General features: G+C 58.1%; 47 protein-coding genes and 2 tRNA genes. 40 read left to right on the forward strand and 9 right to left on the reverse strand.

The window, feature by feature from the left end; genetic code table 11:
• From GPK89_RS08820 to GPK89_RS08850, 7 genes are all read left to right on the forward strand, one after another.
• Nucleotides 1–387: recombinase family protein (locus GPK89_RS08820; protein ID WP_215692501.1), on the forward strand; the 387-nt coding region annotated here is incomplete at its 5' end.
• 9 nt (nucleotides 388–396) lie between these two features.
• Nucleotides 397–819 (forward strand): recombinase family protein, encoded by a 423-nt coding sequence (locus GPK89_RS08825; RefSeq protein ID WP_113999089.1) that lies wholly within the window; start codon nucleotides 397–399, stop codon nucleotides 817–819.
• A gap of 247 nt (nucleotides 820–1,066) precedes the next feature.
• Nucleotides 1,067–1,444 (forward strand): recombinase family protein, encoded by a 378-nt coding sequence (locus GPK89_RS08830; RefSeq protein WP_113999088.1) that lies wholly within the window; start codon nucleotides 1,067–1,069, stop codon nucleotides 1,442–1,444.
• A gap of 10 nt (nucleotides 1,445–1,454) precedes the next feature.
• Complete coding sequence (locus tag GPK89_RS08835; protein WP_113999087.1) at nucleotides 1,455–2,984, forward strand: recombinase family protein; 1,530 nt, start codon at nucleotides 1,455–1,457, stop codon at nucleotides 2,982–2,984.
• Nucleotides 2,981–3,802, forward strand: coding sequence for a recombinase family protein (locus GPK89_RS08840; RefSeq protein ID WP_113999086.1), 822 nt, complete (start codon nucleotides 2,981–2,983; stop codon nucleotides 3,800–3,802). The genes GPK89_RS08835 and GPK89_RS08840 overlap by 4 nt, the downstream gene beginning before the upstream one ends.
• A gap of 14 nt (nucleotides 3,803–3,816) precedes the next feature.
• Complete coding sequence (locus GPK89_RS08845) at nucleotides 3,817–5,406, forward strand: recombinase family protein (protein ID WP_113999085.1); 1,590 nt, start codon at nucleotides 3,817–3,819, stop codon at nucleotides 5,404–5,406.
• Nucleotides 5,407–5,459: 53 nt separating this feature from the next.
• Nucleotides 5,460–5,957 carry a helix-turn-helix domain-containing protein gene (locus GPK89_RS08850; protein WP_113999084.1) on the forward strand — a complete coding sequence of 166 codons (498 nt, stop codon included), beginning with the start codon at nucleotides 5,460–5,462 and terminating at the stop codon, nucleotides 5,955–5,957.
• A 79-nt stretch (nucleotides 5,958–6,036) separates the two neighbouring features.
• On the opposite strand, the gene GPK89_RS08855 is transcribed toward GPK89_RS08850, so the two are convergent.
• Nucleotides 6,037–6,258, reverse strand: coding sequence for a hypothetical protein (locus GPK89_RS08855; protein WP_215692502.1), 222 nt, complete (start codon nucleotides 6,256–6,258; stop codon nucleotides 6,037–6,039).
• A 251-nt stretch (nucleotides 6,259–6,509) separates the two neighbouring features.
• Between GPK89_RS08855 and sstT the strand changes: the two genes are divergently transcribed.
• A complete protein-coding gene (gene sstT, locus GPK89_RS08860) occupies nucleotides 6,510–7,772 on the forward strand; it encodes a serine/threonine transporter SstT (RefSeq protein WP_215692503.1) in 1,263 nt (420 codons plus the stop codon).
• Nucleotides 7,773–8,112: 340 nt separating this feature from the next.
• Here sstT and GPK89_RS08865 read toward each other — a convergent pair.
• A tRNA-Leu gene (locus GPK89_RS08865) sits at nucleotides 8,113–8,199 on the reverse strand.
• A gap of 215 nt (nucleotides 8,200–8,414) precedes the next feature.
• On the opposite strand from GPK89_RS08865, the gene GPK89_RS08870 reads away from it, so the two are divergent.
• The 7 genes from GPK89_RS08870 to GPK89_RS08900 all read left to right on the forward strand — a co-directional run bounded on the left by GPK89_RS08870 (nucleotide 8,415) and on the right by GPK89_RS08900 (nucleotide 16,154).
• Nucleotides 8,415–9,179: a DUF975 family protein gene (locus GPK89_RS08870; RefSeq protein ID WP_215692504.1), complete on the forward strand. Its 765-nt coding sequence runs from the start codon at nucleotides 8,415–8,417 to the stop codon at nucleotides 9,177–9,179.
• A 159-nt stretch (nucleotides 9,180–9,338) separates the two neighbouring features.
• Nucleotides 9,339–10,361 carry an ABC transporter ATP-binding protein gene (locus GPK89_RS08875; protein WP_430750603.1) on the forward strand — a complete coding sequence of 341 codons (1,023 nt, stop codon included), beginning with the start codon at nucleotides 9,339–9,341 and terminating at the stop codon, nucleotides 10,359–10,361.
• On the forward strand, nucleotides 10,345–11,208 hold the full coding sequence (locus GPK89_RS08880; RefSeq protein WP_215692506.1) for an ABC transporter permease: 864 nt from the start codon (nucleotides 10,345–10,347) through the stop codon (nucleotides 11,206–11,208). The genes GPK89_RS08875 and GPK89_RS08880 overlap by 17 nt, the downstream gene beginning before the upstream one ends.
• A gap of 15 nt (nucleotides 11,209–11,223) precedes the next feature.
• Nucleotides 11,224–12,648, forward strand: a complete 1,425-nt coding sequence (locus GPK89_RS08885) for a Gldg family protein (RefSeq protein WP_215692507.1) — start codon at nucleotides 11,224–11,226, stop codon at nucleotides 12,646–12,648.
• Nucleotides 12,649–12,657: 9 nt separating this feature from the next.
• The gene (locus tag GPK89_RS08890) at nucleotides 12,658–13,674 is read left to right on the forward strand and encodes a DUF4340 domain-containing protein (protein ID WP_215692508.1); all 1,017 of its coding nucleotides are present in this window, start codon (nucleotides 12,658–12,660) and stop codon (nucleotides 13,672–13,674) included.
• Nucleotides 13,675–13,898: 224 nt separating this feature from the next.
• Nucleotides 13,899–15,041 carry a glycoside hydrolase family 3 N-terminal domain-containing protein gene (locus tag GPK89_RS08895; RefSeq protein WP_215692509.1) on the forward strand — a complete coding sequence of 381 codons (1,143 nt, stop codon included), beginning with the start codon at nucleotides 13,899–13,901 and terminating at the stop codon, nucleotides 15,039–15,041.
• A 60-nt stretch (nucleotides 15,042–15,101) separates the two neighbouring features.
• Nucleotides 15,102–16,154, forward strand: coding sequence for a glycosyltransferase family 4 protein (locus GPK89_RS08900; RefSeq protein ID WP_215692510.1), 1,053 nt, complete (start codon nucleotides 15,102–15,104; stop codon nucleotides 16,152–16,154).
• 103 nt (nucleotides 16,155–16,257) lie between these two features.
• On the opposite strand, the gene GPK89_RS08905 is transcribed toward GPK89_RS08900, so the two are convergent.
• From GPK89_RS08905 to GPK89_RS08920, 4 genes are read right to left on the reverse strand one after another with little or no spacing between them, the layout of a single operon-like run.
• Nucleotides 16,258–17,787: a YifB family Mg chelatase-like AAA ATPase gene (locus tag GPK89_RS08905; protein WP_215692511.1), complete on the reverse strand. Its 1,530-nt coding sequence runs from the start codon at nucleotides 17,785–17,787 to the stop codon at nucleotides 16,258–16,260.
• 12 nt (nucleotides 17,788–17,799) lie between these two features.
• Nucleotides 17,800–18,609: a VanW family protein gene (locus GPK89_RS08910; protein WP_215692512.1), complete on the reverse strand. Its 810-nt coding sequence runs from the start codon at nucleotides 18,607–18,609 to the stop codon at nucleotides 17,800–17,802.
• Between the two features lie 9 nt (nucleotides 18,610–18,618).
• Entirely contained in the window at nucleotides 18,619–19,146 is a 528-nt protein-coding gene (locus tag GPK89_RS08915) for a YqeG family HAD IIIA-type phosphatase (RefSeq protein ID WP_215692513.1), read from the reverse strand.
• A complete protein-coding gene (locus tag GPK89_RS08920; protein WP_215692514.1) occupies nucleotides 19,139–19,816 on the reverse strand; it encodes a hypothetical protein in 678 nt (225 codons plus the stop codon). The genes GPK89_RS08915 and GPK89_RS08920 overlap by 8 nt, the downstream gene beginning before the upstream one ends.
• A 217-nt stretch (nucleotides 19,817–20,033) precedes the next feature.
• Here GPK89_RS08920 and GPK89_RS08925 point away from each other — a divergent pair, with 217 nt between their 5' ends.
• The 8 genes from GPK89_RS08925 (at nucleotide 20,034) to GPK89_RS08960 (ending at nucleotide 30,267) form a co-directional block, all read left to right on the forward strand.
• Nucleotides 20,034–21,716 carry a phospho-sugar mutase gene (locus GPK89_RS08925; protein WP_215692515.1) on the forward strand — a complete coding sequence of 561 codons (1,683 nt, stop codon included), beginning with the start codon at nucleotides 20,034–20,036 and terminating at the stop codon, nucleotides 21,714–21,716.
• 370 nt (nucleotides 21,717–22,086) lie between these two features.
• Nucleotides 22,087–24,093 carry a M56 family metallopeptidase gene (locus tag GPK89_RS08930; RefSeq protein ID WP_215692516.1) on the forward strand — a complete coding sequence of 669 codons (2,007 nt, stop codon included), beginning with the start codon at nucleotides 22,087–22,089 and terminating at the stop codon, nucleotides 24,091–24,093.
• Nucleotides 24,094–24,105: 12 nt separating this feature from the next.
• Nucleotides 24,106–24,489 carry a BlaI/MecI/CopY family transcriptional regulator gene (locus GPK89_RS08935; protein ID WP_215692517.1) on the forward strand — a complete coding sequence of 128 codons (384 nt, stop codon included), beginning with the start codon at nucleotides 24,106–24,108 and terminating at the stop codon, nucleotides 24,487–24,489.
• Nucleotides 24,490–24,594: 105 nt separating this feature from the next.
• Nucleotides 24,595–25,461 (forward strand): PHP domain-containing protein, encoded by an 867-nt coding sequence (locus GPK89_RS08940; RefSeq protein WP_215692518.1) that lies wholly within the window; start codon nucleotides 24,595–24,597, stop codon nucleotides 25,459–25,461.
• Between the two features lie 31 nt (nucleotides 25,462–25,492).
• Nucleotides 25,493–25,750: a TIGR03905 family TSCPD domain-containing protein gene (locus GPK89_RS08945; protein ID WP_215692519.1), complete on the forward strand. Its 258-nt coding sequence runs from the start codon at nucleotides 25,493–25,495 to the stop codon at nucleotides 25,748–25,750.
• Between the two features lie 232 nt (nucleotides 25,751–25,982).
• A complete protein-coding gene (locus GPK89_RS08950) occupies nucleotides 25,983–27,761 on the forward strand; it encodes an HAD-IIIC family phosphatase (protein WP_215692520.1) in 1,779 nt (592 codons plus the stop codon).
• 13 nt (nucleotides 27,762–27,774) lie between these two features.
• Nucleotides 27,775–28,878 carry a hypothetical protein gene (locus tag GPK89_RS08955; RefSeq protein ID WP_215692521.1) on the forward strand — a complete coding sequence of 368 codons (1,104 nt, stop codon included), beginning with the start codon at nucleotides 27,775–27,777 and terminating at the stop codon, nucleotides 28,876–28,878.
• 24 nt (nucleotides 28,879–28,902) lie between these two features.
• The gene (locus tag GPK89_RS08960; protein WP_215692522.1) at nucleotides 28,903–30,267 is read left to right on the forward strand and encodes an MBOAT family O-acyltransferase; all 1,365 of its coding nucleotides are present in this window, start codon (nucleotides 28,903–28,905) and stop codon (nucleotides 30,265–30,267) included.
• Nucleotides 30,268–30,400: 133 nt separating this feature from the next.
• Here the strand turns inward: GPK89_RS08960 and GPK89_RS08965 are convergent, their stop codons facing one another.
• Both GPK89_RS08965 and GPK89_RS08970 read right to left on the reverse strand, forming a co-directional pair.
• On the reverse strand, nucleotides 30,401–31,360 hold the full coding sequence (locus tag GPK89_RS08965; RefSeq protein ID WP_215692523.1) for an ATP-binding protein: 960 nt from the start codon (nucleotides 31,358–31,360) through the stop codon (nucleotides 30,401–30,403).
• Between the two features lie 3 nt (nucleotides 31,361–31,363).
• Nucleotides 31,364–32,269 (reverse strand): DnaD domain protein, encoded by a 906-nt coding sequence (locus GPK89_RS08970; protein WP_215692524.1) that lies wholly within the window; start codon nucleotides 32,267–32,269, stop codon nucleotides 31,364–31,366.
• 179 nt (nucleotides 32,270–32,448) lie between these two features.
• On the opposite strand from GPK89_RS08970, the gene GPK89_RS08975 reads away from it, so the two are divergent.
• The 3 genes from GPK89_RS08975 (at nucleotide 32,449) to GPK89_RS16760 (ending at nucleotide 34,908) form a co-directional block, all read left to right on the forward strand.
• Nucleotides 32,449–33,087, forward strand: a complete 639-nt coding sequence (locus GPK89_RS08975; protein ID WP_215692525.1) for an orotate phosphoribosyltransferase — start codon at nucleotides 32,449–32,451, stop codon at nucleotides 33,085–33,087.
• A gap of 186 nt (nucleotides 33,088–33,273) precedes the next feature.
• A complete protein-coding gene (locus GPK89_RS08980; RefSeq protein ID WP_215692526.1) occupies nucleotides 33,274–34,371 on the forward strand; it encodes a hypothetical protein in 1,098 nt (365 codons plus the stop codon).
• A gap of 45 nt (nucleotides 34,372–34,416) precedes the next feature.
• Nucleotides 34,417–34,908 (forward strand): hypothetical protein, encoded by a 492-nt coding sequence (locus tag GPK89_RS16760; RefSeq protein ID WP_430750604.1) that lies wholly within the window; start codon nucleotides 34,417–34,419, stop codon nucleotides 34,906–34,908.
• 468 nt (nucleotides 34,909–35,376) lie between these two features.
• Here the strand turns inward: GPK89_RS16760 and GPK89_RS08990 are convergent.
• Nucleotides 35,377–35,451, reverse strand: a tRNA-Gly gene (locus GPK89_RS08990).
• Between the two features lie 200 nt (nucleotides 35,452–35,651).
• Here GPK89_RS08990 and rsmD point away from each other — a divergent pair.
• The 14 genes from rsmD (at nucleotide 35,652) to GPK89_RS09060 (ending at nucleotide 49,946) form a co-directional block, all read left to right on the forward strand.
• Nucleotides 35,652–36,200 (forward strand): 16S rRNA (guanine(966)-N(2))-methyltransferase RsmD, encoded by a 549-nt coding sequence (gene rsmD / locus GPK89_RS08995; protein ID WP_215692527.1) that lies wholly within the window; start codon nucleotides 35,652–35,654, stop codon nucleotides 36,198–36,200.
• Nucleotides 36,197–36,667 (forward strand): HrpE/YscL family type III secretion apparatus protein, encoded by a 471-nt coding sequence (locus tag GPK89_RS09000; RefSeq protein ID WP_215692528.1) that lies wholly within the window; start codon nucleotides 36,197–36,199, stop codon nucleotides 36,665–36,667. The genes rsmD and GPK89_RS09000 overlap by 4 nt, the downstream gene beginning before the upstream one ends.
• A 412-nt stretch (nucleotides 36,668–37,079) precedes the next feature.
• Complete coding sequence (gene mraZ / locus GPK89_RS09005) at nucleotides 37,080–37,496, forward strand: division/cell wall cluster transcriptional repressor MraZ (protein WP_215692529.1); 417 nt, start codon at nucleotides 37,080–37,082, stop codon at nucleotides 37,494–37,496.
• A gap of 18 nt (nucleotides 37,497–37,514) precedes the next feature.
• Entirely contained in the window at nucleotides 37,515–38,438 is a 924-nt protein-coding gene (gene rsmH / locus GPK89_RS09010) for a 16S rRNA (cytosine(1402)-N(4))-methyltransferase RsmH (protein WP_215692530.1), read from the forward strand.
• A gap of 10 nt (nucleotides 38,439–38,448) precedes the next feature.
• Nucleotides 38,449–38,925 (forward strand): hypothetical protein, encoded by a 477-nt coding sequence (locus tag GPK89_RS09015; RefSeq protein WP_215692531.1) that lies wholly within the window; start codon nucleotides 38,449–38,451, stop codon nucleotides 38,923–38,925.
• Nucleotides 38,926–39,010: 85 nt separating this feature from the next.
• Nucleotides 39,011–41,527: a penicillin-binding transpeptidase domain-containing protein gene (locus GPK89_RS09020; protein WP_215692532.1), complete on the forward strand. Its 2,517-nt coding sequence runs from the start codon at nucleotides 39,011–39,013 to the stop codon at nucleotides 41,525–41,527.
• A 137-nt stretch (nucleotides 41,528–41,664) separates the two neighbouring features.
• Nucleotides 41,665–43,029 carry a UDP-N-acetylmuramoyl-tripeptide--D-alanyl-D-alanine ligase gene (locus tag GPK89_RS09025; RefSeq protein WP_215692533.1) on the forward strand — a complete coding sequence of 455 codons (1,365 nt, stop codon included), beginning with the start codon at nucleotides 41,665–41,667 and terminating at the stop codon, nucleotides 43,027–43,029.
• A 129-nt stretch (nucleotides 43,030–43,158) separates the two neighbouring features.
• Entirely contained in the window at nucleotides 43,159–44,169 is a 1,011-nt protein-coding gene (mraY, locus tag GPK89_RS09030) for a phospho-N-acetylmuramoyl-pentapeptide-transferase (protein WP_215692534.1), read from the forward strand.
• A gap of 34 nt (nucleotides 44,170–44,203) precedes the next feature.
• Nucleotides 44,204–45,484 (forward strand): FtsW/RodA/SpoVE family cell cycle protein, encoded by a 1,281-nt coding sequence (locus tag GPK89_RS09035; RefSeq protein WP_215692535.1) that lies wholly within the window; start codon nucleotides 44,204–44,206, stop codon nucleotides 45,482–45,484.
• A gap of 139 nt (nucleotides 45,485–45,623) precedes the next feature.
• Nucleotides 45,624–46,742 carry an undecaprenyldiphospho-muramoylpentapeptide beta-N-acetylglucosaminyltransferase gene (gene murG / locus GPK89_RS09040; protein ID WP_215692536.1) on the forward strand — a complete coding sequence of 373 codons (1,119 nt, stop codon included), beginning with the start codon at nucleotides 45,624–45,626 and terminating at the stop codon, nucleotides 46,740–46,742.
• A 98-nt stretch (nucleotides 46,743–46,840) separates the two neighbouring features.
• Nucleotides 46,841–47,992: a cell division protein FtsQ/DivIB gene (locus GPK89_RS09045; RefSeq protein WP_215692537.1), complete on the forward strand. Its 1,152-nt coding sequence runs from the start codon at nucleotides 46,841–46,843 to the stop codon at nucleotides 47,990–47,992.
• Nucleotides 47,993–48,095: 103 nt separating this feature from the next.
• On the forward strand, nucleotides 48,096–48,596 hold the full coding sequence (locus GPK89_RS09050) for an RNA polymerase sigma factor (protein ID WP_252261590.1): 501 nt from the start codon (nucleotides 48,096–48,098) through the stop codon (nucleotides 48,594–48,596).
• Nucleotides 48,593–49,165, forward strand: coding sequence for a zf-HC2 domain-containing protein (locus tag GPK89_RS09055; protein WP_215692538.1), 573 nt, complete (start codon nucleotides 48,593–48,595; stop codon nucleotides 49,163–49,165). The genes GPK89_RS09050 and GPK89_RS09055 overlap by 4 nt, the downstream gene beginning before the upstream one ends.
• Entirely contained in the window at nucleotides 49,149–49,946 is a 798-nt protein-coding gene (locus GPK89_RS09060) for a hypothetical protein (RefSeq protein WP_215692539.1), read from the forward strand. Before GPK89_RS09055 ends, GPK89_RS09060 begins: the two co-directional genes overlap by 17 nt.
• Nucleotides 49,947–50,049 lie beyond the last annotated feature (103 nt).

The raw sequence follows: 50,049 nt of genomic DNA on the forward strand, positions 1-50,049 counted from the left end.
TGCATTGCCTTTGACCGGCTGTATGACCTTATCGACGAAGCAGCAGGGCATGGATTCCTTGTACGCGGCACATCTTTTGACCATTGCAGCGGCAACACCTTGAAAGACCGCATTGGTCTGCGTTCTATGTTGGACGCAGTAGAGAACGGTCGGATTGAAGCCGTGATGGTGCGCGATTTGGAGCAAATCAGCCGCAACAGCTACATACTGGTAGGAGTTATTGAAATTCTGCGTCAGAATGATGTCTATCTCATCACCACCGAATGTGACCTAAACGCCGAACTCATCAACAGCGGTCTGGAACGCTTTGTCGGCGACCGCTTCACGCGGGCCTCCTTTGGCAAGCCCCGCTTTGATGTCCGTCTCCCACTTATGGATCAATTCTGAGGTGCGCCCATGAAAGAATACAAAATTTGGGCGTTCGCCCGCAGTGCCGCACCGAACCTGCCCGCATTGGAAGAACAGCTTGCCGATGTCATGCGCGAAGCCGACAGGCGCGGCTACATCATCGTCAACTCCTGCATGGAGCAGAAGTACGGCACCGAGTTCTGGCGACCTGATTTGTTTGCCATGCTCACCGCTGTGCAACAGGGGCGTGTCAATGCCGTCATGGTGCAGAGCCTTGACCGTTTGAGCCACGACATTACAATCTTGTACCGCATCCTACGCTTTCTGCAAAATTACAGTGCCGTACTGATTACGACCGAAACCAATCTACAATATGAACTCTATCTGACAGGGTTGGAGAGTCGCATCCTGGCTCGTACCGCGCGAACCGGAAAAAGAGTGCCGTGGGAGGTGGCTGTCGATGCAAATTGACCCGTTTCCCGTAAGACTGGAACAGGAGCTGAAATATGCACTGGCCTATGCCGCGCTGGTATCCGCTGCCGCAAACGGAAGATTGCCTAGGGACATCTGCCAGCGCACGAATGTTGGTTATGCCCGGAAATGCGGCGTTTTGCGCCGAGAAGTTTAGTGGTTCTCGTGAATAGCTTTTGACCTGCCTTTCGAGTATGTTGTATGTGATAAAAAGAATGTCACAGCGTCAAATGCAAAGGAGAAAGTCATGCCACAAATAGCAGATAGAAAATCCATGGCGCGTTACATCTGTGTGGATAAAGGTGCAACCCACCCTGCATTGCAACGTGAAGAATTACCTAAACATATGGCGATTTATGCTGACTATGGCGTTACGGGTACGGATCTGCGCCAACGCCCGGAACTCAACCGATTGCTGACTGACTGCCGTGCAGGACGTGTCAACTGCATTGTGGCGCAGTCAACGACACATCTTGCCCGCCGTACAGCAGACCTGCTGACAATCCTGCAAGAATTGCAGAGCCTTGGTATAACAACTGATTTTGAAAAAGAGCGCTTCTCCACCAATTCTCCTACAGGGAAAAAGATACTGGACACACTTCGCGCAATGAGTGCAAGCATTTAGGAGAACTCTCATGCCACAAGTCCAAGTTATCCAGCCAATCCAGCAACAACCGAAGCGTCTGCGCGTGGCGGCCTATGCCCGCGTCAGCAGCGATTCCGAGGATCAGCTAAACTCGCTGGCCGTGCAGGTGGATTACTACACCCACTTGATACAGGAAAACCCCAACTGGGAGTTCGCTGGAATTTACACTGATGAGGGTATCACCGGCACCAGCACGAAGCGTCGTGAGCAGTTCAACCGCCTGATGGACGACTGCCGTGCCGGACTGATTGACCGTGTGCTGGTTAAGTCGGCATCCCGCTTTGCCCGCAACACGGCGGATGCACTGTCATCGGTTCGTGAACTGAAAAGCCTTGGTGTGACGGTAGCCTTTGAAAAAGAGGGCTTCGATACCGAGACCTCCAACGGTGAAATGCTACTGAGTATAATCTGCGCCGTAGCACAGGAAGAATCGCTGTCCATCTCACAGAATATGAAGTGGGGAATACACAAACGGATGCGTACGGGTAACTATATCACCAACGCTACACCGTTTGGGTACACGCAAATCAATCACCAGCTCGTGCCAGAAAAAAATAACGCAATGATTGTCAACGATATTTTCAAAAGTTACCTGTCTGGAATGAGCATAAATGAAATTGCTGAGCATTTAAATACAATATATCCAAAAGAAAATAGCAAATGGAATCCCCGAACGATTCATGCAATCCTGCGTAATGAGAAATATATTGGAGACAGCTTGTACCAAAAAACCTACACAACGGATTCACTCCCATTGAAAAGGTATCTTAATACCGGTCAGCGCTCAAAATACTATGCGATGGAAACGCATGAAGGTATAATTTCTAAGACCGATTACGAAAAGGTACAGAACCTACTTGCAAAGAAAAGCATTACAGGGGAGATTGATAGAACTTGTGTATTTTCAAAGAAAATCTACTGCTCAATATGCGGCGCTATATGCTCTAGAAAAGGGCCGCCCACGCAAGGATTTGTATGGTGCTGCCGAACGCATTTGCAATCGAAAGCTCTTTGCCTACTCAAATCAATCCGTGAGGATGAACTCCAACAGGCGTTTTTGTCAATCTATAATCGACTGCAATGTAATCAGAAAACGATTCTGGAACCACTTGTGGATGACCTGCTTGGGTTACGGCATTTGCAAGAACAAAAATATAAAAAACGCCTTGCACTTGGAGAAGATATTCAGCATCTTGCAAAACAGAAACACAATCTTACCAGAATCCATACACTAGGTTATATTGAGGAACCACAATTTATAGAGCGAAGTGCAGCCATTGAGCAGCAAATCAGGGAAAGGAAACAACAGCTTTCACGAAATGATATGTCTAACACATCGGAAAAAATTCTACAAAAAACAAGACTCATCCAGAAGAAACTTTCCAGTACACCGCCGCTGGAATTATTTGACGAGTCTGTCTTTAAAGAGCTTGTGAAAAAAGTGCTGATCAGCAATACGGCAATCCAATTCGAACTCATCAATGGCATGAAGTTATCAGAAAGCCGTGCAGCCACATGAAGAACAGGTACATTCCTTTCGGCTATCAGATTCAAAATGGAGATTCAGTCATCAACACGGAACAAGCCGCAACTGTACAACACATATTCTATGCGTATACCGAAGGACAGAGTTTTAAGGAAATTGCAGAATACTTGACCACAAGTGGCACAGCCTATCACTTTTCAGATAATAGCTGGAACAAAAATATCGTTGCCCGCATACTTGCAAATGAGATTTACTGTGGAGCCAAAGGATACCCAGCCATTATTTCAAAAGAAGTTTACAGCCAAGCTGCCAGCATCCGAAGCAATAAAACCGTAACATATTCAGCAGTGCTAAAACCATTTCGAAGCGATATGCAGTGTGCCTGCTGCGGTGAGCGCCTATACTGGCGACCTAGAACCCAACAATGGACTTGCCGACAGTGCGGAATGTGGTCAAAGCCGATGCAACCTGAAAACATGGCACAACAAATCGTGGATAGGTTATACCAAATCCAACAGCACCCGGAAATAATCCACAATCCAAAGGAACAATGCAACACCCGGTCAATAGAAGTTGCTCAGCTGGATCATGAGATTCACACAGCCCTTGCATTACCAGAGCTGGATGCAGATGCAATCATCGACAAAATTCTGCGCCGAGCAGAACTGCAATTTAATTACTGCGCAGCAGGGGATGACGATCCGACAACAATGCAAATCAAGCGCGCCTGCAAAGAATTCAAACCCACAGATACATTTCCAGAATCATTCTACAGCTCCATCGTCAGCAAAATCATCTTACACCTCGATACACATATCGACATCAAACTGCGAAACGGACAGACATTATAATAAGGAAGAGCACCATGAGCAACGCAAGAATCATCGAAATTCCAGCCACTAGACAGATACGCAGTGGGAAAAACAACACCATGCGAAAAATGCGAGTGGCGGCCTACTGCCGCGTCAGCACCGAGGAAGAAGAACAACAGGGAAGTTTTGAAACGCAGAAACTGTACTACACTGAGAAAATCAACTCAACCTCAGAATGGGAACTGGCCGGGATTTATGCCGACGACGGTATCTCCGGCATCCATACAAAAAAGCGTGACGGATTTAACCAGATGATTCAAGACTGCAAAAAGAAGAAAATCGACCTAATCCTTACAAAATCCATTTCGCGCTTCGCCCGCAACACGCTGGACAGCATCCAATATGTCCGAATGCTGAAAGCAATCGGCATTGCGGTGATTTTTGAAAAAGAAAACATCAACACGTCAACAATGAACTCCGAAATGATTCTGACGGTGCTGAGCGCCTTTGCACAGGCGGAAAGTGAGTCGATTTCGCAGAACGTAGCACGCGGTAAACGAATGGGGTTTAGGCAGGGAAAATTCCCGTTTCCCTATGGACAGATACTTGGCTACCGAAAAGGCTTGGATGGTAAACCAGAGGTAATCCCCGAAGAAGCCGAAGTGATTCGCATGATATTCAACAGCTATCTGCAAGGAGCCAGTCTACTGACCATTAAAAAGAAACTGGAAGCGGGCGGGGTTCTGACTGCAAGAGGAAACAAAAAGTGGTCGTCCGAGAGCGTACAGCGGATTCTCCAAAATGAGAAATACTGTGGCGATGTGCTGCTGCAAAAGACCTTTATCGAGGATGTACTGACAGGCGTTTCCAAGAAAAACACGGGTCAGTTGCCACAATACTACATTGAAAACAACCATGAAGGTATCGTCACCAAGCAGATGTTCCGTGAGGTGCAGGCTGAAATCGCCCGCCGCAATAGTAAGTCGGCAGCTAACCAACGCAAACGACACCAAGGCCGCTATAACAGCAAATATGCCTTATCCGAACGACTGGTCTGCGGAGACTGTGGCAGCCCTTATAAGCGGGTTACTTGGAACATCCACGGCAGAAAACAAATCGTTTGGAGATGCGTCAATCGACTCGAATACGGAACAAAATTTTGCAGTCATTCACCGTCAATCCCGGAAGAAGAATTGCATCAGGCTATTTTGAAAGCTGTGCAGAATCTGGCCGCAAACTTTACCGATGAAGTTGCTGCACAACTTGACGGTATTCTCCGTCAAATGAAAGCAGGAGAAAACTTGAAAGCCCAGCTTCAAAAGCAGCTAGAAAAAGCACAGCAAGAATTTGATCGTCTGCTTGAAATGTCACTGGAACTTGACGAGAGTACACCGTTCCTTGATGATAAGCTGAGAAAACTCAGCGGTAAAATCAAAATACTGAAAGCAAATATCGCAGAAAGTACGGATGGTAAGGGGGAGGACGAAGAAGCAACCAAACAGCTGACGGCGCAAGACCTTTTAATAAAGGAATACGATGACATCCTTACCGCAAGAATCATCGAAAAGGTTATTGTCCACTCACGGCAAGAAATCGAAATCTACTTTATCGGCGGTTATACCCAAAAGATTGACCTTATATAGAGCCATTCACTCATACACAAACGCCCGCACTGGCAAGTCGAAAACGCTTGCTGATGCGGGTATTACTTTTTGGGAAAGTGAGCTATTACACGATGGATACAGGATCACGGATCAAACTGGTACGCGAGCATCGCGGCCTTACACAACAAAAATTGGGTGAGATGCTCGGATACGGAAAGAGCAGCGCGAACCGCATTGCACAATATGAAATGGGGTATCGCAGCCCAAAGGCAAACCGTTTAAAAGAAATTGCAAAAGCCATGAACATCCGCGAAGAAATTTTCCTTATGCCGGACGAGACACCAATCGACCTGCTTCGAATTTTGATATGGTACGATTGGGAACATGAAGGTGTTTTGCAACTGGCAACGAGTAGAACGGCGAACACACCACCCGGAAAGACAGTCAGTCCGATAATTTATTCTGAACAACTTCCACTAAATAGATTGCTGCTTGATTGGGCTGACCAAAAGCATTCTCTTTCCGTAAGGAAAATAACGCGCGCCGACTATCTGGAATGGATGCTGCAATGGCCGCCACGATTGCCCTAAAAGAGCAAACAAAAAATCGGATGAATTTTGAGACAGGGTATCTTTTTTGTCACGTCGAGACAAACGAAAAGCCCCGAACTTAGGTTCGGGGCTTTTCGTTTGGTCTTACGGTGAAGAGGATTTGAACAGGGCGACGGCGCCGCAGCGCCGGGGCGAACTGTCCGCAGGACAGTTCGCCAGCCTGCGGGAAAATCCCTTCATCCGCACCAAAATCCTCGAACGTTAGTTCGGGGATTTTTTGCTGCATATGAATTGTGGCGCCAAGCGGCGGGGTGAAGGCACCCCCGTCCTGTAATTTCACAGTAAACTGTCCGCAATACGAATACACCTATTTCGCTCATAAAAACAAATTTTAATATTTTTTTACATCGTCCCATCGCAAAAAACAACGTGTTTCTCTGGCTGGTACAACTGTCCGTATCTTGCAATCTGCACATTTTGCGGTATAATGTGGATTGTTACGCAAAAGCGGTTTGTGCGGGCGGCTTTTGCACGCCGGGCGCACCCTGCAAGCCGTGCCCGGCACAGTATAAAAAGGGAAGAGGAATTTGTATGAACCAACTCACGAAAGCGGCCAAAGCGGTGGCTACCCGGTATAATCAGACCAGCCTGATTCTGCGCATCGCCATCGGCTTGGTCGTCGGTGCGGCGCTGGCGCTGATTTGCCCCGGCGCGGCATGGATCGAGGAACTTGGCAACCTGTTTGTCGGCGCACTGAAAGGCATTGCCCCGGTGCTGGTTTTCGTCATTGTCGCCAGTGCGCTGGCGCAGGGCTCGTCCAAGCTGGACCGCCGCTTCGGCACGGTCGTTTGGCTGTATATGCTCACCACCTTTGTGGCGGCGGCGCTCAGCGTCGTGACCAGCAAGCTGTTCCCCCAGACGCTGGTGCTGGCCGAGGCTGCTACTGCGGACGTGATTCCCCAGGGCTTGGGTGACGTCATGCACACGTTGCTGGCGAACATCGTCTCCAATCCGGTGGCGTCCATCATGAACGGCAACTACATCGGCATCCTGATGTGGGCCTGCCTGTTTGGCCTGGCTATGAAGCGCCTGGGCAGCGACACCACCAAAAACTTTATGGCCAACACGGCGGACGCGGTTTCCACCATTGTGCGCTGGGTCATCAACATGGCTCCCTTCGGCATCATGGGCCTGGTGTTTACCAACGTGGCGGACAACGGCCTGTCCATCTTTACCCAGTACGGCCGCCTGCTGCTGTTGCTGGTGGGCACGATGCTGTTCATGGCGCTGGTCATCAACCCATTCATCATCTTCATCTACCTGCACCGCAACCCCTACCCGCTGGTGTTCCGCTGCCTGCGTGAAAGCGGCCTGACCGCCTTCTTCACCCGCAGCTCTGCCGCCAACATCCCGGTCAACATGGCCTTGTGTGAGAAGCTGGGTCTGGACAAGGACATTTACTCTGTCTCCATCCCCCTGGGCGCGACCATCAACATGGACGGTGCGGCCATCACCATTACCATCATGACGCTGGCTGCGGCCAACACGCTGGGCATGGATGTTAGTGTGCCTGCCGCCGTCCTGCTGTCCGTCATGTCCGCACTGGGCGCGTGCGGCGCTTCCGGCGTCGCGGGCGGCTCGCTGCTGCTCATCCCTATGGCATGCTCACTGTTCGGCATCTCCAATGATATCGCTATGCAGGTCGTCGGCGTCGGTTTCATCATCGGCGTCATTCAGGACTCCGTCGAGACTGCGCTGAACTCCGCCGGTGACGTGGAGTTCGCCGCCACCGCCGAGTACCACCAGTGGCTCAAGGAGAGCAAACCTCTCCCGGCATTTATGGGTGGAAAGTAAGAGATACATTAAATAAGTACAGCCCCGGTTTCGTCAGCAAAACCGGGGCTGCATTTATGTCAGAGGAAAAAAGGAAAGTCTCGCGGCGGCAGAGGATTACCGCCGCCTGCTGCCCCTACTTTGTTATTCAAAATTTGTGCCGCCCTTTGGGGAAAAATAAAATTCAATAATCAACAGTAGATTTTGTTCTATGTACGTGGAGCGGTAATCAGTATAATATCTGCGGGGTGCTTAGGGGAACACTCTGAGTGCCCCGCATCTTTTGTATCGCGGTGCGGTAAAAAGTGCGGTACGGAAAACGAAAAGCACCTAAAAACTTATGTTCTTAGGTGCTTTTCGTTGGTGCGGATGAAGGGATTTGAACCCACACTCTTTTAAGGGAACTAGAACCTGAATCTAGCGCGTCTGCCAGTTCCGCCACATCCGCATATTCTGTTGGCCGCCGTGTTCCGGCGACGTGTATTATTATAGCCAAACACCACGTAAATGTCAAGCATTTTCGGCAAAAAAATCAAAATTTTTTTATATTTTTGTGAACAACTGCAAAATTAACGTAAAATCGTCAAAACAAAACGTGCTGCCGCTTGCTTTTGCGCCATAACCTGTTATAATATTAGCAATGACTAGGGAGGTGCGACACTTATGTGGACACGTACACTTTTAAAAAATAACGCCAAGCAGGCACTCAAGGGGCGCTACTGGCGCAGTTTTTGGATCTGCCTGGCCCTCAGCATTGCAGGACTGGGCGGGGCAGGTGCCAGCAGCGGCAGTGCGGCGCGGCAGGCGGTGGATACCACGACGGGGGATACATCCTCGGTCTACGACATCCTCAGCGGCATCCCGGGCAGTATGCTCATGGCGTTGGCCGTCGGCGCACTTATCGGTGCGGTCATCGGTATCTGTTGGGCGCTGTTCGTGCTGTACCCGCTCAACGTGGGCCGCTGCCGCTATTTTATGGAGAGCCGCCAATCCCTGACCCCGGCCTCCACTGTCGTCAGCACCTTCCGCCGCCCCTACGGCAACCCTATCGTGGTGCAGCTGCTCACCAATTTAAAAGTCACGCTGGGCTACATCCTGCTCATCGTGCCGGGCGTCTACTGGTCGTACTGCTATGCGCTTGTGCCTTACCTGCTGGCTGAAAATCCCTACATGACCGCCACCCGCGCCATGGAGCTGAGCAAGGAAATGATGGAAGGTGAAAAGTGGAACTACTTCGTCCTGCAGCTGTCCTTCTTTGGCTGGCTGCTGCTCTGCGCGTTCACCCTCGGCATTGGCGGTTTCTTCCTGGAGCCGTATATGCAGGCCACCTACGCCGAGTTTTATGCCGCCATGCGCAGCAAGGCCCTTGCCACGGGTATGTCCACCACCGATGAACTGGGCGGCTTTGTGCGCCATGATACCTTTTAAATAGAACTATGCTATACCGCCGCAGGAACGGGCCGAAAAACCGTTTCTGCGGCGCTTTTTGTCGGAAGGGGGCACAAGGTTTCACACATCTTCAAACCATTATCGCAAAATTATCACATTTTAAAAGTATAATAGAGGCAACCAATGTGAAAAGGGAGTGTGCGCACTTTGATCGAAGTAGAGCATCTGACAAAGCGCTACGGCGGCCACACAGCGGTGGATGATATCAGTTTCACCGTCGAGGATGGCTGCATCTACGGCTTGCTCGGCCCCAACGGCGCGGGCAAGTCTACCACCATGAATATCATCACCGGCTACATTTCCGCCACCGACGGCACGGTGAAAATCGACGGCCACGACATTGCCGATGAACCTGCCGCCGCGAAAGCCTGCATCGGCTACCTGCCGGAGCTGCCGCCGCTGTACCAGGATATGACCGTGCAGGAATATCTGCTGTTTGTGGCCGAGCTGAAAGGCACCCACAAGAAAGCCGACCGCGCCGCCGCGGTGGAAAAGTCCGCCGCCCGCGCGGGCTTGCAGGGGATGGAGCACCGCCTCATCCGCAACCTGTCCAAGGGCTACCGCCAGCGCGTGGGCATTGCCGCCGCGCTGCTGGGCACGCCGAAAGTCATCATACTTGACGAGCCAACCGTCGGTCTGGATCCGGCGCAGATGATCGAGATCCGCTCCCTCATCCGCGACCTGGGCAAGACCCACACGGTCATTTTGTCCAGCCATATTTTGAGCGAGGTCCAGTCTGTCTGTGACCGGGTTCTCATCATTGCCCACGGCAAGCTGGTGGCCCAGGGTACGCCGGAGGAACTGGCCGCCCAGCTGACCGCGAAGGGAACCATCACCGCCACGGCTCAGGGCAGCCGCGATGCCGTTGTGGCCGCTGCATCCGCTGTGCCCGGCCTGACCGATGTAAAAGTCACCGACGAAAAGGGCGGCGAGGTCAGCTTTACCGCCGTCAGCACTGCGGGAACAGACCTGCGCGGTGCACTCAGCCTGGCGCTGGCCCAGGCGGGTTGCCCGGTGCTGAGTCTGAGCGCCGAAACCATGAGCCTGGAGGATGTGTTCCTGCAGCTGACCGAAGCCCCGGACGCGGCAGGGGAGACGCCCCCCGCACCCGAGACGCAAACCGAGGAAAAGGAGGCAAACGGCGATGACAGCGATCTTTAAGCGTGAGGTCAAAAGTTACTTTACCGGCATGATCGGCTGGGTCATAGCGGCGGTCAGTCTGTTCTTTTTGGGACTGTACTACACGAACCGCAACCTGCTCTACGCCTCGTCGGATTTCGCGTCAGTACTCTACACCATGACGATGATCTTGCTCTTCCTGCTGCCGGCCATCAGCATGCGCAGCTTTGCTGAGGAACGCAAGAATAAGACCGACCAGCTGCTTCTGACCAGCCCGGTCAGTATCCCGGCCATCGTGGCGGGCAAATTTCTGGCCGAGGTCGCCGTGTTTGCCATCCCACTGACGGCGGCGGTGCTCATGCCGCTGATTTTAAAAGCCTTCGGTACGGTATCACTGGTGGCGGCGTACAGCGCCCTGCTGGGCTATGTCCTGCTGGGCGCGGCCTGCCTGGCCGTGGGTACTTGGATTTCGGCTTTGACCGAGAACCAGATTCTCGCCTACCTTGCCACCTTCGGTGCGCTGCTCGTCGCTTATCTGATGAACGGTATCAAAACGATGTTCACCACCGGCAACCTGCTGGCGTTCCTCGTGTTCACCGTGGTGCTGCTGATTGCGGCCATCCTCGTGGGCGTCATCTGCAAGCGGCTGACGGCAGGCGCTGCGGTGTTCTGCGTCGGCGCGGTCGTGCTGTTCATCCTGTTCCAGCTGCGCCCAGCGTGGCTGCTGGCGGCCTTCAACGCCGTACTGTCGGCGCTGGCCCTGTTTGAACCCTTTGCGGACATCGTGGGCGGTATGTTCAGCATCCCGGCCATTGCCTACTATCTGTCCGTGATTGGGCTGTTCCTCTTTTTGACCGGGCAGGCGCTGGAACGCCGCCGCTGGAACTAAGGGAGGTGCCGCACAATGAAAAAACCAAATCTGAAACTCCCGCAGGGCGGCAGCAAACGCGCCCTGCACAGCGGCCTGTACGCAAGCGTGCTGGCCGCCGTGGCGCTGGTCGTGGTCATTCTGCTCAACCTGGTTATCCGCGCCCTGCCCACCAAATACACCCAGTACGATATTTCTACGACCTCGCTGTTTACCTTGAGTGAGACGACCGAGAACCTGCTGCATGAGCTGAACGCCGACGTGACGGCCTACTACCTGGCCGAGAGCGGGCAGGAGGACGACAACATCACCCGCCTGCTGGACCGCTATGCGGGCGAGAGCAGCCATTTCAGCTGGCAACAGCGCGACCCGGTGCTTTACCCGACCTTCGCCCAGCAGTACGATGGGGCCTCCACCGGCAGTGTCGTCCTCGTCAGCGGCGACAACAGCGATGTGCTGTCCTATAACGATATGTACGAGTTGGATCTGGAGAGTTACTACTCCACCGGCAGCGCCAATTACAGCTTCCAGGCGGAAAACGCCATTACCTCCGGCATTGCCAAGGTCACGCGGGAGACGTCCTACCAGCTGTACGAGCTGACCGGCCACGGCGAGGCGGCCCTGTCCGGCGACTTTACCGACACGCTGAACAACGCGGGCGTCACCACTGCCGAGCTGAACCTGACCACGGCGGGCAGTATCCCGGCGGATGCCGCTGCGGTGCTCATCAATGCGCCCGGGGCCGACCTGACCGACGCAGAAACAACGATTTTGACTGACTACGCTGCAAACGGCGGCAAGCTGTTTGTGGCCACCGACTTTACCACCGACACGGCCAACCTGGACACGTTGCTGGCCGCCTGCGGCATGGCCCGCCAGCCGGGTCTTTTGATCGAGACGGACACCGACCACTACCCCTATGGCTACCCTCAGACCTACCTGCTGCCCACGCTGGCCAGCAACGAAATTACGGCGGGTGTGTCCCAGAATATGATGGTCTACACCCCCATCGCCCAGGGCATCACCACCGATGCGGACAGCGAATTCAGCTTTACCGATCTGCTGACCACCGGCGACGCAGCCTACTCGATGGAGAACTACGCTACCGCCGAGACCGCCCGGAAAGCCGACACCGACCCTGAGGGCACCTTTGCTGTGGCCGTGGCGGCGGAGAACGTCACCACTGGCGCACGGGTCGTCTGGGTCAACTGCCCGAACCTGTTGCTGTCCAATATCAACCAGGCCGTCTCCGGCGGCAACGCGCAGTTTCTGGGCAGCGTCGTCAACTGGATGAATGGCGAACAGACGACCGCCGTCATCAGCGCTAAGAGCATGAGCGCGGCCTCGCTGAGCGTGCCGACCTCGGCCGCACTGCCGCTGGGCGTGCTGTTTACGCTGGTGCTGCCCATCATCTGCTTGATTGCGGGTGCGGTGGTTTGCGTCGTGCGCCGCCGCAGATAAGGAGCCGCCATGAAAAACACAAAAAAGATGCTGCCGCTGGTGGTGCTGGTCATTGTCATGGCGGTGCTGGTCGTGCTGCTGGCCGTATTGCAGCGCGGGGACGATACCACCGACGCGACGCTGCCGCTGTGCAGCTTTGCGGTGGAGGATATCGACCGTCTGGCCTACGCGGGCAACAACCAGGATGTGACGCTGGTCAAAAACAGCTCCGGCGACTGGATGCTGGAATCCGACCCAACATTGCCGCTGGACCAGACGAAAACCGCCAGCCTTGTAGAGAGTTACGCCAACCTGACCGCCCAGCGCAAGCTGGAGGGCAGTGACCTGACCGACCTGCCCGAAAAGAGCGCTACCCCCCAGATGACCATTGCCATCGGCGCGGGAGAGGAGAGCGTCAGCCTGACCGTTGACCAGCTGAACAGTGTGGCCGATGTCTATTACGTCTACGACGATACCGGCGCGGCCTACACGGTCAAACGCAGCGATTTGGCTACCTTGAGCAAATCTGCCCGTGACCTGTACAAGGCCCAGACACTGACCGACAAGACGCTGGATGATGTGGTGTCGATGCAGATGAATGACCTGGACTTCACCCAGACTGACGGCAGCTGGACGCTGACCAACGATGCGGGCTACGCACTGAACCAAAGCAGTGTCAAAAAGATGGCCAACACGATCTTACAGATGCAGACGGCATGGACCATCACGACGCCAGACGCAGACAGCGCCTACGGCCTGGATGACCCGGACGTGACCGCAACGCTGACCTTTACCGACGGCACAAGCCTGACGGTGCGGTTTGGCACGGAGGCCACCGACACCACCGACAGCCTGTGCTACCTTGCCAGCGACGCCGCGCCTACCGTGGTGTATGAGGTAAACGCCGACCACAAGGCGGCTTTTGCTGTGACGAAGGAGACGCTGCATGATGCCACCGCCACCGCCGAGACGGCAGCGACCACCGACGTGGTAGCCCAGTACCCGGTAGGCGGCGAGAACGACTACGCCGCCAGCCTGCCGGACTAACAGATACAAAAGAGAGGGAGATGCTGTCCCTCTCTTTTTTCTTGCCCCGGCAGAGGAAATATGCTACTATACATATAAGGTAGTGCCATTGCAGGGGCCGGGTATGCCCGGCCCGCACGTGTAAGGAAGATGCCCATTTATCCGTTGATTTGCAGGGGGGACGCCTCGCCCCGCCGCACCTTCCCACAGCCGCCCCCTCGAAAACCGAAAGGAGAACTCTGCCCATGAAAACCCTCCTTCCTATCCTTGCTGTTCTTCTCCTTACCGCTTGTGCCTCCGCCCCGGCCTCCACGGCCACCCCCGCGCCAACAGAAACCCCCGCCTCCACGGCCGCAACCCTGACCCTCGAACAAAAAGTCGGTCAGCTTTTCATTGTCCGGCCGGACGCCCTCGATTTGACCCTCTCCCAGGAGACCATTGACGATCCCAGGGCCGACGGTGTGACCCAAGTGACCGACGCCATGCGGGAGACACTGCAGCAATACCCGGTGGGCGGCATCTGCCAGTTTGGCAAAAATATCGAGTCACCGTCCCAGCTGGCGCGCTTCAATAAAGACTTGCAGGCCGCCAGCGCCACGCCGCTGTTCATCACGGTGGATGAGGAGGGCGGCATGGTCGCGCGGCTGGCGAACAACGACGCCTTTGACCTGCCCCGCTATGCCAGTGCCGCCGCAGTGGGTGCATCGGGCGATCCTGAGAACGCCCGCGCTATGGGGCAGACCATCGGCGGGTACCTGAAAACCTACGGCTTCAATATGGACTTTGCGCCCGACGCTGACGTGAACACCAACCCCGATAACCCCATCATCGGAGAGCGTGCTTTCTCGTCGGATGCCGCCACCGCTGCCCAAATGGCCGCCGCTGCGGCGGAGGGCCTGCGGCAAAACGGCATCCTGCCCACGCTCAAGCATTTCCCCGGCCACGGCGACACTGCCGAGGACAGCCACACCGACCTGGCCGTGACCTACAAGACCCGCGAAGAACTGGAAAACTGCGAGCTGCTGCCCTTTGCGGCGGATACCGGCCTGCACGCTGTCATGGTGGGGCACATCGCCGCGCCGAACGTGATCGGCAGCGACACCCCCGCGACCCTCTCGGCGGAGCTGATTGCGATGATTCCCGACGCAGAGAACACGCTGATCGTCACCGACTCACTTTCGATGGACGCCATCACAAAAGCCTACACTCCCGGAGAGGCTGCCATTCAGGCCATCCAGGCGGGGTGTGATGTACTTTTGATGCCAAACTCCCTGCCGGAAGCCTACGATGCCGTCCTTGCCGCAGTGCAAAACGGCACGATATCCGAAGCCCGCCTTGACAAAAGCGTCAACAAAATCCTGCATTATAAACAACAATTTGCAGTGTAGGGGCGGGGCTCTGCTCCGCCCGCATCTGACGCACACTATAATGTATAAACGAGGTACCCTATGTCCAACACCATCTGGGCCGTCGATGGCTCTTTTTTCGCTCAGCGCGTCTCGGGCATCCAGCGCTATTCCATTGAGCTGCTGGCCGCCCTGGATCGCATTGTGCCGCCCGATTTTGTGGAGATCGTCACCCCGCAGGGCGTGACCACCCCGGCCTACCAGAACATCCGGGCCGTGCCTTTCGGCACCCGCCGGGGCCTTGCCTGGCAGCAGCTGGATTACCCTGAATATTTAAAGCAGCGCGGGGCTAAGGGCATTGCTACGTGCAACATTATTCCATGGTTCGGCTTCCGCGGCATTGCAGTCGTTCACGATGTCTGCTACCGTGCCCGGCGTGATTTTTATACGTCCGGCCGCGACCGCCTGAGCGCCGCCTGGCACTGCCTGCAATACCGCCGCATTGCCCAAAGGGCCGAGCGCATCATCACAGTGTCGGAGTTTTCCAAATCCGAAATTCACAAATATTACGGTGTGCCGCTGGAAAAAATGAACATCGTCTACAACGCCTGGCAGCAGATGCAGCGCCTGACACCCGATGACGGCATTTTTGCCAAGCATCCGCAGCTGCAAAGGGGTGCGTACTATTTCAGCATGGCGAACCTGCTGAAAAACAAAAACTTCCCCTGGGTGCTGCGCGCGGCCAAGGCAAAGCCCGACGCGGTATTTGCCATTGCGGGTGGCGGTAGCCTGGCCGCCGAGGCCGAGCGCCTGGGGCTGGCCGACCTGCCCAACGTGCTCTACCTCGGCTATGTCGCCGACGGTGAGGCCAAAGCGCTGATGGCCCACTGCAAAGCGTTCCTTTTCCCGACGCTCTACGAGGGGTTCGGTATCCCGCCATTGGAGGCCGTCGCCTGCGGTGCGCCTGAGATCATCGTCAGCGATACCCCCTGTATGCGCGAAGTCTACGGCGACTGCGCCGCCTATATTGATTTGAGCACCAACCCCGGCGATGTTTCTGCCGTCACCCCGCCCGCCGCCGCCCCTGCCGCTCTGCTGGAAAAATACAGCTGGGACAAAAGCGCTGCGAAACTGCTGGAAATCCTGCAAAAATAAAGCATAGGCAGTACCGTTACAAAGCGGCGCTGCCTATGCCGGGAGTACTAGGAACAAGCCGGCCTGCGGATTGCACACCAAGCAATCCGCAGGCCGGCTTTTTTTACCTCATCCCAAACTTCCTGTCCAGACTCCTGTATTGCAGCGCCTCGGACAAATGCGCTGCGTCCAAAACTTCACTTCCGTCCAAATCGGCCACGGTGCGGGCTACCCGCAAAATGCGGTCATAGGCGCGGGCGCTGTATCCCAGCCGTTCAAATGCGCCGCGCAAAATTTTCTCGGCGGCGGGGGTCATGCGGCAGTAGCGGCGCAGCGCACTGGAAGGCAGCTGCGCGTTGCAGCGCACGCCGCGCAGGGCCTTGTACCGCTCCCGCTGCAAGGCGCGGGCGGCCATGACCCGGGCGCGGATGTCGGCACTCGGCTCGCCGCCTAACTCCGACGCCAAATCGTCATATTCCACCGGGAGCGCTTCAACGTGCAGGTCGATACGATCCAGCAGCGGCCCCGAAATGCGCCGCCGGTAGGCATCCACGGCACTGGGCGTGCAGGTACACTCCCGCGTCGGGTGGCCTAAGTAGCCGCACTTGCAGGGGTTCATGGCGGCCACCAGCATAAACTTACAGGGGTAGGATGCCGACCCGTGCACGCGGCTGACCGTGACTTTGCCATCCTCCAACGGCTGGCGCAACACCTCCAGCGTGTCGCGGGCAAACTCCGGCAACTCATCCAAAAACAGCACACCGTTGTGGGCCAGGCTCACCTCGCCGGGGCGGGGCACAGACCCGCCGCCCACGATGGCGGTGGAACTGACACTGTGGTGCGGGCTGCGGAACGGCCTTTCCCTGACCAGTCCCGCGCCGCCGCGCAAAAGCCCGGCCACCGAATAAATCGCGCTCGTTTCCAGCGCTTCCTCATAGGTCAGCGGCGGCAGAATGCCCGGCAGCCGCTTTGCCAGCATGGACTTACCGGTCCCCGGCGGGCCGACCAACAGTAGATTGTGCCCGCCTGCGGCGGCGACCTCCATCGCCCGGCGGGCCTCGCTCTGCCCGCGCACATCGGCCATATCCGGCCCCAGCCAGACGCCGTTCTCATCGTACCCTTCCGGCGTGGCCGGAGTGATGGGATCCGCGCCGCACAGGTGCAGCACAACATCCTGGGCACTGCGGGCAGGGTAGACGGTCAGCCCTTCGGCCACAGCGGCTTCGGCAGCGTTCTCGGCGGGCAGAAACAGCTCCTTCACGCCGTTCTGCACAGCGGCCATCGCCATGGGCAGAACGCCGGTCACGGGGCGTAATGTGCCGTCCAGGCCCAGCTCCCCTAAAAACGCCCGTTCGCCGCCGGGGACGGGCAGCTTGCCCTGCGCGGCCAGAATGCCCACGAACACCGGCAGGTCGTATACCGGCCCGGTCTTGCGCACGTCGGCGGGAGCCAGGTTGATGGTAATACGGCTGGCGGGCCACTCGTAGTGCAGGTTCTTGATGGCACTGCGCACCCGCTCGCTGCTCTCCTTCACCGCCGAATCCGGCAGGCCCACCAGATTGAACTGCGGCAGCCCGCCGGACAGATCGGCCTCCACCTGCACGATGTACCCGGCTAACCCGGTCACGCCGAGGCTTGTCACTTTTGCATACATAGGCGGCTCCCTTTACAGTTTTTCCACGCCGGGAATCAGCGCGGGGTCATACATGACTTCGGAATGGTTGTCCAGCACAAGCTCCCGGTGCAGCAGCTGCCCGGTCTGTGCGTCCAGTGTCTCCTTGTAAATCTTCGACACACGGTAATATTTGCCGCCCTCTTTTTGGAAGTGGTGCCCTTCCTCCACAATGCGGTAGCGGCAGGGCAGGGGGCGCTCACAGCGCAGCTCGGCGTAGAGGTTGTCCTCATCGCACCACAACAGCAGCTGGAACGTCTGGTCCGTCTCATTTTTAAAACGGTAGTCGCCGTTATTGTAAAACACCGACGTGCCGGAACTGAACGGCACCCGCGGCCCCTCGTCGGGGGCCAGAGCGTCGGAGTGCTTGTGGAACTCGGTCACGGTCAGAGGGCTTACCAGCACAACGCGGTGAATCGTGTTTGCCAGGTTGCACAGCCCGCCGCCGATGCCCGGCAGAATATGATTACGCACCAAAATCCGCCCATCCCGGTAGCCTTTGCGCTTGGTCGTCTTGCCAACCCGATGCCAGAAGGAAAACGTCTCGCCCGGGCGGATGAGAATGCCGTTGAGCCTTTCATTGGCAAGGTGGATGTTGACGGCCTTGTTCTCCTGCAAGACAGGGTCGATGCCCTTGCCGCGCTTGATGAGGTGCGAACTGTACTGCGCCACTATGCAGGGCAGAGGCGCGGTATCCTGCGTGTCGGCATAGTTTTCCTGTGCGAAAAAATTCTTGATATGGCGCTTGCAGATTTCCTTTTGCAGCGCAATCTTGTAACAGGTCGGGCTGATATCGCAGAACATGAAACTGCCTCACTTTCCTATGCCGTCCAGACGGCCCCGGCGGCGCGGGTCACGGTGGTAAAACCAGAGGATGGCTTTTTCCAGCACACGCTTTTTGCCATAGTGCGTCTCGCCGGGCAGCCGGATGAAATCCACCAGGATGCTGTCCAGCCCGGCGCTGTTCGCGCCGCGGATATCCCGGAACAGCTGGTCGCCGACGCAGACGACCTGCTCGGGCGGCAGGCCCAGCATGGCGCAGGCCCGGCGGTAGGCAGCGGGGTCGGGCTTGCCCGCCTCGGCAATAAAAAGCGTGCGGATATTGCGGTTGAATCGCTCGATGCGCGCGGCAGAATTGTCGGAGAGCAGCAGTGTTTTCAGCCCCAGGCTGTGGATATGGCGGAACAGCGCGTCCACCTCGGGCGTGGAATCGTCGCCGTGGTGGACAAGAGTGTTGTCAATGTCAAACAAAATGCCTTTGTAGCCCAGCGCGGCCAGCTTTTCATAGTCGATGGCAAATACGCTGGGAACATGGGCCGTGGGGTACCAACGCTCAAGCATACGGGGCCTCCATATAGTCGCAGACGGTGTTGATCTGGTCGGTGATATCCCCGCCAAAAGCGTGCGCAAAAAAGGCACTGCCGATGGTGAAATACGCGGCCCCGGCAGCTTTGATTTCATCCAACCGGGCAAAGCTGTTCACACTGCCCGCCAGGCAGATCGGCGCATGGACCGCCGCGATGAACGCACGGTTCAGCGCCGCCGCGTCGCCGGTATAGCGGTAGCCCAGCAGATCAATGCCGTCCACGCCCTTGGCTAAATAGCCCTCGGCCTCGCAGATCATCCCCGCCGGGGTACCGTGCAGGATAGAGGGACGGCCAGAAATTTGCCCGACGAAGGGCATATACCGCAGCCCATGGGCGCGGCAATAAGCATGGACGGCGTCAGAGTAGACCGTACCCATCAGGATATCACACCCGCAGGCAGCGGCCATTTCGGCCCCGCGCAGGCATTCTGGCTCAGTGTAGGCGACGACCTCCAAACAGGTCGTCTTGCCGCAGGCTTTCATCCGGGCAAACAGGGCCTGCATCTCGGCGAAGGGAAGCCCTTCCTCTTTAAAGCCCCAATACCGGGCGCGGGTGTGCTGACACCGGGCAAAGACTGCGGCGGCATCGGGCACAGTGACGTCGTTGTGAGTCAGCATGACGATGAGTTCAGGCGTATGTTTCATATGGGTCCACGGCTTTCCTTGGATATAATCATCGATGCGCAGAGCAGATACCTTCACTATACACTGGAAAACGCCGTTTGGCAAGGGCGAAAGGCGAAAGAAACTGTAAAAATCAGGCAAAAATAAACAAAATTCGATTGACAGAGTACGGCAAAGTTGGTATATTTAGAGTATACCTAAGTTAGTATTTCCTATGGAAAGTGAAGGTGTTTTACTTATGTATCAAGATATGTATGAGCGCTGGCTCGCCGCAGAGCTGGACGACGCCGACCTGAAACCTGAGTTGGAAAGCGTCAAGGGCGACGATGCCGCCATCCAGGACCGCTTTGCCGTGGCCCTGAAATTCGGCACCGCCGGTCTGCGCGGCGTCATCGGTGCAGGCACCAACCGCATGAATATTTACGTTGTCCGCCAGGCCACCCAGGGCCTTGCCAACTGGGTCAAGACCCAGGGCGGCAGCCAGACCGTTGCCATCAGCTATGACAGCCGCATCAAGAGCAACCTGTTCGCCAAGACCGCTGCCGAGGTGCTGGCCGCCAACGGTATCAAGGTCCGCATCTACAAGGCCCTTATGCCGGTTCCCGCGCTAAGCTTTGCCACCCGCTACTACAACTGCAACGCGGGCATCATGGTCACGGCCAGCCACAACCCCGCCAAGTACAACGGCTACAAGGCCTACGGCCCGGACGGCTGCCAGATGACCGATGAGGCCGCCGACATTGTCTACGCCGAGATCCAAAAGACGGATATCCTGACCGGGGCCAAGCTCATTTCCTTTGAGGATGGCCTGGCCCAGGGGCTGATCGAGTATGTCGGCGAGGACTGCATCAATGCCCTCTATGCCGCCATCGAGGCCCGCTCCATCCGCCCGGGCATCTGCAAGACTGCCGGTCTCAAGCTGGTCTACAGCCCGCTGAACGGCTCCGGCCTTGTGCCCGTCACCCATGTCTTGGGCGACATCGGCATCACCGATATCACCATCGTGCCCGAGCAGAAGGATCCCGACGGCAACTTCCCGACCTGCCCGTACCCCAACCCTGAAATTTTTGAGGCTCTGCGCCTGGGTCTGGAGCTGGCCGAAAAGTCCGGTGCTGATCTGATGCTGGCTACCGACCCTGACGCAGACCGCGTGGGCATCGCCGTCAAGTGCAAGGATGGCAGCTATGAGCTGCTCTCCGGCAACGAGGTTGGCGTTCTGCTGCTGGACTACATCTGTGCAGGCCGTATCGAGCAGGGCACCATGCCGAAGAACCCCGTCATGTGCAAGTCCATCGTCTCCACCCCGCTGGCTGACAAGGTTGCCGAGCATTACGGCGTCGAGTGCCGCAACGTCCTGACCGGTTTCAAGTGGATCGGCGACCAGATCGCCAAGCTGGAAGCCGCCGGTGAGGTTGACCGCTTCATCTTTGGTTTTGAGGAGAGCTACGGCTACCTGGCTGGCCCCTATGTCCGCGACAAGGACGCCATCATCGGCTCCATGCTGATTTGCGAGATGGCCGCCTACTACCGCGCCAAGGGCTCCTCCATCAAGGAAGAACTGGAGCGCATCTACGCCGAGTATGGCCGCTACCTGAACAAGGTTGACAGTTTCGAGTTCCCGGGCCTGTCCGGCATGGACAAGATGGCGGGCATCATGCAGGATCTGCGCGACAACCCGCCGAAGGACTTTGCCGGTGACAAGGTCGTCAAGGTCGTTGACTATAAGAAGCCCGAGGAAACCGGTCTGCCTGCCGCCAATGTCCTGATCTATACGCTGGAAAGCGGCGCAACCGTCGTCGTGCGTCCCTCCGGCACCGAGCCGAAGATCAAGACCTACTTCACCACCAAGGGCAAGGACCTTGCCGAGGCTGAAGCCAAGAAGGAAAAGCTGGCCGAGGCCTGCAAGCCGCTGCTGGCGTAAAATTTAGGATAGCGTAAGTAAGCGCACCGTGTCTGTTTTTGGACGCGGTGCGCTTTTTTGTCGCCGCCCATGTAGGGGCCGGGCATGCCCGGCCCACGCGTGTAAGGCAGACGACCGCCTATGCGGGGGACCTTGACCCCTCCGCGGGGCGTCGAGGACACCGCCCCCCTACACAAATGCTGCCGTAGACTATCCCGCTATTTGTAGGGGAGAAATTCATCCCTCCCGCGCACCTCTCCACCACTGCGCACTTTCCCCAAAAACTCCCCCAATAATTCGTCACCCATGCTACTTGACAATACAATTCTACACTTGTAGAATAAAATCAAATCCAACCTTCTACAACTGTAGAATCAAAAGGAGGCCCACCATGTTCCTGCCGCTTTTCATCGCCTTTCTGGTGCAAGGCCTGCTGCTGGGCCTTGTGGTGCTGGCCCTGCTGGCTGCAGCCCCCAAGCTGCAAAAACGGTATGGCCCGCGGTGGCTCTGCCGCCTGTGGGTGGTGCTGGCGGTGCTGTTCCTCGTGCCGGTTCGGGCACTTTTGCCCCAGGCCCCGGCGGCGGTGACGGTCAGCGCTCAGCCGTTTTATACCCAGATGACCGCCCTGACGGAGGAAACCACCACGAAGCCCGCCGCCAACGTACCCTACCGCACGACCACCGCCGACGACAACACGATGCATTACATCGTGCCCCGCGCGGAACTGCAAACCGGACGGCGCACCGTGCTGGAACGTCTTGCCATCGATACAAACTGGGGCAACCTGGCGGCCCTCGCGTGGGAGCTTGGCCTTACCGCCGTGGCGCTGTACCAGTTCGGCGGCTATGCCGTCTGGCGTATTCGCGTGGGCCGCAACGCGCAGCCGGTGGCTAAAAGCTGGCGTGACGCCCTGCCGCAGGGCCAATGCCCGCAAATGCAGGCCACGCCGCTGGTGCGCAGCCCCATGGTGGCGGGGGCGCTGCATCCCGTCCTGCTCGTCCCTGCGGGCGAAGCCCTCAAGGGTGCGGAATGTATGCTGGCCCATGAACTGACCCACATAAAACGACATGACGTCGCGAAAAAGCTGCTGCTCACGCTGGTGTGCATCCTGCACTGGTACAACCCGGCTGTCTGGATGCTGGCCGCCCGCGCGGGCCGTGATATCGAGGAAGCCTGCGACGCCGAGACCCTGCACGGCCGCGACGCTGCTTACCGTACGGCCTACGCCGATGCCCTGATGACCGCCGTGCGCCGCAGCCGCGGCCCGGCTCTGACCAGCGGTTTTGCGCTGAACAAGCGCCAGTTCAAACAGCGCCTTGCCGCGCTATGGGACACTGCCCCCAAACGCCGGGGCCGCACTTTGCTGGCCGCACTGGCCCTGACCGCCTGCTGCGCGGGCGGCCTGGTAGCCTGCCAAATCACCGACACCCCCGCGCAGGAAACCGCAGAACCCGCGCCCACTGCGACGCCCTCGACAGAAGAAGCCCTTGCGGAGATCAAGGATATCAACCGCCAGCTGCCCACGGAGCAGCAGCTCACCGCCATACGGCGCGTGGACAGCTACTTCTGGGACGAGTGCCTGCCGACCCTGTGGGGCTACAAGTTCAACGGCGGTATGACCTCGCTGGTCGATGACCCCGCCGCCGAAAGTGCCGAAAACGAAAATCTGGCCGCCATTTTGCAGGAACCCCGCGCGGACGGCACGACCTGGCAGGACTTTCTGAACGCAGGCAAAGGCACGTTCGCCAAGGTGAACTTTGAAGCAGAACTCGAGCCGGAAAAACTTTTCTTAGGCCCACAGTATGGCGAGGGTGATTTTTATATTTATATCGCCGTGCCCTATGACGAGAGCGAACCCTGCGAGCTTGTCAGTGGCTGGCAGCAGAACAACACCGGCGAAGTGGCGCACTTCGGCACAATCGACCCCGCGCGGGAATTGCGGCTGACCAACCGCCAGTACCGCACCCTGATACACCAGTGCAACGCGTTGGCCCAGGCGGGCGCACGGGATTTTGGCACCCCCGCCGACTGGCCGCAGGCCGAGCTGGAAACCTACCTATATTACCGCAATCAGGATTTCCACACCTTTGCCGATGCCCTGCTGATGCTGAACATCGACTTTACCGGGGGTCGAGATTGGAACAGCCTGCCGTACTTTTTGACCTACGATGAGCTGAATGCGCTGGATTTCACCGCGCCCAAGACCGACGCCATCCCCGACTACGTTGTGGCCGAGGGCGACGACTGCGGCGTATGGGCGTTCACTCGTGACGGCGACTACCTGACCGCCACGTGGGCGGGCGTGCAGAAATACATCTTCTATGTCTACAACGGCGACACTTCCGCCCTGCAATACGATGCCCGCACGGTCATTGCCGGCGGCCACAGCCTGGATTAAAAGGAGACGCTCATGCCAAAAATCAAACGCCTGCCCGATGCAGAGCTGGAAATCATGAACGCCCTGTGGGATGCCGACGCGCCGCTGACCGCCGCCGAGCTGGAAACGGCGCTGCCCGGCCCGCCCCGCGCCCGCACCACGCTGTTGACCCTGCTGGCCCGGCTGGAAGAAAAGGGCTGTGTCAACCGTGAAAAGCAGGGGAGGGGGTACCTTTACACCGCAACCCTGACCCGCAGTGAATACCTGCCCGCTGAGAGCAAAAGCGTGTGGCACCGCCTGTTCGGCGGCAGCCCCCGCAGCTTCGTGGCCGCCCTTGCCGAAACCGATACCCTGACCGATGCGGATATAGACGAGTTGGCGAAATACTTGGAGGAACTCAAAAAAGAGCGAAAATAGCGTAAAATTTGTAGGGGCGAGCATTGCTCGCCCCTACTTGCAATTCTCCCTCAACTTGTAGTATAATAATATGTCCTATAGTATCTGCAAGTGAGGTGACGCGCTATGCCCGGTGATCTGCATACCCATACGACCTACTCCGATGGCTCGACCCCGGTGGACAAGCTACCGTTTCTGGCGGCCTGCGCGGGGATGACCCACCTGGCGGTTTCTGACCACGATTCCATCCAGAGCGTGCGGTACGCCTACGCCCATCCGGTGCAGAACGGCGTCCACCTCATCCCGGCCACCGAGCTGACCGCCTACGACTATGAGCGCGCCCACCGCGTCCACCTGCTCTGCTACTGGCCGGACGACTGCGCCCCGCTGGCGGATTTCGCCGCCATGATGGCCGAGCGCCGCCTGACCGCTATGCTGCAAAGCTGCAAGGAGCTGGAACAAATCTGCCCCCAGTTCCGCACCGAGGAAGCGCTGGAACTCGCCAGGGACAGCGGCACGCTGTTCAAAGCCCAGGTCATGCGGGTGCTGTGGCAGTACGGCCTGGCCGACGGTATGTATAATACGGTATACAAATCGCTTTTCGGCCTGAAACCTGTGCGCGGGCGCATCCTGCACACGCCCCGGTATGAGCCTGTGGATACCGTGCTGGAGGTCATCAAGGCAAGCCGCGCCGTGGTCGTGCTGGCCCACCCCAGCGTCTACCACAGCATGGAGCTGGCCCGGGAGCTGATCGCAGCCGGGCGGCTGGACGGCGTCGAGATCAACCACCCCCGCAACACGCCGGAGGACAAGGCCGAGCTTGCCCGCCTGGCAAAAGAAAACGGATTGATCGTTACCGGCGGCACGGACTACCACGGCATCAACACCGTGACCCCGCGCCCGGTGGGGGCATTCTCCACCAGTGACGAAATGATTGCACGCATCGGCGACATTGCCAAGGCGCGCAAGGCAACCTGGAAAAAGGCAAAATAAAAGAGCAATAAAATTTAAGGAGCAATATATCATGACTTACACGTACAACAACAAGGGTACCTGTTCCGTCCGCACCGTCGTGGAACTGAACGACGACCACACCATCAAGAGCGTGCAGGTTCTTGGCGGCTGCGACGGCAACCTGAAGGGCATCGCCAAGCTGCTGCCCGGCATGAAGGCCGAGGACGCCATCGCCCGCATGGAAGGCACGACCTGCGGCCGCAAGCCCACCAGCTGCCCCGACCAGATCGCCCAGGCATTGAAGGGCGCACTGGCGGAGATGCAGTAAAAAGCCTTCCCCCGCGGGGCTGCACCCGCAGGTGCGTGTCGGAGCGCAACCGCCGCAGGCGGCTCTTAGCGCGAAGACTGAAGGTGGCCGAGCTGGCGAGGCCGGATGAGGGCAGGCTTTTCAGTGGCATCCCCCGCAGACAGGTGGTGCCGGCAGGCTTTGCCCTCATCAGTCTGCTTCGCAGACAGCTTCCCCCGATGGGGAAGCCTTTTGACGTTGAAAGGAGCTTCCCATGGACTGCTTCCATTACCCTCTCGATACCGAGACACTGCTGCGGAAAAAGCGCAAGCTGCGGCGTGAGCTGCTGGCCCAGAACCCCCACCCGCTGCACAAAAAAATCGCCATCCTCGGCGGTTCGACCACCAACGAAGTGGCCGACCAGCTGGGGCTGTTTCTGTTGCAATACGGCATCGAGGCAGAGTTTTACCAGAGCGAGTACGCCCAGTACTGGCAGGACGCCATGTTCGGCACGCCCGAACTGGACGACTTCCACCCGGATGTCATCTACATCCACACCAACTGGCGCAACCTGACCGCCTTGCCCACCACCGCCGACAGCGAAGCCGACATTGATGCCATGCTGGACGCGCAGTATGCCCATTTTGAGACAATGTGGCAGGCGCTGGAACAAAAATTCGCCTGCCCGGTCATCCAGAATAACTTTGATAGGCCTAATTATCGACTCATGGGCAACCGCGATATCTGGGATCCCCACGGCCGCTCCAATTTCATCAGCCGTCTGAACCAGAAATTCTACGCCTACGCCGCATCGCATGAACATTTCTATATCAACGATATCGACTATCTTTCCGCTGACTACGGCCTGACCGCCTGGGGCGACGCCTTCTTCTGGCATATGTACAAATATGCCATGTGCCTGGACGCTATCCCTTCGCTGGCCAACAGCGTGGCCAATATCATCAAGTCCTTGTACGGCCGCAACAAAAAAGCGCTTGTGCTCGACCTGGACAATACGCTCTGGGGCGGCATCGTCGGCGACGACGGCGTGGACGGCCTTGCCATCGGCCCCGAAGTGCCCGAAGGCCAGGTCTACGCCGAGTTCCAAAGCTACTGCAAGGCGCTGAAATCCATCGGCGCTATCCTGGCTGTCGACTCCAAAAACGACGAGGCCAACGCGCTGGCGGGCCTGAACCACCCGGACGGCGTGCTGCGCCCCGATGATTTTGTCGCCATCAAGGCCAACTGGGAGCCAAAGGACTTGAACCTCAAGGCCATCGCGTCCGAGCTGAACCTCGGCGCGGATAGCTTTGTTTTTGCCGATGACAACCCGGCAGAGCGCGCCATCGTGGCCGCCCAGGTGCCCGGCGTGGCAGTGCCCGCGCTGGACGGCGCCGAAAACTACATCAAAACGCTGGATCACGGCGGCTACTTTGAGGTCACGGCCCTCTCGAAAGAGGATTTGAAAAAGACCGAACTCTACCACCAGAACGCCGAGCGCGCCAAGGCCCAGGCGGCTTTCACCGACTACGGCCAGTATCTCGACAGCCTGGAAATGACCGCCACGGTCAAGGGCTTTGAACCACTGTACATCCAGCGCATTGCCCAGCTCACCAACAAGTCCAACCAGTTCAATTTGACGACGCTGCGTTGTTCCGAGGATGATATCCGCGCTATGGCCGAGAATGCTGCCTATATCAGCCTGTGCGGTAAGCTCGTGGATAAGTTCGGCGATAACGGCATCGTCACCGTTGTGGCGGGCCAGCAGCAGGGCGGCGCACTGCATATACGCCTGTGGCTCATGAGCTGCCGCGTGCTCAAGCGCGGCATGGAGGATGCCATGATGGACACTCTCGTAGCCGAGGCCGCCGCCCGCGGCATCAAGACCATTGTGGGCTACTACTATCCCACGGCTAAAAACGCTATGGTGCGTGAATTTTACGCTCAATTCGGCTTTGCCAAGACCGCCGAGGATGCTGACGGCAATACGACCTGGACGCTGGATGTGGCCGCCTACGCGCCGAAGCACCCCCACATGAAAATTGAACGCTGATAGGAAAAACGCTATGAAACACTCCTTCCTGCAAAAAGCGGCGGCCGCCGCGCTGTTTGTGCTGCTTACGGCGGCACTGCTGGCGGCTGCGGATTTTCTGCTGGTGGATGACGTACACTCCTACTCCCGTGTGATGCTGCAAGAATTGTACCGGGATGCGGGCAATATCGATACACTGTTCCTTGGTTCGTCCCACTGCTACCGCAGCGTGGATCCCGCCGCCGTGGACGCCACGCTGGGCACCCACAGCTTTAACGCCGGGTCGTCCCAGCAGCTGCCGGACGGCTCCTACTATATGCTCAAAGAAGCCGCTGCACAGAACGACCTAAAGACCGTATATCTTGAAATGTTCTACACCGGTTACAACGAAAGTGCATCCAGCAATGTGCCGCTGGCCTGTTACTTGCTGGTCGACCACATGAACGCCCTTTCGCCCAACCGTTATGAGTACCTGTGGGAGATGGGCGGCTTGGCGGCTTTTGCCGATCTGCTGCTGCCCGCCCGCCATGGCATAGCGTCGCCGTCCGGGATGCCTGCGCTGTGGCAGGCCAAGCTGGCCGACGGCTACACGACGGACAGCTACCGCTATGTTACCTACGAGGACAGCGGTGAGGCCTACCGCGGCCGGGGCTTCGTCTACACCGCGGGTATCCCGCGGGACGGCTTTGCCACGCTGCTGAATATCGACCCTGACGCGCCGCTCTCTGACTTTGGCTGGGAATACCTGAACAAAATTACCGATTTCTGTCAAGAAAACGGCATCCAACTCGTACTGTTCACGGCCCCGCTGCCCAGCGGCTATCTGTACAACACGCAAAACTACCAAGCCTATGTGGACGCCCTGCAGGATTTTTGCACCGCGCACGCGGGGCTGGAATACTGGGATTTCTCCCTCTACCGCCTGCAGTGCGATCTCAATTTGAAAATTGAGGACTTCTCCGATGCGCACCACCTGAACGGTGCAGGCGCGGAAAAGTTCACTGCCATCCTCTGCCAAACGATTCAGGAACGCGCGGCAGGGAAGGCCGTGGACGAAATTTTCTACCCCACGGTGGAAGAAAAACTGACCCTGACGCCGGATGATTCCATCCTTATGGCAAAAATACAGTCGCAATAATAATCTATACAAGGAGGCCCCACTATGCTCGCTGTGACATCACCCGGTTTTGTGCTGTTCGCGGCGGTGCTGGCGGGGCTTTGGTTTGCCTGCCCGTCGCCGCGCCGCTGGCAGTTGATGCTGGGGGCCAGCCTGGTATTTTACGCCGTGCTCTCCTGGCGGACGCTGCCGGTGCTGCTGGCAAGCGCGTTTCTGGTTTGGTGGTGCGCCCGTCGCGCGGCGGAAAAAGGCATCTTTTACGCGGGGCTGGCCGCCGCGCTGCTGCCGCTGGCCTTGCTCAAGTACCTGCCCGTCGCCCTGGGCTGGCAGGGTACCTTGGCGGGGGCGCTGGGGCTTGGGTACTTCACCCTGCAGCTGGCGGGCTACCTCTGCGATGTACGCCGGGGACGCATCCTGCCGGAAGAAAAATACCTGCGGCTTTTGTGCTATGCGTCGTTCTTTTTGTCTATTACCCAGGGACCTTTCAACCGCTACAACAAGCTCATGCCCCAGCTGGACCGCCCCACAAAATGGGATACCGCCCGGGCGTGGCGCGGCGCGCAGCGCAGCGCGTGGGGCTACTTTAAAAAGTTTGCGGTGGCGGATCGCGCCGCCGTGGTGGTGGACGCCGTGTTCACCAACCCCGCCGCCTTTGACCGCACCCAGCTTTTGCTGGGTGGTGTGCTGTTCACCGTGCAGCTCTACGCGGACTTCTCCGGCTACACGGACATTGTCCTTGGCGTCGGCGAGGTGCTGGGGCTGGAGCTGCCCGAAAACTTCCGCCAGCCATTCTTTGCGGATTCCGTCAAGGATATCTGGGCGCGGTGGCATATCAGCCTGTCCCAATGGCTGCGGGATTACGTCTATATCCCGCTGGGAGGCAGCCGGTGCAGCACCGCAAAAAAGGACCGCAACCTGATTCTGACCTTCCTTGTCAGCGGATTGTGGCACGGCGCAGGGCTGACGTACCTCGTCTGGGGCGGCCTGCATGGCGTCTGCCAGGCGGTGGAAAACCACCTGCCGCACCGCCGCAGCGGCAAACGGCGTCACGCACTGCGGGTGCTGGGCACGTTCTGCATTCTGGCTGGACTGTTTATGATATTCCGGGCCAGCAGTCTGGGCAATGCAGCAGCTGTCTTCAAAGGCATCCTATTCAATGGCGGCCATGCGGTGTTCAGCAATTATTGGGAGCTGGGCCTGACCAGCAGGCTGGAGCAGCTTATGCTATTTGCGGGCATTGCCATTCTGCTGGGCGTGGATGCCGCCCACGAGCACGGCGTCAGTCTGCGCGGCAAAATTGCCGCCCTGCCCACCCCGACCCGCTGGGCTGTATACGAGGTCTGCATCTTCGCATTCCTCTTTATGGGGCGGTTCCTTGGCGGCGGCAGCTTCCTCTACGCACGCTATTGACCTGATGGTTGAGGGGCTACATATGTGCGGCCCGCAGCCTTGCCATGATTGCGCATCTGCCCTGCATGCCCGGCCCCTACAATAGAAGTAATAAAAAAGTGGGATAAGAACCTGTGCGGTTCCTATCCCATTTTTATTTTAATCTCTGATCTTCCCCAAAGAACTTGAACATCTTGCAGCCGCCCAGCATACGGCTGGCAACTTTCTCGGTGTAGCGGGCTACAAAAATATTCTGGTCAATAATATTTGTGGTATAGATTGTTGGGCGGTGGGTCAGCATCCGGGTGTTGATCAGCTCATACAGCACACTGATGGTCAGCGGCGTGATGTACTCGGTGCCCAGGTCGTCCAGAATCAGCAGGTCAGCCTCCTGGCAGGCGGCCAGCCATTCCTCATTGTTGGTGTAGTCAAAGTGCTCCTTGCCCAGCTGGGCGGCCAGCGCGGCAGCACTGGTGTACAGCACATCATGCCCGCCTTCCAGCACGGCATCTGCAATCGCCAGCGCCAGATGTGTCTTGCCAAGGCCGCTGTGGCCCATGAACAGCAGATTCGGGCTGTTGGCGCTGAACCGGGCCGCGTAGTTCTTACAGTAATTCAGCAGCTTGCCCATGTACTCCCGCGGGGAAATGCCCAGCTCCGGCTCCACATTGGTGCTGTACCGCTCCACCTCAAAGCTGGAAAACTGGCATAGCCCCAGCGGACTGGCGGCGTTGATCTCCTCCCGGCGCAGGCGGCGGGCCACATCGGCCACACAGCGGCAGGGGATGCCGCCCCGCATCCCGGTGTCCTCACACAGGGGGCAGCGGTAAGCGGGTTTAAAGGCGCTCTCGTCGTACCCGGCCTCTTTCACAGCGGCGGCCAGCGTTTCATCGGCGCGGGCCAGCGCGGCACGGGCGGCGTCCATGCTACTGCCCAGTGCGGCGGCCTTTGCCAGGCCTAGGCCCGCCCGCATGTGGGCAGCGTCCGCTTCGGCCAGGGCGGGGTGCGCGGCGTAGGCGGCGCGGCGAGTCGTCTCGGCCTGCATTACAGCCTGCTGGCGGTACCCGGCAACCTCCCGCTGGGCGGCGCGGAACAGTTCATCTTTTGTGCGCATGGGTTAGCCCTCCTCGTCAAACATAGCGGCCCAGTTGCGGTTGAACAGGTCTTTCTGGGCGCTGGCGGCCGGCTGCTGGGTGCCGGGGCGCTCGGTCATCACAATGTTGCTGCCTTCCAGCTGGCCCTGCTTGCGGGCAGCCTCCACGGTGGTGATGCCCTGGGCACGCCAGGCCCGCAGGATGCCGTCCACATACCGCACGGTGTTTTTTCCGTTGGCACGCAGCAACGCCTCGTCAATCATCTCATGCCCAACGCCCATTTCCTCGTGCCAGCGGGCAATGGCGCGGCGCTCCCAGTTCGTCAAATCGCGCGGCGCAATGCCAAACTGGGCGGCGGCGTCACTGCACCAGTCCTCCCGCTGTTTGGCGCGTTTCAGCCAACGCTCGGCGTCCTCTCCGGTCTCAACGCCGTCCTCCCGCCAGCGGGCCAGCAGGTGGGCTACCGCGCCCACGGTGCGCCGTCCCAGGCGGGCGACCTCGGCGCAGCAGAGCAAAATTACGTCGGGTTTCCAGCCGTCGATCTGGTACAGGTCCACCAGCCGCTGTAACTCATTGCGGCTGATGCCCTTGCCAAAGATGGCCTGGGATTCCTGGCTGAGCACCGCCACATAGGGGTCGTTTGCCATGCTGGCCAAATCGGCATGACGCGGCTCTGCCGCCGGGGCAGGGGAGCCGCCGCGCTCGTTTTCCAGCAATCCGGCACCAGCCCAGTATTGCAGGGCACGCTTAGCGGCTTCTATGCTGGGCAGCCCCAGCGCCCGAGCCATCGTGCGGGGGTCGGTGTCGCCGGTCTGCAAAATGTACAGCGCCGCGCGGATCGTGTCGCCGTCGGCCTGGGCAAGGTGGGTGAACACCAGCTGCGGCACCGCCACCGTATCGCCGTTGTACGGCACCAGCCTATAACCCATGTCCGCAAACCTCCCCACTTTAAACTTATATCCAGTATACCATTTTTCCGCCGCCGTGTCCAGTTTTCCCCGCAAAACTGCCCAAAAATCGCCCTTGGATTTTGGGTAAAGCGTTCCTTGTTTTTCACTGTGAAAATTTGTACAATATACCTATAAAGAGTTAAAGGGAGGACTCCACCATGGCGATGAATCTTGTTAAACTGCCCACCGGCAAACCGAACCTGCAGCTGCGCGTCAGCAAGGGGCACTATGCTACCAGCCATAGCCATATCAACTATTACATCGACGTCACGCTGACCAAGTTCCGCCTGTCTGAGGCCCGTGCCGCCGCCGCAGAGTTGATCCGCGCCTACAAGGCGACGACCATCGTGGACACCATCCTCTGTCTGGACGGCACTGAAGTCATCGGTGCCTGCATGGCCAGCGAGCTGACCAAGTCCGGCTACGCCAACATGAACGCCCACCAAACCATCTACGTTGTCACGCCGGAGCATACCACCGGCAGCCAGCTGTTGTTCCGCGAGAACACGGCCCCCATGATCTCCGGCAAGCATATCCTGGTGCTGGCGGCGTCCGTCACCACCGGCTACACTGTACAAGGCGCGATCGAGGCCATCCGCTACTACGGCGGCGAGGCGGTCGGCATTGCGGCAATCTTCGCCTCGGTGAATGAGTGCGCAGGCTACCCGGTGGCCAGCATCTTCAACACCCACGACCTGCCCGACTATGAGACGTACGATTCCCACAGCTGCCCCTGGTGCAAACAGGGCAAAAAAATCGATGCCCTCGTCAACAGCTTCGGCTATTCGAGCCTGTAAAGCCTTCCCCTGAGGGAAAAGGTGGCCGCAGGCCGGATGAGGGCGGACTTTGCCCGGCCCCGAGCCTTACAATTCTATACATTTTGCCCCCTTACCCAAGGGGGCTTTTTTGTCGTTTTTACAGGTTGACGCATCCTGTTCAACCTTTTATAATAGGAAGGCTGATTTTTACGAGGAGGAGTTCACTTGAACACGGAAAATCTGAATGGGATTTTGGCACAGTACATTCAATATTGCAAGACCCGCACCGCCGCCGAAGAGGGAACGGTCTGGCGTGCGGCCGACTGCTTCGGCGTGAACTGGGATATCGAGGACAGCGACTTCCCCGGTATGTTTGCGGACGCCATGCAGCAGGCACAGCTGGCGCTGGACAACCCGGCCTTGCAGCCCATCGACGGCGTGCAGACCCTGATGCTGCGGGAGACAGAAGTAGAGTTGGTGCGGGAGTGTTTCCGCTGGCTGTTCAAAGAGGATGACGGCGATATCGCCAAGCGCCGCGGCCGCGCCGAGCTGTTTGCCGACCAGATCAACGGCCGGTTCCGTCGCGTGTTCCCGCGGATGCCCAAGTACACGATGAACACGGCCAACGCGGTGTTTTTCCTGAACCTGTGGGAACCCCACGACAACTATTTTTATAATGCGGCCGAGGCCAGGGCCTGGGCAGAATATTTTGACTACGAGGCCGATTTCGGCGGCGGCACGGCACTGGACCTGCCACGCTACTATACTATGTGCAACGACCTGTTGGCCGAGCTGGAAAGCTACCCGGAACTTATTGCCCTGCACAAGGCCTATGTGGCGCAGGAACTTGGCGGCATCAATGACCAGCTGCATCTGTTGGTGTACGATATCCTGCACACGGCCTACACCCAGCAGTTCTACCCGTGCGGCTATGCCCGCAGCGCCACTACAAAGGAACGCGCCAAGGCTGCTAAGGAGAAAGCAACCCGCACCGAGCTGTGCATCTGCATCGGTGAATGCGAGCAGAAATTGCAGGAGATGCAAGCCAACCCCGCCAAACTGCCCGACCTGACCGACTGTAAGATCAGCCATAAGATGTTCGGCGCAGGTACGGTCCGGCCCGCCGAGGGCCAGTTCATGGTCATCGACTTTAATGGCACGCTGAAAAAGTTCAGCTACACGGCCTCGATGAACAGCGGCTACCTGACCGCCGAGGACCCCGCCGTCGAGGCTGAACTGCAAGCCTACCAGGACTACAACAAAGAGAAAGACCGCCTGGAAAAGGAACTGAAAAACATGAAGGCGGAGTTGGTGAAGCTGTAAGGCAGACAATACCACGTCTATGTCGCCGCCCCGTAGGGGCCGGGCATGCCCGGCCAGCAACTTCCCCATAACTGCATATTTACAACGAAAATGCCCATCGGTTTTGTGCCGATGGGCGTTTTGCTGTATTTATCGGAACTCAAACAGTTTGCACACAGGGACATCCAGCACCCGTGCAATGCGAAAGACCACATCCAGCGAGACCGCACAGTCGCTGTTCTCGATGCGGGACATATGGGTGCGGCTTATGTCAATCTTGTCCGCCAGCTGAATTTGCGACAGCCCCGCCGCCTTGCGGTAGTAGGAGTTGTGATTCCGTATAGTGCGGATGGATGGCCCATTGTCGTGAATACGGACTATGTGTTAAAATCCGCGCCCAGCGTCAATAGTGATGACGTAGTGTGGGTCAGCGCGGGTGATAAACTGTACGGTCATTATGGCGACGGTGACTGGGTCTTTGTCGCAGACTACGACTTTAACGTATACGGTTGGATACCCGAACCCTATCAGGAATTTGACTGGAGCACCGTACAATAAAATGCAAAAAGCGTCGGGAACTTTTTGCATGAATAACTTGCGCGGTGTGTCGAAATATGATATTCTAAACATACCGCTTCGCCGGTAAGGCGCTGCACAAAACGGCAGGCGGTCAGCCACACTTCCCGAAAGGGGGTGAGGCAATGCGTTTTACATTGATTTTCCATATCGGTCTCAAGACCGTTACGCTAAGGTTGGTCGTAAAAAGCAAGAACCGCCACCCCGGCAGGTGAAGATACTGTCAAGCAGATTTCAGAATTTTTTGCTGGCATAATAAGCAAAACTCCCCATGCCGGAATATGACATAGGGAGTTTCCCAGAGCGGCTGATGTCCGCCTCCCGCGGGCTGGCGAACAGTCCGCAGGACTGTTCGCCCCGGCACTGCGGTGCCGTCGCCCTGTTCGACTTCTCATCCCCGAATCCCAAAAAGAGACCCCTGCGTCTGGACACGACACAGGGGTCTCTTTTTGGAGCGGCTGATGGGAGTCGAACCCACGTCCTCAGCTTGGAAGGCTGATGTACTAGCCGTTGTACGACAGCCGCATAACAACAGTACCTATTATACCCACCCAAGGGGGCATTTGTCAAGCCCGGCGGTGGACTTTCCCCGCAGATTTTACGGCGCTGTAACCCATTTGCCATTTTATTTTACATTTTGCACCCTTGACAACGGCCCGCGAAAGCCCCATAATAAATACTGAATCTGTGTAAAAGAAATTTTGAGAGGAAAGAGGTGCGGCACCATGCGCGTCATTGCCGGAACAGCCCGCGGTAAAAACCTGCAGGCCCTGCCGGGCGAGGATATCACCCGCCCGACCATCAACCGCGTGAAGGAGGCCATGTTCTCTAGTGTGCAGTTTCTTGTGCCGGGAGCACGCGTGCTGGATCTGTTTGCAGGCAGCGGTCAGCTGGGCATCGAGGCTCTGTCACGCGGAGCGAAAAGCTGCCTCTTTGTCGACCACTCTGCCGAAGCATTGGCCATCGTAAGGGCTAACTGCAAGACGGCGGGCGTTGACCGCCAGAGTGATATCCGCCAGGGCGAGGCCGAGAGTTTCCTTGCCAACATCCGCGGGCCGTTTGACCTGGTCCTGCTGGATCCGCCGTTCCACCATGACACGGTGGCGGCGGTGCTGCCGCTGCTGGCCACCAAGATGGCCCCGGGTGGTGTGGTCCTCTGCGAGACGGAGCGTGAGGCCGACCTGCCTGAGCAGGCAGGCAGCCTGACACTGGTAAAACAATACAACTACGGCAAGATCAAGGTCAGCCGCTATGAGAGAGGGGAAGAGGCATGAACGTTGAAGAATTGCTGGAACTGATGGAAGAAACACTGGAAGCGGGTACGGCTGTACCGTTTGCCGCCTCCAAGCGCGTGGTCGACGTGGATCGTATGCGCGATATCATTGATGAGGTGCGCAACAATCTCCCCGATGAAGTGCGCGAGAGCAAGAAAATCGTGAATGACCGCGAGCAAATTATGAAAAATGCCCGCATCGAGTCGGAAAATATCATTCAGCAGGCAGAGGAGCGCGCCCGCACCCTGACCAGTGAGCAGGAGATCGTCAAGCGCAGCCAACAGCGCGCAGTGGAGATTCTGACCGCCGCTCAGACCCAGGCCAAGGAGCTGAGCCGCAACGCTACGGTCTACTGCGAGGGCATCCTGAAAAACTCTGAGGAAGTGCTGGCTCGCAGCGTGGCGGATATCAAGAATACCCGGATGAACCTGCGCAATGCCGCCCGCCCTAACCGTGGGCAGAAGTAAGGACGGCCTTGAAAAACGTTGTTATCCACGGCACATTTCCCTAAAAATCTTTATAAGCTCTAAAAATATCGTCGCACCGTATAATACGGTGCGGCGATATTTTTGTCTGCGGCAAAAAATTTGCCGCCGTGCTGTTTTGATGCAAACCGCTGTCCCTGGGGTGGGGGCCTTTGTACAAAGTGTGAAAAATCCATTCGCGGCGCAGTTTTTTCCAGTTCGCCCTTGCTTTTTGCCGGGGAAAATGGTACTATAATTTTACCACGAGTGGGTAATTGTGGTGAGTTTAACAACAAAAGTGGTGAATGGTGGGTAGTTTTCCACGTTCTCCACAGAGTTTTCCACAAAGAGGACGCTGCGACGTAAAAAATCTTGCTGCAAGTTTGTACAGTTTGACGAAGGGAGGGGAACACAGATGCTCGTTGGTCAGTATGATTACGCCATCGATGCCAAGGGCCGTCTGAATTTCCCCGCCCGTTTCCGCGACGCGATGGGGGAAACCTTCATTGTGACCCGCTGGCTTGACCATTGCCTGGCCGCTTTCCCGGCAGAAGAGTTCGAAAAGGTTGCCGCCAAAATCGAGGAAAAGGGCCTCGTCAAGGGCCGCAAGGTCAGCCGTATGCTGTACGCCTCTGCGGTGGAGGTTACCCCGGACAAGCAAGGCCGCATCCAGCTCCCCGCCAAACTGCGGGAGTACGCGGGTCTTGACCACGATGTCACCATTATCGGCAGCCGCAGCTTTGCCGAGATTTGGAACACCGAGGCATGGAACGCCAGCCAGGAAACCAGCGATGAGGACTTCACCGCTGAGATGGAAAACCTTGACTTTTAATAAACAGGACGATACAACATGGAATTTTCACATATCCCCGTACTGCTGCAGCCCTGCCTGGATGGGTTGAACATCGACCCCGCCGGCATCTACCTGGATGGCACGGCCGGCGGCGCGGGCCACAGCAGAGAAATTGCAAAACGACTGACCACAGGCCGCCTGATTTCACTCGACCAGGACCCGGATGCGGTGGCAGTAGCCACCGAAAGGCTCAAGGGTCTCCCGGCGCAGGTGGTGCAGGTCAACTTCCGCGAGGCAGCGCGAGTCCTCGCGGAGCTGGGCATCCCGGCGGTGAACGGGGCCCTGCTTGATCTCGGCGTGTCCAGCCACCAGCTGGACGATGCAGCGCGCGGTTTTTCCTACCATGCCGACGCGCCGCTGGATATGCGCATGAGCCAGCAGGGCCCCACCGCCGCGGACCTGGTCAACACTCTGGATCGTGAGGAACTGACCCGCATCCTGCGCGACTATGGCGAGGAACCCTACGCCTGGCAAATCGCAGGCAAAATCATCGCCGCGCGGGAAACGCGGCCGATCACCACCACCATGCAGTTGGCGGATATCGTGGCCGCCGCAGTGCCCCCGGCTGAGCGCCGCAAGGCCAAGAACCCGGCGCGCCGCACTTTCCAGGCCGTCCGTATTGCGGTCAACTCCGAACTGGACGCCCTGAACGAGGGCCTGGATGCGATTTTCAACTGCCTGGCCCCGGGCGGGCGGCTCTGCGTCATCACCTTCCACAGCCTGGAGGACCGCTTAGTCAAGAACAAGTTCCGTCGCTGGGCACAGCGCTGCACCTGTCCGCCGGAACAGCCCATCTGCACCTGCGGGGGTGTGGCAAAGGCAAAGCTCATTACCCGCAAACCCATCGAAGCTGACGCTGCGGAGCTGGAAACCAACCGCCGCAGCCGCAGCGCCAAACTGAGAGTGTTGGAGAAAGTATAAGAGGCAAACCATGACGACCGTTTTGCTGCACAGCGGTGCGGCTGCACCTAAATTAGAGACCCCGCGCCCGCAGGTAAAAGTGGTGCGCGGCGGCAACCGCGGGCTGAACCGCGCGCGCCGTTTTGCGCAGGCCACGCTGCGCACGCTGGCCCTTGCCATTGTGCTGGGGCTGGTTGTCAGCGTGCTGTACAGCCACGCCAAGCTCACCGAGTTGAGCGGTCAGATCAATGAGGTCAACACCCAGCTGGCCGCCGCCCAGAGCGAGTACGACTACCTGAGCACCAAAATGAGCGATATCACAAGCCGCGCCAGCCTGCAGGAGGTGGCCGAGGGCCAGCTGGGACTGGTCAAGCTCGACCCGAGCCAAATCACCTATGTCCAGTTGGAAGATCAGAGCATAATCGAAAAAAGCAGCAGTTCCGCCGTCCGCCTGCTGGACAAGGTCCGCACCGCCGCCCTGAACCTGCTGGATGGATTGAATCCGTAACAATAAAATTATGCAGCTACGAGCCTTTTTGCTGCGCGGCGCGATGGCCGACGGCGAAAAGGCTTTTTGAAATAAGGAACACCCTATGCCACAACCAAACAACCAACCAAAAAAGCACCGTACCCGCGCCAACGCAGCGATGAAAACCCGCACGCTCTTCTGCGTGACGCTCTTTATCGTCGGCGCATTCGGTCTGCTGATTTATCAGCTCTACGCCCTGCAGCTGCGTGATGCCGAACTCTACCGCACCGAGGCCGTGACCCAGCAGCTGAAGGATACGACGCTGCCTGCGCTGCGCGGCTCGATTTACAGCGTCAACGGCAAGCTGCTTGCCAAGAGCAGCACGGTATGGAATATCGTTGCAGACCCTTCCTCTATCGCCAAGAGCGGCGCGTCGGAGAGCCAGCTGCGCACGGCGGCGGAAAACATTGCCGCACTGCTGGGCGGGGACACCACTGCGGATACCGTCTATGAGGTTCTGACCGCTAAAAACAGCAGCGGCGAGCCGTATCAGTACCGTATGCTCGCCAAGGGCGTGGATAAGCCGGTGGTGGACTCCATCCTGAACTATGCCGATGAGTACCGCATGGATCCCGAGGACGGCGCCACGACCGGCAAACGTATTTTGTACTTTTCGACCGAACAGGCCACGACCCGCAGCTACCCCTACGGCGAGTTCCTCTCCTCGGTGCTGGGCTTCTGCAACAGCGATGGCGAGGGCGCTTACGGCCTGGAAAAATACTACGATGAAACCCTGGCAGGCACGCCGGGTCGCAGTGTGGCCGAGACGGATGTCTACGGCAACGCCCTGGCCGCCGGGCAGGCCGATGTGCACGAGGCTATCGACGGCAACAACCTGTTCCTGACCATCGACGAAAATGTGCAGTCCATCGTCGAAGAATACCTGACCGAGGCGATGAACACCTTCACGGTGCATGGCCGCGGCAGCGCAATCGTCATGAACGTCAAGACCGGCGCGATTTTGGCTATGGCGTCCATCGAGCAGTTTGACCCCAACGATCCGTATAAAATCACCGACACCAAAATGACCGACATTTTGGGAAAAGAGGAAATCGACGCCAACGATATTGATTGGCTGGAAGGCCGCCTGGGCGAAAAAGCCGTGGCCGATATCGTGGCCGACGGCAAGATCAGCCGCGAAAAAACCATCGGCGAGGACGGCAAGGAGGTCGCCAGCGAGTACACCCAATTACAGGGTATGATGCGCGAGGCCCAGTGGAAGAATAAAAACATCACCGAGCTGTATATGCCCGGCTCTGTCTTTAAGCTCATCACCGCATCGGCGGGACTGGACTCCGGCGTCATGAGCACGAGCCAGACCTTCTACTGCGGCGGCAGCCTGACCGTCAATGAGGGCAGCGAACTGTGGGAGCACACCTACCGCTGCGCCAACGGCGAGGTTCACCGTATGCAGGACATGGCGGGTGCGCTGAACAACAGCTGCAACCTCTGGTTCATCCAGGCTGCCGAGACACTGAAACCGCAGATTTTCTACGACTATATCCAGGCGTTTGGCTTCACGCAGCCCACCGGTATCGACCTGCCCAACGAGACCCGCTGGACCAGCGTCTACAATGCCGAGCAGATGGCCGAGGTCGATACGAACCTCTACACCGCCGCTTTCGGTCAGAACGAATCCATCACCCCCATGCAGATGGCAACCGCTGTGGCGGCCATCGCCAACGGCGGCTACCTTGTCACGCCCTATGTGGTGGACTCCATCACAGACAACGACGGCAACGTTGTCTCCCAGACCGAGACAAACATCCGCCGCCAGGTCATTTCAGAGGACGTCAGCCGCCAGCTGCTTGCCATGATGGAAAATAACGTCTACGGGGAAGGGGACTACCATTCCTGCATCAACGCCTATGTGGCGGGCTACCGCATCGGCGGCAAGTCCGGCACGGCAGAGCGCACCGACCGCCACCTGCGCGGCGACGGCGACTACTACAAGGCCATGAGCTTTGCCGCTGTGCTGCCCATCGACGACCCCGAAATCGAGGTGTTCGTCCTGCTGGACGACCCGCGCTGGGTCAAGGACTACGCCAGCCAGGTCGTGGCCCCGGTCGTGGGCAACATCATCAGCGAGGTCGCGCCCTACCTGGGCATTGAGCAGGACCCCGGCTACAACCCCAGCGGCACCGTCAAGGTGCAAACCTGCCTGGATTATACCTGGACCAACGCCCAGGTTACACTGAACCGCCAGGGCCTCAAGCACAAGCTCATCGGCCCCAGCAGCGGCAATATCGTCTACCAGTACCCGGTGGGCGGCAGCGATGTCCCCGCAGGCTCCACCGTCTACCTGTACACCGCCACCGACCAGAACTCGATGACCACCGTGCCCGATGTGGCGGGCAAGACCGGCACCTTTGCCGAGCAGATGCTGAAAGCCGCCAACCTGAACGTGCAGTTCAGCGGCGACAGCGGCGGTAAGGTTGTCAGCCAGAGCGTGGAGGCCGGCACCAGCGCCGCCTACGGCACAATCATCACCCTGACCATGGACAGCGGGGAAGACACCCCCGCCGAAACTACCCCCGCCGCCGAGGAAGAAACCATCGACCCGGCGAATGTGGAAGGGTGATACAGAAATCCGCAATTTATAGGGGCCGGGTGTGCCCGGCCCGCAACTTTCCCATAAGCAATCGTTTGTCATTCACGGCCGGGCCGCATATGTACGGCCCCTACGTCTTAACTTACTATCCCAAGGAGGTCCTTTTCATGCAAAAGATTCCTGCCAATGAACTGCTGGCCGGGCTGACACTGGCCGAGCCTGTCTCCATCCACGCCGTTGTGACCGACAGCCGTGAGGTCAAGCCGGGCTGCGTCTTTGTCTGCTTTCCCGGCGAACGCGTTGATGGCCACGATTTTGCTGCAGGTGCGTACCAGAATGGCGCAGCCTATATCATCGCCAACCACCCGGTCGAGGGCGTTCCTGCAGACCGTACCGTCATTGTGCCGGACAGCGCCAAAGCCATGATCCGAATGGCGTCCAACTACCGTATGCTATTCAGCCCCAAGATGATCGGCGTCACTGGCAGCGTCGGAAAGACCACGACGAAAGAGTTCTGTTACGCCGTGCTGTCCGCCTTTGGCAAGACGCTGAAAACCGAGGGCAACCAGAACAACGATATCGGCGTGCCCAATACGCTGTTCCGCCTGGACAACGATACCGAGTACGCCGTCGTCGAAATGGGCATGGATCATGCGGGCGAGATCGAGCGCCTGACCCGTTGCGCACGGCCGTCGGCGGGCATCATCACGATGATAGGCGTCTCCCACCTGGAAAATCTCGGCACTCGGGAGAATATACTGAAAGCAAAGATGGAGATTTGTACCGGCCTGCCCGATGGTGCGCCGCTGGTGCTCAACGCTGACAACGACCTGCTGCCCACCGCCGATGTGCCTACCAGGCTGAAGGCCGTCTGGTTCGGTATCGATGCCGAGAACGCTGATGTCCGCGCCGTGGATGTTGAGACCGGAACGAACGGTACAACGTTCAAGATCATTGATAAAGAATACGGCACTTTCAATGCCGCCATTCCCACTGCAGGCGTTCACACCGTCTATGACGCGCTGGCTGCCTATGCCGCTGCCACCCGCCTGGGGCTGGATGCGGCCCGCTGTGCAGCGGCCCTTGCCACATACCAGACGACTGGTATGCGCCAGCATATTGTAAAAAAAGGCGGTGTTACGTTCATTGAGGACTGCTACAACGCCAGCCCCGACAGCATGAGAGCCGCGCTCTCGGTGCTGAAAGCCCTGCCCAACACCCGCAAAATTGCCCTGCTGGGCGATATGCTGGAACTGGGCGACGCCAGCGAGGACGGCCACCGCCACACCGGTGAGTGGGCTGCCGACGCGGGTGTTGACCAGCTGATTGCCTACGGCCCGCGCAGCGCTGCCATGGCAGACGCCGCAAAAGCGCACGGTGTTGTAACTGTGCATTGCAAAAACGCCGAAGAAGTGTTACAATATCTACGGCAATTCGTGCGCCCCGGTGACGCAGTCCTGGCCAAGGCCAGCCACGCCATGGGGCTGGAACAGCTGCTTCAGGATTTCTATAAAGAATTGCCGCAGGGGTAAAGGGCTTCCCCCTTCGGGAAAAGCTGTCCGCGCAGCGGACTGATGAGGGGCTGGTCTGCCCATAGTTGTCTGTAAACAGCGTAAATTCCCAAATCCCCCTGCACCACATCATTTTGGAGGAATCACTGCATGGAGGAAATATCCTATCTGTTGGCGTCGGCGGCCATCGGCGGCTTTGTTATCACGGCGGTGTCAGGCAAGTTTATGATCCCGGCGCTGCATCGGCTGCACTTCGGCCAGACCGTCCGCGAGGAAGGCCCCACCTGGCACAACAAGAAAAACGGCACCCCCACCATGGGCGGCCTGTGCTTCATCTTCGGCATCCTGGTCACGCTGGGCCTGGTGTGGGGGATGTTCCACAACCAGCTGCCGGAAGTTCTGGGCCTGCCCCAGATGAAGGCTGGCATGATGGTGCTGTTTCTGGCGTTTGGCTCGGGGCTGATCGGCTTCCTTGATGACTTTATCAAGGTCATCAAGCACCGCAACCTCGGCCTTACCGAAGCCCAAAAGATGATCTTGCAGATTGCCCTGACCTTTGGCTTTATGTTCGGCCTCAACAGCCTGGGCCTGCTCACCACCCAGGTGCAGCTGCCGATTTTCGGTTTGGTGGATATGGGTCTTGTCTACTATCCCATCGCGTTTTTCGGCATCATCTTTTTGGTCAACGCCGTCAACCTGACGGACGGCCTTGACGGCCTTTGCACCGGTGTGACCTTTGTGTCGATGATCGGCTACCTGCTGGCGGGCAGCCTGCTGGGCTTTGTCCATGTCTCGCTTATCGCCGCCGCCACGGCGGGTGCCTGCGCCGGGTTCCTGGTCTGGAACTTCTACCCGGCCAAGGTGTTCATGGGCGATACTGGCAGTATGTTCTTCGGCGGCATCGTCACGGCGTTGGCCTTTGTAATGCAGCGCCCCGAACTGGTGCTCTTCTTCGGTATCGTGTACATCTGGGACGCCATGACCGTTGTTATCCAGCGCGTCTACTTCAAGGCGACCCACGGCAAGCGCATCTTCCGCATGACGCCGATCCACCACGCCTTTGAAATGCGCGGCTGGCGCGAAGTCAAAATTGACGCTTTCTTTGCCCTGATTGCCATTATTGGTGTGGCTATGGGTATTTTCTACATCTGCGTGGCGTAACACTGCGCAAAATCTGCTAAGGAGGTGACTGCCTGTGAATACGCCGTCAAGCCTGTTAGGGGTGCTGTTTGACCACACCATCGGTAATATTCTGCGTATGCTGGCGGTCATCCGCCTGCCAAAACTCGAACGCGGCAGGGTCTCCCGAGGTTTCGTGGCGACCCTGATCGTCATTATGGGATATGGGCTGGTCATGCTGTTTTCAGCCAGCTATTCCAGCGGGTACGCCAACTACGGTGATGTCTACCACTTCATCCGTCCGCAAAGCATCATTGCAGTGGCGGGCCTGGGCGTTATGTGGCTGGTGTCCAACATCAACTACCGTGCCCTGCGCTACATGAACGAGAGTTTTTACATCATCACGCTCGTGCTGCTGGTGGCGGCGCTGTTCAGTCCTGTGGACACCAACGGTACCTACCGCTGGGTCTACTTTGCGGGAGGTGCGTTTTCGCTGCAGCCGTCTGAGCTGGCAAAATTTTCGGTCATGCTCTGGACTGCCGATATGCTCGATCGCGACAACGATAAGAAAAAGTCGCTGTGGTACGGTCTGCTCAAACCCGCGCTGCCGCTGGTGCCGATTCTCGTGCTGCTGAAAATGGAACCGCACAACTCGGCCATGATGCTTTTGTGCCTGATTTTTGTTACCATGATTGCCTGCAACGGCTCCGCCATGCGGTGGTGGCCGCTGGCTGGTGCGGGTACCGTGGCGGGCGCCATTGCCTACGTGAAGCACCTTGCCTCGGGCGAGGGCTACGCCGCGGGCCGCCTGGGCGGCGTATGGGGCCTGACCCCCACGAACACGACGGGTATGCAGTGGCAGACCCGCCAGAGCATCTATGCTATCTGCACCGGAGGACTGTTCGGTGTGGGCATCGGCAACAGCGTCCAGAAACACCAATGGCTGCCCTACGCGGAGAACGACTTCGTCTTTGCCGTCATCGGGGAGGAACTGGGCTTCGTCGGGGCGATTGCCCTGATTGCCCTGTTTGCGGCGCTGGTCATCCAAGGAATCTTCATTGCGCTGCGTGCGCCCGATTTGTACGGTACGCTGCTGGGCATCGGCATTGTGTCCCAGGTGGCGTGGCAGGTTTTTCTGCACATCGGCGTCGGTACGGCGTTGCTGCCCAACACGGGTATCAGTTTGCCGTTCTTCTCCTACGGCGGCACCAGTTTGTTGCTGCTGCTGGGTGAGATGGGCGTGCTATTGAGTATATCCCGTGCGGGCAACGCGCGGGAGGAACGCATGGCCGAACAGCACCGCGCCGAGACCGACCGTATGCTCCACCGCACCCGCTACCGCAGAGGTACGGTGTAAGACCGTGCTGTAGGGGGCGGCGTCCTCGACGCCCCGTAAGCCTCCCCTTACAGGGGAGGTGGTCGAGTGCCAGCGATGACCAGTGGGGCTTTGCCCTCTTGCTGTTAGCATAAACTTATAATTTTAGGGAGGCCGAATCATGCGTGTTCTCATTGCTGCCGGCGGTACAGCCGGTCATATCAACCCGGCGTTGGCAATCGCCGGTGCCCTGAAAGCCGCAGACCCGACGGCGGAAATTCATTTTGCGGGCCGTCGGGAGGGGATGGAGTACGGACTTGTCACCAAGGCGGGTTACCCTTTCCACCATATCGAAATCAACGGCTTCCAGCGCCACCTCAGCCTGGAAAACATCGGCCGCAATATCGTCGCCATCTGGCATCTGGCGCTGTCCGGCCCCCGCACCCGGAAAATCCTGAACGAGGTCAATCCCGACCTTGTCATCGGCTGCGGCGGTTACGTCAGCGGCCCTATTGTGCGCGCGGCGGCCAAACGCAGCATCAAGACTGCCATCCATGAGCAGAACGCCTTCCCCGGCGTGACAAACAAGCTGCTGGCGAAGGAGGTCAACATCGTTCTGGCTGCCAGCGCCGATGCCGTAGAAAAGCTGGGCGCACCCGAGAAAACCACCGTTGTGGGCAACCCGGTTCGCCCCGAGGTCCTGACCGCCGACCGCGCCACAGCCCGCGCAAAACTGAACGCAGGCGACCGCACGGTCATTTTGAGCTTTGGCGGCAGCCTGGGTGCAGACCGCATCAACCAGGTCGTGGCCGACCTCTGTGCCTGGGAAAAGCAGACGAACCAACACACATTACACCTGCACGCCACCGGCAGCCGCGGTGTCAAGCTGTTTGAAAATCTCGAAAAAGAAAAGGGCTTTGCTCCTGGCGAGAACCTTGTTGTGACCGAGTACATCAACAATATGCCCCAGCTGCTGGCGGCGGCGGATCTCGTCATTGCGCGTTCCGGTGCGCTGACGCTGGCCGAACTGGAAGCCGTGGGCCGCGCGTCGGTGTTGATCCCCAGCCCTAACGTGGCCGAAAACCACCAGTATTACAACGCCCTTGAACTGCAAAAGGCTGGGGCAGCCGTGGTCATTGAGGAAAAGAACCTGACCGGTGACGGCCTGGTAAAGACCGTGGAAGAACTGCTGACCACCCCAGGCAAGCTGGCCGAAATGGGAGCCAACGCCAAGACATTAGGCAACCCCCACAGCCTGGATATGATTACGGAAAAATTGCTGGAGCTGGTAAAATCATAACAGCCGCAGGGGGCGGCATCCTCGACGCCCCGTAGCCGCCACTGCCCCATAGGGCAGCCGGCACGCACCTATAAAAATGTATTGGAAAGGAGCCGCCCATGGATCGAAACCAGCGCAGCCGCAGGCAAAAATCCGTGAGCGGCTCCTATTCGCAAGCTCCCAAACGCAGCATGGGCAGCCGTATGGGGCTGGAAAAACCGGGCACCCCACGCCAACAGCCGCCGAAAAAATCCTCGCCGCGCAGCCAGCGCCCCACCCAGCAGATCAACCCGCAAAAAGCCGGGTACGACCCCGCCGCGCCCAAACGCCAGCGCCGCGTAACCCAGGCAGAAATCATCCGAAAACGCAACCGCCGCCGTGCCATGAGCATCCTGGCGGTGCTGGCCGTACTGGCCGTAGGGGCTTTCGTCTCGCTTAACCTGCTGTTTAAAGTGGCCTTTTTCCGGGTCGAAAACTTCGACCGCACCACCCCCGCCGACACCGGCATCTACACCTCGGACGAGCTTATCAACGCGCTGAATATCGAGAAAAACTCGAATCTTTTCGGCTTCTCCACCGCTGAAAAGACCCGCCAGCTGGCCCAGCAGTTTCCGTACCTTGAGCAGGTGCAGGTTGAGGTCCAGATGCCTGCTACTGTCGTGATCAAGGTGCAGCCCGCCGTGGAGCGATTCGCCTGTATGTACTCCGGCGGCTGGATGGTGCTGAGCGATTCCCTCAAGATCCTGCGCACCGACGTCAACCAGCCCGACGGCCTGATTTTGCTCTCCATCGCGCTGCCCACAGATTTTGCCCCAACTGTCGGCCAGAACATCACGCCGGAAAGCTATAACTCGTTGCTTGGGGGCGAGCAGGCCACCGCCGAGACGGCAGGATTGCAGGCGTCGGCCATGCAGACCTTGACCGAAATGCTGGACGGCTTGCAGACGTACAACCTGTTTGACGGCACCACAGCCATCAGTGTGCAGGATTTGAGCGATATCGAGTTCACCTACCAGAACCGTGTGCAGGTCAAGTTGGGCAGCGAGACGAATCTTGCCTACAAACTGCGCCTGGCTGCTGCCGCACTGGCCGACCCCGAAAAGGGCCTGGCCGCCAGCGATAAGGGTGTGCTGGATATCTCGACCCAGCAATCCAACGGCGACATCCGCGCCTACTTTGCCCCCGACGAACCCGCCCCGACCCCCACCCCCGAACCTACCGCCACGCCGGAACCGGAGGAAAAGGAAACTCTGGCTAACACAGCAGAATAAGCCAGCGCCCCGACAAAAGTCGGGGCTTTTTTGTAGTTGCTGTAACGTTTGGGGCAAAATCATCACTTATAGAGTGAGAGCACAGAGGAAAGGAGGGCAGGCCATGCCGCTGCCGGAACTGGAAGAACTGTATACACTATACCGTACGGACCTGTACCGCTACCTCTGCCACTTGACACACGACCCAACCGAGGCTGAGGACATACTGAGCGAGACCTTCCTGCGTGCCATGCGGCGGCTACCCACCTACCGCGGCGACTGCGCTGTCAAAACATGGCTGTTCGGTATTGCCCGCAACATCTGGCTGGAAAGTCTGCGTAAGCGCCGCCCCGACGTCAGCGCAGATGACCTGCTGGAAAACTACCTGGCCGAGGATACTCTGACCGAGCATACCGACACACGCCTGCAATGGCAGCGGGTCTGTGAACTGCTGCAGCAGAAAGACGACCGCGCCCGCCGCATTATGCAGTTGCGCGCGGAGGGCTATACCTATGCGGAAATCGCGGTACAGCTGCATATCAGTGAAAGCTCGGCCCGCGTCATCGAACACCGCACCCGCAGCTGGCTGAAGGAAATTTTGACGAAGGAGGGTTATGACCTGTGAAGAAACTTGCTGAAAACGCAAAAATCCCCTGTGCGGTCTGCCGGGACTTGATGCCATTGGTGCAGGACGGAATCGCCAGCCCGGAAAGTGAGCAGCTTGTCCGCGCCCACGTTGCCGTCTGCCCGGCCTGTCAGGCCTTGTGGCAGGGGACAGAGCCGCCCGCAGCGCCGGAACTGCAAACCCCCGACGATACCAAAATACTCAAGCGGCTGCGCCGCCGTTACAGCATCCACCTGTTGCTGCTGGCCTTTGTAGGCATTGCAGTGGGCATAGCCCTGGGGTATACAGGCAGCGCAAATTGGGTCATTCTGTTTTTGCCGCTCGTCTGGAGTGTTCTGACCTACCGTGACATCGGCATGGGAAAGCCGCTGCTGCTGTTCACGCTGGGGCTGGCGGTGCTGGATGCTATCATAAAGCAGATGGCCTTGCTGGAATCGTTCGCACTTGGTAATTTCTTGGCAAATTTGGTGTCCGGCTGCATTTTGTACGTCGGTTTGGGTGGCGTTGGCTGGCTGATCGGCTGGCTGCTGCACTATGCAAAGGAGAGTACCCATGAAAACAAAAGCTAAAAGAACGAAAACCATGCGCCGCTTTGCGCTGACAGCAGCCCTGCTGCTGATTCTCGCGCTGCTGCTGGCCTTTGACGCCATCAACGGTGACCCGCTCAGCCAACAGTGGGCTATACATCGGGCCATTCGATATGCGGAAAAGCTATATCCGGAGGAAACATTTCACTGGGACCAGCGCACTGCCGCTGATGGACAGTTCTTCCACTATGTGGTATACGTTCAGTCTGACCAGAGCCGTGATACAAACTTTGCGGTGCAGACGCGGTTCTGGCTGCTGACTGATGATGAAATCCGGGGTAAGGAGCTTGAGCCAGACCATGTGTTCTATGTAGACCACCGCTGGACCACCGCCTACCGCCTGGGGGATGAAGCCGCCCAGCAGGCAGCCGCGTATCTGACCGTGCAGGCCCCGGAATTAAACTTTGCATCTGTCTACGGCGCAAAGGGCAACACGGTAGAGATCGACCTTTGCTATACCGAGCAGGACGGCATGACCCCGGCTAACTATGTGGATGATCTGCCGCTGGATGCTGCCTTTGACAAAGCCCTGCTGCAAAAGGTGCCCAGCCGCCTGTGCGCACAAGTGCTGTGCGATGGCAAGCCTACCGAGACGGACATGCAAACCGTCCTGCACACCCTCAAGCAAGTGCTGGAAAACAATGATATGCCGATAACCTATTACGATATCACCCTTGTACCCACCGACAACTACGCCGACCACAATGCATATATGGCCGATGTACTGGAATCCGGCCTGACACCCGCCGACAAAATTGCATAAAAATAACCCCGCAGCGCTGTATAATGAACAGCACCCCATTTGTTAGACAGTATGATATACTATCTAACAAGTGGGGTGTTTTGCTATGCCAAAAGGAGTACCA

The organism is Gemmiger formicilis, assembly GCF_018784445.1.
Classification (GTDB): Bacteria; Bacillota; Clostridia; order Oscillospirales; family Ruminococcaceae; genus Gemmiger.

What these genes read in the sequence shown, in the direction of transcription:
- GPK89_RS08955 (WP_215692521.1), top strand. Translation starts at nt 27,775, where the DNA reads ATGAAACACTCCTTCCTGCAAAAAGCGGCGGCCGCCGCGCTGTTTGTG.
- GPK89_RS08950 (WP_215692520.1), top strand. Translation starts at nt 25,983, where the DNA reads ATGGACTGCTTCCATTACCCTCTCGATACCGAGACACTGCTGCGGAAA.
- GPK89_RS08900 (WP_215692510.1), top strand. Translation starts at nt 15,102, where the DNA reads ATGTCCAACACCATCTGGGCCGTCGATGGCTCTTTTTTCGCTCAGCGC.
- GPK89_RS08940 (WP_215692518.1), top strand. Translation starts at nt 24,595, where the DNA reads ATGCCCGGTGATCTGCATACCCATACGACCTACTCCGATGGCTCGACC.
- GPK89_RS08965 (WP_215692523.1), bottom strand. Translation starts at nt 31,360, where the DNA reads ATGCGCACAAAAGATGAACTGTTCCGCGCCGCCCAGCGGGAGGTTGCC.
- GPK89_RS08925 (WP_215692515.1), top strand. Translation starts at nt 20,034, where the DNA reads ATGTATCAAGATATGTATGAGCGCTGGCTCGCCGCAGAGCTGGACGAC.
- GPK89_RS08885 (WP_215692507.1), top strand. Translation starts at nt 11,224, where the DNA reads ATGAAAAAACCAAATCTGAAACTCCCGCAGGGCGGCAGCAAACGCGCC.
- mraZ (WP_215692529.1), top strand. Translation starts at nt 37,080, where the DNA reads ATGCTCGTTGGTCAGTATGATTACGCCATCGATGCCAAGGGCCGTCTG.
- GPK89_RS08840 (WP_113999086.1), top strand. Translation starts at nt 2,981, where the DNA reads ATGAAGAACAGGTACATTCCTTTCGGCTATCAGATTCAAAATGGAGAT.
- GPK89_RS08905 (WP_215692511.1), bottom strand. Translation starts at nt 17,787, where the DNA reads ATGTATGCAAAAGTGACAAGCCTCGGCGTGACCGGGTTAGCCGGGTAC.
- GPK89_RS08960 (WP_215692522.1), top strand. Translation starts at nt 28,903, where the DNA reads ATGCTCGCTGTGACATCACCCGGTTTTGTGCTGTTCGCGGCGGTGCTG.
- rsmD (WP_215692527.1), top strand. Translation starts at nt 35,652, where the DNA reads ATGCGCGTCATTGCCGGAACAGCCCGCGGTAAAAACCTGCAGGCCCTG.
- GPK89_RS08845 (WP_113999085.1), top strand. Translation starts at nt 3,817, where the DNA reads ATGAGCAACGCAAGAATCATCGAAATTCCAGCCACTAGACAGATACGC.
- GPK89_RS08825 (WP_113999089.1), top strand. Translation starts at nt 397, where the DNA reads ATGAAAGAATACAAAATTTGGGCGTTCGCCCGCAGTGCCGCACCGAAC.
- GPK89_RS08835 (WP_113999087.1), top strand. Translation starts at nt 1,455, where the DNA reads ATGCCACAAGTCCAAGTTATCCAGCCAATCCAGCAACAACCGAAGCGT.
- GPK89_RS08930 (WP_215692516.1), top strand. Translation starts at nt 22,087, where the DNA reads ATGTTCCTGCCGCTTTTCATCGCCTTTCTGGTGCAAGGCCTGCTGCTG.
- GPK89_RS08945 (WP_215692519.1), top strand. Translation starts at nt 25,493, where the DNA reads ATGACTTACACGTACAACAACAAGGGTACCTGTTCCGTCCGCACCGTC.
- GPK89_RS08975 (WP_215692525.1), top strand. Translation starts at nt 32,449, where the DNA reads ATGGCGATGAATCTTGTTAAACTGCCCACCGGCAAACCGAACCTGCAG.
- GPK89_RS08870 (WP_215692504.1), top strand. Translation starts at nt 8,415, where the DNA reads ATGTGGACACGTACACTTTTAAAAAATAACGCCAAGCAGGCACTCAAG.
- GPK89_RS09060 (WP_215692539.1), top strand. Translation starts at nt 49,149, where the DNA reads ATGAAAACAAAAGCTAAAAGAACGAAAACCATGCGCCGCTTTGCGCTG.
- rsmH (WP_215692530.1), top strand. Translation starts at nt 37,515, where the DNA reads ATGGAATTTTCACATATCCCCGTACTGCTGCAGCCCTGCCTGGATGGG.
- GPK89_RS16760 (WP_430750604.1), top strand. Translation starts at nt 34,417, where the DNA reads ATGCCCGGCCAGCAACTTCCCCATAACTGCATATTTACAACGAAAATG.
- murG (WP_215692536.1), top strand. Translation starts at nt 45,624, where the DNA reads ATGCGTGTTCTCATTGCTGCCGGCGGTACAGCCGGTCATATCAACCCG.
- GPK89_RS08880 (WP_215692506.1), top strand. Translation starts at nt 10,345, where the DNA reads ATGACAGCGATCTTTAAGCGTGAGGTCAAAAGTTACTTTACCGGCATG.
- GPK89_RS08935 (WP_215692517.1), top strand. Translation starts at nt 24,106, where the DNA reads ATGCCAAAAATCAAACGCCTGCCCGATGCAGAGCTGGAAATCATGAAC.
- GPK89_RS09025 (WP_215692533.1), top strand. Translation starts at nt 41,665, where the DNA reads ATGCAAAAGATTCCTGCCAATGAACTGCTGGCCGGGCTGACACTGGCC.
- GPK89_RS08850 (WP_113999084.1), top strand. Translation starts at nt 5,460, where the DNA reads ATGCGGGTATTACTTTTTGGGAAAGTGAGCTATTACACGATGGATACA.
- GPK89_RS08970 (WP_215692524.1), bottom strand. Translation starts at nt 32,269, where the DNA reads ATGGGTTATAGGCTGGTGCCGTACAACGGCGATACGGTGGCGGTGCCG.
- GPK89_RS08915 (WP_215692513.1), bottom strand. Translation starts at nt 19,146, where the DNA reads ATGCTTGAGCGTTGGTACCCCACGGCCCATGTTCCCAGCGTATTTGCC.
- GPK89_RS09000 (WP_215692528.1), top strand. Translation starts at nt 36,197, where the DNA reads ATGAACGTTGAAGAATTGCTGGAACTGATGGAAGAAACACTGGAAGCG.
- GPK89_RS08910 (WP_215692512.1), bottom strand. Translation starts at nt 18,609, where the DNA reads ATGTTCTGCGATATCAGCCCGACCTGTTACAAGATTGCGCTGCAAAAG.
- GPK89_RS08830 (WP_113999088.1), top strand. Translation starts at nt 1,067, where the DNA reads ATGCCACAAATAGCAGATAGAAAATCCATGGCGCGTTACATCTGTGTG.
- GPK89_RS08890 (WP_215692508.1), top strand. Translation starts at nt 12,658, where the DNA reads ATGAAAAACACAAAAAAGATGCTGCCGCTGGTGGTGCTGGTCATTGTC.
- GPK89_RS08895 (WP_215692509.1), top strand. Translation starts at nt 13,899, where the DNA reads ATGAAAACCCTCCTTCCTATCCTTGCTGTTCTTCTCCTTACCGCTTGT.
- GPK89_RS08920 (WP_215692514.1), bottom strand. Translation starts at nt 19,816, where the DNA reads ATGAAACATACGCCTGAACTCATCGTCATGCTGACTCACAACGACGTC.
- GPK89_RS09050 (WP_252261590.1), top strand. Translation starts at nt 48,096, where the DNA reads ATGCCGCTGCCGGAACTGGAAGAACTGTATACACTATACCGTACGGAC.
- GPK89_RS09045 (WP_215692537.1), top strand. Translation starts at nt 46,841, where the DNA reads ATGGATCGAAACCAGCGCAGCCGCAGGCAAAAATCCGTGAGCGGCTCC.
- sstT (WP_215692503.1), top strand. Translation starts at nt 6,510, where the DNA reads ATGAACCAACTCACGAAAGCGGCCAAAGCGGTGGCTACCCGGTATAAT.
- GPK89_RS09020 (WP_215692532.1), top strand. Translation starts at nt 39,011, where the DNA reads ATGCCACAACCAAACAACCAACCAAAAAAGCACCGTACCCGCGCCAAC.
- mraY (WP_215692534.1), top strand. Translation starts at nt 43,159, where the DNA reads ATGGAGGAAATATCCTATCTGTTGGCGTCGGCGGCCATCGGCGGCTTT.
- GPK89_RS09015 (WP_215692531.1), top strand. Translation starts at nt 38,449, where the DNA reads ATGACGACCGTTTTGCTGCACAGCGGTGCGGCTGCACCTAAATTAGAG.